The organism is Colwellia sp. SU-HH01217, assembly GCF_057543495.1.
In genome coordinates, this window is the sequence record NZ_BAAJLX010000018.1 from 1 (window position 1) to 57,671 (window position 57,671).

The following is a 57,671-nucleotide window of genomic DNA, read 5'->3' on the forward strand; positions in this document are numbered from 1 at the left end:
TCCGAAACTTCAGCAACTGAATAACCACGCTCAGTGATTTGTTTTACTGCTTCTATTTTAAATTCTTGGGTATACCGTTTGCCTTTGCTCATAAACACCTCTAGTTGAAGTTACAATGTAACTCATTTGGTGTCTAGCAAAGTCTGGGAAGTCCAAACATATTGCCGACCTATTTACTCACAATGTCATTACCGAGGAAGCCGATTACTTTAATTACACGTTAATTGATAAAAATAATAATCAATATCACTTTCCTGAAAGGCAATTAAGAACATCTGGCAATGTAATAGAAAGCGATCCAACACAGATCAGTTTTTCGTTCCCGATCGAACTTATTAATAATTCATTAACGTTAATTATTACTCCTAAAAATCAAACGTTAAAAAATCCAGATAGCTTACTACTTCCTCTGTACTTGGCGGGAATATTATTAACCTTAACATTGGCATTTATTACCAGATCATTATTATCTCAACAACACAAATTATCCCGTGAAGTTAACAAGAAAACAGCCGATATTGTTAAGCAGAAAAAGCAGTTATCCGAAAGCAACGCCTTACTTAAACAAGCGGTAAAAAATGCAGAAGAGTCAGCCAAAGCAAAAGGTGATTTTTTAGCAAACATGAGTCACGAAATACGTACACCACTTAATGGTGTTATTGGTCTTACCGAGTTATTGAAAGAAACGACACTAGATACTGAGCAAAGAGAATATATCAATAAATTGCTCTTTTCAGGCCGGCATTTATTAACCGTTATTAACGATATTTTAGATTTTTCTAAAATAGAGTCTGGCAATATTACACTAGAGCAAAATCCATTCTCTATTTATAGCGTTATCGACAATTTATCAATGACCTTCGATGAAATTGCTAGAGCAAAAAACATTAAGTTTACTATTACCACTGCAGGAAATATTCAGCCTGATTTGATGGGTGATGTTTATCGTTTAAATCAAATATTATTTAACTTATGTTCTAATGCCATTAAATTTACTGAACAAGGTGAAGTTAACGTAGTTATTGAAATGACAGCACCAACGCCAGAAAATGATTTGTATAACATTAAATTTAAAGTGTTTGATACTGGCATAGGGTTAAGTAAAGAAAGCATGGCAAAGCTATTCCAAGAATTTAATCAAGCTGATACTTCAACCACGAGAAAATATGGTGGAACAGGCTTAGGGCTATCTATCAGCCAAAAGCTTTGTCGAGCAATGAATGGCGATGTATTCGTTGAAAGTACAGTTAATGAAGGCAGCTGTTTTACTGCTTCAATATATATAATGCTTAACGAAAAAGTATTGGTTAAAAGTGATATACCAGCACAACTAATAAAAAAAGCTAACATTTTATTGGTTGACGACAATCCAATTGCTTTGGAGGTATTAGGCAAGTTCCTAACAAAATGTGGCGCTACAGTCGTTAAGGCAAACGATGCAGAACAAGGCTTAGTCTTTTTAAAACAAGCAGATAGTAATATTCAAATTATTATCTCAGATTGGACTATGCCAATCATGAGTGGCGGAAAATTTATTGCTGAAGCCGTAAAGTTAAAGCTTAATAATATGCCTAAAGTGATTATTTTAACAGCATATGAAACTCACCGTATTAAAAACACTAAAGAACACTTACCTATTCACAAAGTATTACAAAAGCCATGTCATAGTACTGAGTTGTTAACAGTAATTAATGCGTGTTTAGAGGGGCGTAGAGAAGAAGTTACAAGCAAAAATAACAATGATCGCCTTTCAGGTATACATGTGTTGGTTGCTGAAGATAATAAAATTAATCAAATAGTCGTGAACAAAGTGCTTACCAGTGAAGGGGCCATGGTTACAATAGCGAATCACGGTAAAGAAGCGATTGAATTGCTTAATCAAGCACATAATAAGTTCAACATTATTCTTATGGATATTCAAATGCCTGAGATGGATGGTATAGAAGCCACCAAAATTATTCGAGCCAACGCTAATGCAAGCATTTCAGCATTACCTATTGTTGCATTAACCGCTAATGTATTGGATAAAGATGTGGATAATTACTTAGCTGCTGGTTTGAATGCACATCAAGCGAAGCCGATTGATAAAGAAAAGCTAATAGAAACCATGCTCTCATTATTGATGTAGTTTTATAGCCAATGAACAATAAAGTATTTACTACATTAAATACTTTGACACTTAAACAATATTCTTTTTTAAAGTAGTCCTGTAATTGAAGAAAAGAGCTATCTAACTTTTGATTTATTGGCATAATAGTTACTACACCTTTCGCTTAATAATGCAAAAAAGCAAGTACAAAGTATGTGTATTATTAATTCCTTATTGTTATATGATGCCCTCTATAGATCTAAAGATCAGGTTACCGATTAATTAAAGTTATGTTTAAAAAAATTATAATATGTTTATCTCTCCTACTACCCCTTTTTGTAAAAGCTGAAGATTCGAAAGATACAGGTACATATATTTATGGACTGGGGATCAGCACCAATAAAGAAATTTATAAAGGGTATAACAGGCGAACAATTCCTTTGCCTATGATTGGCTACCGATCTGAAAAATTAAATGTTTTTGGCCCTTTTGTGAGTTATAAAGTTGCAGAAGCTTCCGGTTTTAGCTTCCAAGTTCAAGCCGCTCCAAGGTTTCAAGGCTTTGATGATAGTGATAGCTATATTTTTGAGGGCATGAAAGAGCGAAAATTCTCGATGGATATTGGAGGAGCTTTAAATTATAAAAAAAATAACTGGAAGCTCAGTTTTTCGTCAATGTTTGATGTGTTGAGTCGTTCTAATGGGAGTGAAGTGGTTACTGCGCTTTCTTATAATTTTAACTATGGCCCTGTGTTTATTGAGCCTCGTATAACCTTAAGTTATTTAGACAGCAATCATGTTGATTATTATTATGGTGTTGGCAAAAACGAAGTCTCTGCAATTAGGTCGGAATATGTTGGTCAAAGTGCAGTTAATTCTGGCTTTGGTGTCTCGATATCTACCCCTATTTTTTTAGGTGGCTTTACGCAATTAAATATACAGCGAACTTGGTTTGCAGATGAAATAACCGAGAGCCCATTAGTCGAAGACGATGGAAATATCATGGTTAGACTGCTCTACACTAGAAATTTTTAACGCTTTTTAATCCAAACACGCCAATCTAACGTATAAATAGCAAACCCTTTTATTGTTGTTTATATGTTATTTAATTTGCTCGGTTTTAATCTATCTTGGTTGGGACTCATATTATTCGGTAATTCTTTCATACCGTTTACGCTTTTTTGGCTAGGGCTTCACCTGTATTGGTGTAAACAAATAAAGTCTGAAATTAAGCTAATTTTGGTGACCGTGCTTATCGGCACGTTAGTCGACACGACTTTGCATTCTGCAAAGGTATTAATATTCCCTCAAGATCACTTTATCCCATTGTGGTTAATTGCACTTTGGGCTTCTTTCGCTGCGACAATTGCTCATAGTTTGCAACTCTTAAAAAATTCAGCACTCTTGCAAGCCTTGGTAGGGCTTATTTTTCCACCATTAAGCTACATTGGCGGAGCATCATTATCGTCTGTTGAGCTTGGTTATAGCCATTTTAAAACCTATCTCATATTAGCTCTGATTTGGTCTGTTTTAATGGTGGTATTTTTTAAAATTAAAGAAAATTTTTATAGGGAGGTCAAAAATGATTAAGGTATTTTTATTCATATTTTTGTTGATTAATGGTGTTTTATCGATAGCTAACGCTGACAACCAGATAGTCGATCGGCTTCCTCAAGATTATGGTGAGTTAGCATACAAAGAGGTTGGTAGCGCAAAATTTTCAGTGTTGTTTTGGGATATATACAACAGTACCTTATACACAAAATCAGGACGTTATCTACACGAACAATCGCCAGAGTCATTACTTTTTAAAATAGAGTACTTTAAAGATATTACCGCTGATGAATTAATTGAACGAACTGTTCAGCAGTGGCAACATTTAGGAATATCTAAGTCTCAATATGTTAACTATATTCCCAAGTTAAAAGTCATTTGGCCAGATATCTCAGAGGGTGATTCATTAACCATATTAGTTGAAGAGAAAAAATCGACTTTCTACTTTAATGATAAACAAGTTGGCGACATAGAAGAGAAAGATTTTAGTCGTATTTTTTTAGATATTTGGCTTTCGCCAAAAACTAGTCAAGCCCAATTACGGGCGAAATTGATAGAGGGAAATAAATGATGACTGCCTTTAAAGGGTTACTATTAGTGTTGTTTTTGTTGGTCATGACAAGTTGTAGTTCCAACATACATGACTATGAAAAAACCTCTCCTAAGTTTGACATTAAAGAATATTTTACAGGTAAATTCACTGCATGGGGAATGATTCAAGACTATACAGGTAAAGTAACAAGGCGTTTTTGTGTTGAGCTCAATGGTACATGGAATAACAACGAGGGAACACTTGAAGAAGTGTTTTATTTTCATGATGGTGAGGTCAGTTATAGAACGTGGGTATTAACCAAGCTGCCATATGATGAGTACTCTGGCACGGCTGAAGATGTTGTCGGGGTAGCTAACGGTAAACAAATGGGTCATGCCTTTCGTTGGCAATATCAATTAGAAGTCCCTATTGATGGAGATACTTATACTTTTAATATGGATGATTGGATGTATCAGCTGGATGATTATAGAGTGATGAATAAAACTACTATGTCTAAGTTAGGTGTTAATGTAGCCGATATCACGTTGTTTTTTGATAAAACGTTGATGAATTCAACTTGCCAATAATCGATTAATAACTACTGATCGCGGAATATGTAGTGTTAATTTTTAACTTTTTAAAATTATTTTGATCTCTTTTTAACCCTTGCTCGTAAATTACTCTGTTAACAAAAATCAGGAGAGTAATGTGAAATATTTTAAAGTGTTAAGTGTAACTATTTTAAGCATGTTTTTATTACAAGCATGTAACGATAATAACAACTCTAGCAAGGCTGATGAGGTTGTAACCAAAACTACAATTGTTGATGCTGCTGTAAGCAATGGAAATTTTAAAACCTTGGTAACAGCTTTGCAGGCAACAGGGTTAGATACAACATTAGCAGATACAGAAAGTCGTTTTACTGTTTTTGCACCAACAGATGATGCTTTTGCTTTGTTGGGACAAGACACCATCGATGCTTTATTAGCTGATACCGATAAGCTTTCTGATATTCTTACCTACCATGTCATTAGTGGCGAAGTAAACTCTACTACTGCTATTGGTTTGGCAGGAACTACCGTTGATATGGTTAATGGTGATGCAATTGGTTTGTCATTAAATGGTGATAATCTTTTAGTAAATACAGCAACCGTTGTTACTGCGGATATTCAAACAGATAACGGTATTATACATGTTATCGATGCGGTATTACTTCCACCTGAAGATATGGCAGAGCCTACAGCAAATATTGTTGAAACAGCCGTTGCCAATGGTAATTTCACCACTTTAGTTGCGGCATTACGAGCGACTAACTTGGATGCAGTGTTAGCGGATGAAAGTTCAACTTTTACCGTATTCGCACCAACAGATGCTGCATTCGCATTGATCGGCGAGCAAACCATTAACACCTTACTTGAGAACACTGATGTTTTATCAAGCATTTTACTCCAGCATGTTGTGTCTGGTGCTGCAGTAAATTCTGTAACGGCTTACACACTTAATGGAACAATGGTTGAGACTGCGGCAATGACTGAAGTAGCACTTAACATTAATACTACGAGTGATATGCTTATGTTCGGTGGAGCTAATATTGTAATAAAAGATATTTACACCACCAACGGCATAATTCATGTGATAGATGCTGTTGTGGTAGGAGATGTAGAAATTCCTGCACCAGCAATGAGTTTAATCGATGTGGCGAGTGCTAATGGTAACTTCACTTCACTTGTTGCTGCTTTACAAGCGACCGGTTTAGATACCACACTGGCCAACCTAGATGAAAATTATACTGTTTTTGCGCCTTCAGATGCTGCATTTGAAAAATTACCTGCAGGCACTTTAGATAGTCTGAGCTATGATCAGTTAACAGATATCTTGTTGTACCATGTTTTACCTGGAAAAGTTTTGGCTGATGGCGCAATCACGGTGGCTCAATCAAGCAATAATATGGTTGAGACAGCAAATGGCGATAAGGTTTCATTATCGTTTGTTGATTCAATGTTATTTGTTAATGGTGCAAAAGTTAGTACTGCAGATGTTATGGCTGATAATGGTGTCATTCATGTAATTGATAATGTCATTATGCCACCAGCAATGATGGATGCTCCTACTCAAAATATTGTCGAAGTTGCGCTTGCAGATCCAGATAACTTCTCTACTTTAGTTACCGCACTAACTGCTGCTGACCTAGTGACTACACTTTCAGATGAAAATGCAACTTTTACTGTTTTTGCGCCAACTAATGCTGCTTTTGCAGCGGTTGACCCTGATGCACTATCAGCATTGTTAGCTGACACGGATGCATTAACATCAGTGCTGTTAACTCATGTGGTAAGTGATGCAAGTTTAAGCTTGTTAGATGCTTATGCTGCCAATGGAAAAATGTTAACTACAGCGTCAGGAAAAATGATTAACGTGTCGGTAGATGTTGACTCGGGTGCTTTGGTTATTGGCGGTTCAAAAGTTGTAATATCTGATATTTACACAACGAACGGTGTTATCCATGTGATTGATACCGTTATTCTTGACTAGCGTTAGATACTCAATAAAGTGCAGTTGCTGCTGCACGCTCTTTGCCCCTATTTTTAGGGGCTTTTTTATTTTTATTGATCAAAAATGCTATCTGATTCGTATAGAAAGGTATGAATGAAAGAGTGAAAAAATATATGAAAGATACCACCTTAGAATTACCAATTTTGCCTTTAGCGGTTTTTTTGTTGCCGGATGGCATAACTCGATTAAGGATTTTTGAACCGCGTTATTTGAAAATGGTAAAAATTGCCACCCAAGGTCATGGGTTTGTTCTATGGTTAAAACATCAAGACCAAGAACAGGCAATGGCTAGATGGGGAAGTTGGGTAGAAATCATTAATTTCGACCAAGGTAGTGATGGCGTTTTAGAGATCGATGTAAAGTGTAAAGCAATAGTCGATATTCAGAAGGTTGTAACAGATGACAATAACTTAAACATTGGTACGGTTTGTGAAATACCTCATTGGTCACAGAGCACAGGCGATAATCAATATTCTGAACTTGGTCAGTCATTAACGGAACTTCTAATGAGTGATAGTCTGTTTAGGGAGTTATACCCTAAGATATTTGCTAAAAATATTAATTGGGTAGTGGCAAGATGGTTAGAGATTCTACCTGTTAATTTAACGGTGAAAAGCCGATTTATTAGTGTTCACAATTATCATCAAGCAAAAGGTTTTGTTCAATCAATTATAAATAACGAAAAAAATTTTAATTAATTGTGATCTTTTCTTTAATCGCCTGCGTATTACCCTTTAAGTTTTTCAAGTAGAACCGGTGATAATGCAATGCAAACGAACTTGCTAAGCAAAGTGACAAATGCTAAACCTAGTAAAATGTCAGAACAAATAGATCATCCACAACTTTGCCAATGGCTTGAGGCTGTTGCCATTTCACGAGACAAAAAAGCATTTACTCAGTTGTTTCGCTTTTTTGCACCTAAAATTCAACGTATCGCAAGCAACAAGTTTTTTAATGAAAATCAAGCAAATGAAGTTGTTCAAGAAACAATGAGTAATGTTTGGCGCAAAGCGCATTTGTTTAATCAAGACAAGGGCGCGGCGACCACTTGGGTATATACAGTCATGCGAAATGTTACCTTTGATATGTTAAGAAAGCTCAAAGGAAATAAAGAGGATAACCTCAGTGATGATATTTGGCCAATTGCTGAAAGCATGAGCAGTGAAGATGAGCCTTTTGAAGACCATCTTGAAAACAAGCAATTGCTAACCGTTATTGAAAAACTTCCTGAAGTGCAGCAACAAGTTGTTAAAGGTTTCTATTTTATGGAAATGTCTCAGGAACAACTTGCTACACACCTGAACTTACCGCTTGGAACAATAAAATCTCGTTTGCGTTTAGCTTTAGCTAAACTCAAAGTGCAGTTAGGAGAAGAACATGATTAAACATCACCCTAAATTTGAGTTAATACAATCATTTGTGAACGGTGATTTACCTGCATCATTATCAGCAGCTATCGCCATACATGCAGATATGTGCCCTTCATGCCAACAACAAATAGCACAGTTAACAGAACAAACAGCAGAATTAAGTTTCGAAGAAGCTTATTTAGACAAGTTTATTGTCGATGATAATGAGAAGTTGCAAGAGGCAAAAACACTTGATATTGACTTTGATGCCATGGTTGCCCAAATAACTGAGTCAAACGACATTGAAGAAGTAGAGTTGCCTGTAGAAAAAAAGATATCGTTTAATAATAAATCCTATACGTTACCAAAAGCATTGAACAATATGTCGATGGGAAAAACCTTACATATGGGGAAATTATCTCGAGCTCGCGTACAACTAAATGAAAATGAAATACACACCAGTCTATTGCAGATTCAACCTGGAGGTGGTGTTCCACAACATACTCACAAAGGGTTTGAACTCACATTATTATTAGACGGTTCATTTCATGATGAAAAAGGAGAGTATGTAAAGGGCGATTTTATCATGCTAGATAGCGAACATACCCATAATCCTATCTCTAATGAGGGCTGCCTTTGTTATACCGTCGCAAATGATGCTTTGCACTTTACTCAGGGTATAAATAAGTTACTTAACCCTATTGGCTCCTTTATTTATTAATTTGTTGCTCAATAGCTAAGGAATAATCATGATTCATCCTGTTGACAAAAAAGACTTACATATTGGTATTAGTGCATGTTTAGTCGGTGAAAAAGTTCGTTTTGACGCGAGTAATAAACCTTCTAATTTTTGTATCCATGAATTTGGCCAGCATGTGACTTATCAATCGTTCTGTCCAGAAGTTGCGATAGGCTTGCCGATCCCTCGTCCAACAATTCGACAAATTAAAAAAGATGATGTTATTTCTGTTTCAAGACCCGATGGCTCAGGCGATGTTACAAGCGCACTTAAAGCTTATGGTAAAAAGGTTGCTAGCGTAACCAAACACCTAAGTGGTTATGTATTTTGTGCTAAAAGTCCAAGTTGCGGCATGGAAAGAGTAAAGCTGTATTCTCCAGAGGGTAATGCACTGAAATCTAATGGCATTGGTGTGTTTGCGCAAGAAATTATGGCGGCAAACCCTTTATTGCCTTGTGAAGAAAATGGCCGATTGAACGACCCTATAATTCGAGAAAATTTTGTTGCCCGGGTATACGCTTATAAGCATTGGCAAGATGTAGAAGCTTCGGGGATTACAAAACATAAATTAACCACTTTTCATAGCCAATATAAATACACGTTAATGAGTCATGATTTGGTGGCCTATAAAAAGTTAGGTCAATTATTAGCGAAATCAGATATACCATTAGCTGAAATGGCGTCACAGTATATTGCGGGCTTAATGGCTGCATTATCTATTAAAGCTACACGAAAAAAGCACGCCAATACATTAGCACACATCCAAGGTTATTTTTCAAAACAACTTAAAAGCAATGAGCGTCAAGAGTTATGTGAACAAATTGATGCTTATCGTGAAGGCTTAATTCCACTTATTGCGCCATTAACGTTAATCAAGCATTACCTACTACAATTCCCGAAAGACTATTTAGCAATGCAAGCATATTTATCTCCATACCCCGATCAACTTAGGCTGAGATATGCCTACTAACATGTAAAGGAACCCCATGATACTCTGGTTTCGTAACGATTTAAGAACACACGATAACCCTGCCTTACAGCACTTTATGAACACCCCCTGTTCAACTAAGTTACGTAAGGCGTTTTTTTTCATATCCGAAAAACAGTGGCAATTGCATGATTGGTCAGAGATAAAAATTGATTTTATTAAACGCCATGCAAAGGCATTAGTGCACGAACTATCAAGCTTGGATATTGATCTAGAAATAGTGCACGTACCCGACTTTCCGTCACAAGTAGCCTATTTAAAAACCTACTGTTTAAAGCATAATGTTCGGAGTGTCTTAGCCAATAGTGAGCTTGAATACAATGAGCAACAACGAGACCAATCCTGTATTAACCAAGGCATTCCTTTAACATTGTTTGAAGCAGATGTGGTTGTGCCAAAAGGTAAAGTGCTCAATCAGTCGGGCACAATGTTTAAAGTATTTACACCTTTTAAAAAAGCTTGGCTGAAACAGGTGAGACAATTTGGCTTCGAATATTTAGCAAAGGCACACAATAATACCAACCGGAATGCTGAACTATTGGAAACAACAGGCAATTCTGAATCTAGTGCTTGGCCTTTAGCTGGCGAGTATGAAATGAATGTATTGCCAAAGTTTTTTCAAGATAAAGTAACTAGTTATGCTAAATACCGCGATATTCCTTCGGCCAAAGGCACATCTGGTCTTTCTCCTTATTTAGCAGCAGGGCTTATTAGTCCAAGGTATATTTTATTTGCTTTGCTAAATCGTTTTCCAGATATTTTAATCGCGACAGATAGTGAAGAGTTTTCTTGGTTAAATGAAATTATTTGGCGTGAGTTTTACAGGCATTTATTATTTCACGAGCAAAGACTTTGTATGCACCAATGCTTTAATCAAAAATACCAAGACGTTCAATGGCAGAATAACTCAATTTATTTTAATGCATGGTGTGAGGGTAAAACAGGTTACCCACTTGTTGATGCGGCAATGAGACAACTCAATCAAACGGGGTGGATGCATAATCGTTTAAGAATGGTGGTAGCAAGCTTTTTAACTAAACACCTACTGATTGACTGGAGATTAGGTGAAAAGTATTTCATGAAGCACCTGATTGATGGTGATTTAGCGTCTAATAATGGCGGTTGGCAATGGGCTGCGAGTACAGGGTGTGATGCCCAACCATACTTTCGAATCTTCAATCCTATTAGACAAAGCGAAAGATTTGATCCAAACGGAGATTTCATTCGTAAATACTTACCAGAGTTAGAAAGTATACCCGTTAAACATGTTCACTTTCCTCATCAATATATTGCTAATCATCAATTACAATTATATTGGGAACCTATTGTTGACCATAAAGAAGCTAGGTTAAAAGCACTAGCCTTTTATAAATAGACACAAGAGTTAAGTGCATGGTTTTTTTAATATTTTAATCTGATTTTTGGTAATAAAATGAAGACAAATACATTGGATGATTTACCTAAAGATACACCATTATGGTTAAGTAATTTTGTTAGTGTTTATCAAAGGCTCGAAACGAATAACTTACAACTGTTAGATACTCTTTATCACCGTGAGGTCACTTTTATTGACCCGCTAAATCACCTTGAAGGCTTTGATGAATTATATCAATACTTTGAAGGCCTTTATCAGAACTTACAATCTTGTGAATTTATTATTGAAAATATTATTTTTCATGGAAAGGAGGCCGCAATTTATTGGACGATGACTTATCAACACAACAAATTAAATCAGGGTAAGCGCGTTACTGTTGCTGGATCTTCTTATATCAAAGGGGAAGGAGATAAAGTGATTTTACATCGTGATTACTTAGATTTAGGGGCAATGATTTATGAACAGCTTCCACTATTTGGTAAGTTAACCAAATGGGTTAAAGCTAAGGTAGTTAGCTAATGGCTGGCAAAATGGTTTTAATTACAGGAGCTACCTCTGGCATTGGATTAGCATTGTTTAAGCAATATGTCGCCCGTGGCGATAAGGTTATTGCTTGTGGTCGAAACCCAGAAAAATTAGCCATGTTGTCAAAGGACGCCTATCAAACATGTTTGTTTAATCTTAACTCGCCTAAAGAAATCGAACAGCAATTAAGCCAGTTGTGCGATCTAGATATGGTTATTCTAAACGCTGGAGATTGCCAATATATTGATGATGCTAAGCAGTTTAATGGTGAAATATTTAGCGATATTATCACGACTAACCTAACGTCTTTAGGATGGTTATTACAATTTACGCTACCCTTATTAAAAGGTGAAGGTCAGCTAGTGTTTGTTAGCTCTAGCGCCACTATTTTACCTTTTCCTCGAAGTGAAGCTTATGGCGCTTCAAAAGCAGGCATGGATTATTTAGCGAATAGTTTACGGTTAGATCTGGCTGAATATGATATCGATGTAACTTTAGTTCATCCTGGTTTTGTCAAGACTCCTTTAACCGATAAAAATAACTTCGATATGCCTTTTCTTATTACCAGTGAAGAAGCAGCATCTCGTATTGTTAGCGGAGTTGATAAACGCAAGGCATACCTACACTTTCCAAAACGATTAACATTACTGTTAAAAATTATCAGCTTTATGCCCTCATCACTTTGGCAAAAAATCATCACAAAGAAACATACATCATGAAAAAAATTGCAATTATTGGATCAGGCATTTCAGGGCTAACTGCAGCATATTTATTATCGAAAAAACATCATGTTACGGTTTTTGAAAAAAATGATCGTATTGGCGGACATACCGCTACGGTTGATATAGAAAAAAATGGTGAACAATTTGCTATCGATACCGGTTTTATTGTGTTTAATGACAAAACCTACCCTAACTATTTAGCTTTATTGGCGGAAATAGGTATTGGAAGACAAGCCACACAAATGAGCTTTTCAGTACATAATTGTCAAACAGGTATGGAATACAATGGACATAATTTAAATACACTTTTTGCCCAACGACGTAATTTGTTAAAACCAAAATTTTGGTGGTTAGTGAAAGAAATTCTGCGATTTAACAAACTTTGTAAAAAGATATTCGCAACACAAAACTATCAAAGCGGTTTAACTTTAGGACGCTTTTTAAGCGAAAATAACTTTAATGATTATTTCGCAGAACATTATATTCTACCTATGGGAGCCGCGATTTGGTCAAGCTCTTTAGCGCAAATGGCAGATTTCGAATTTAGGTTCTTTGTACAGTTTTTTCATAATCATGGTTTATTGAATATTGCTGATAGACCTCAGTGGTACGTTGTCCCTAATGGGTCAAGAAGCTACTTAGCACCTTTGTGTAAACCTTTTAAAAAAAATATTCGATTAAATGCCAATATTAGCGGCATTAGCCGAATAAATGACAAGGTTCACTTAGGTTTTAACGATACTGAGGATGAAGTTTTCGACGAAGTTGTCATTGCATGTCATTCAGATCAAGCACTAGCTTTGTTGCGTGATGCGACAACTGACGAAAGCAAAATTTTGTCAGCGATGCCATACAGTGAAAACTCTGTGATATTGCATACCGACAAAAAACTATTACCAAAACGAGAAAAAGCTTGGGCCAGTTGGAACTATCAATTAAGCCAAGATAGAAGTAAAGCCGCGAGTGTTACCTACAACATGAATATATTACAAGGTATTGAAAGCCAGCATACTTTTTGCGTTACCTTAAATCAAAAAGAAGATATCGACCCTAAGTTAATTTTAAGAGAGTTTACTTATCATCACCCTATTTTTTCAACAAAGTCTATTGAAGCACAGAAGAAAAAAAATCAAATATGTGGTCTGCATCATACCCATTTTTGTGGGGCATATTGGTATAACGGATTTCATGAAGATGGTGTTAAAAGTGCTGTTGAAGTTGCCAAACGCTTTAATTGTTTCTTAGAGAGTTAAAATGAAAAAACGGTTTAACCAAAGCAATATTTATTTAGGAAATATTGTGCATCGACGTTTTAGTCCCAAAAAGCATAGTTTTGATTATTCATTATATATGTTAGCGCTAGATGTTTCAGAGGTTGAAGATGCAAAAGCAGGGTTAGGGTTGTTTGGGTTTTCTTGGTATCACCCGTTACGCTTTGTTGAAAAAGATTACCTAAGAAGTGAACCGTATGGGTTAATGCAACGTATAACGAATAAAGTACTGGAATTAAGTGGTCATAACGATATTCAGCGTGTTGTGATGTTAGTGCAGGTTAGATGTTTTGGTATTTATTTTAGTCCTGCTAATTTTTATTTTTGTTACGACCAAAATAACCAATGCACTCAAATGCTTGCTGAGGTTAGTAATACACCATGGAATGAAAGACATTACTATTTAATCGACTTGTTAAATAGTGGAGAGAAAGTAAGTAAAAAAGACTTTCAAGTGTCGCCTTTTATGGATTTAGATATGTCTTATTTTTGGCAAGTAAAAGCGCCAAGTGACAATAACAGTAACATAATGATACGCATAGAAAACAAAAAGCTAAATTCAGCTAATGGTAAAATTGAAAAGTTATTTGATGCTAATTTAATGATGAAAAAACAAGCGTTTAACCAAAAATCACTATTGCAAGTTTGGTGTCAGCTACCAGTAATGACATTGAAAATTGTGCTTGGAATATATTGGCAAGCTTTAAAGATTTTTATCAAACGAATTCCATTTATAGGCTATCAAAAAACAAACAAAGAAAGCTGAATTATTCATTATATTATGAAGTGACAGGAGAGAATCGTGGAGCAAGTAAAAGATGTAAGAGTACTAAATACAGCGAGTTGGTTCGATAAACGCTGTCGTGCTTTGGTTCATTCTGTATTTGAAAAAATTTCTTACGGTAAATTAGAGGTTGTTGAGGGAGCAGAGCATTATTTTTTTTCTAAGAGTGACGATGATCTGGCTATTCAAGGAAAAATTCACATTCATGATATCAGTATTTATCAAGACTTTGTAAAGGGCGGTAGTATTGGCGTTGCCGAAGCATTTATCGCGGGTAAATGGAGTAGTCCCAATCTTACCAATGTGATTCGTATTTTTGCAAAAGCACAGCAACAAACGGATAAATTAGAGGCGAAAAAGTCGTGGTCCAATAGAATTAAAAATATGGTGAATCATTGGCAAAACAGAAATACACAATCAGGTTCCAAACGTAATATTTTAGCCCATTACGATCTTGGTAATGAATTATATACGCGTTTTTTAGATCCTGAAATGATGTATTCTTCGGCTATTTATCCAACAGATACTAGTTCACTAGAAGAAGCTCAAAATCATAAGTTAAAAACAATTTGTGAACGTTTATCTCTCAAACATACCGACCATTTACTAGAAATAGGGACTGGTTGGGGCGGCTTGGCTATTTATGCTGCTAAGCATTATGGCTGTAGAGTAACAACAACAACAATATCTGATGCACAATATCAATACGCTGAATCACGTATAAACGAATTAGGTTTATCTAATAAAATCAATTTATTAAAAGAAGACTATCGAGATTTAACTGGCTCTTTCGATAAAGTGGTTTCGATTGAAATGATTGAGGCGGTTGGTTATGAGTTTTTACCTAGTTTTTTTGCTCAATGTAACGATAGGTTAAAACCTGGTGGTAAATTGCTTATTCAAGCGATAACTATTGCTGATCAACGCTTTGACTATTACAAAAAAAACGTAGATTTTATTCAAAAATACATTTTTCCTGGGGGCTTTCTACCCTCTGTTAATTTATTAAGTCAACAGATGACTGAGCATACTGAATTAGTAGTTGAGCGCTTGGATGACATAGGCTTAGATTATGCAAAAACTCTCAATGATTGGCGTATCAATTTTTTAAATTCTTGGTCTGAATTAGGCCAGTTCGGTTACGATGAGCAATTCAAACGATTATGGCTGTACTATTTTGCCTATTGTGAAGGAGCATTCTTAGAACGCTCTACAAGCGCTATACATCTTTTGGCTAGGAAGTAGATTAATGATATTTTCTGCATGTTGATGGTGGTACCGTTTTATTAACTCAATTTTTTGCCACTAAGTATTTTAAAGGCAATGGGTTATCCGAAAATTACAGTGGCAGTTGATTTAAATTACTCCCAACACTTTCTGATAGCTCTTCATGAAAGATGTCTTTTAATAAGATAATTTCATTAACCCTGACATAGTTTGGTCGAATAATTAATGAAATGGTGCGATGGGGCCCTGGTTCATTTAAATGCACAGCTCTAAGCTCTGATTCAGAGTGAATTAATTGATCTAAAGCCATTTGTGGTACAAGCGTGCTACCTAGCTTGCCTGCCACCATTTGAATTAACGTATGTAAACTTGCGGAGTCAAAGTCTGAATCTTGTTTTTTATTTTGTAAACTACAAGCGGCTAACGCGTGATCCTTTAAGCAATGCCCATCTTTTAATAACATCAGTTTTTCAATTTCTAGTTCTTCGCTGGTAATTTCCTGTAATTGTTTAGGGCATTCATCTTTGTGGCATACCCAAAAGAAATCTTCTTGCCAAAAATTAAAACTCATTAAACCTTCTATTGAATAAGGTAGTGCAAGAATGGCTGCGTCGATATCGCCACTGCGTACCATATCTACAAGTATGTGTGATTGTTCTTCAATAATTTTTAATTGGAAATCTGGGTACAGTTTTCTAACTTCAGGTAACACTTTTGGTAAAAGGTAAGGGCCAATAGTAGGAATAACGCCTAGGGTCATCGGTGAAGTAAAAGACGAACTATTTTGTTGAGCAACTTGTAATAATTGGTTTAATTCTAACTTCACTCGTTTTGCTTGATCCAGTATTAATTTGCCTTTACTGGTTACTAGCACCTGCTTGTTATTACGCTCAAAAATATTTAGCCCTAACTGCTTTTCTAATTCGTTGACGGCGGTACTTAATGCAGATTGCGAAACATTACAAGCTTCCGCAGCTTTCTTGAAGTGTAGCGTTTTTTCAATGGCGAGTGCGTAGTGTAATTGCTTGAGTGTGATCATAATTATTGTGAAGTGAAAATTTATGTTAATAAAAATACAGAGTTAAGCTGTATAAGACAAGGAAAGACAGGTGAATTCATGTTTTTAACCATTTGAAACGACACACCTTCTTACTTTATATCTAAGTAAAAAGGAGGTCGATTCTTATACTTGATGAACTATAAGCCTAAGGCTAATTTAATGCCTGCGCCATAAGCCGGATCTGCTGCGGTACAGTGTTTAATATGACGTTGTTTAATTTCATCTGCTACGTCACCCATCGAACTGGCAGTATTATTAAATAGCACTTGTTGTTGCTCGGCGTTCATTAAACGGAATAAAGCACCTGCTTGTGAGAAGTAATCCTCATCTTCTCTGTGATCCCAGTGCGCCGCGGCACCTTGTAAATTTAACGGTGGCTCTGAAAAATCAGCTTGTTCTGCCCACTCACCTTTTATATTTGGCTCATATCCAATTGTTGCACCGTGATTGTCGTCGGTTCGCATAGCACCATCTCGGTGGTAACTGTTAACTGGACAACGAGGGGCATTTACAGGAATATGATTATGATTGACACCCAAGCGGTAACGCTGAGCATCGCCATATGAAAATAAGCGACCTTGAAGCATCTTATCTGGCGAAAAACCAATACCTGGGACTATGTTGCCCGGGTTAAATGCAGCTTGTTCAACTTCAGCAAAATAGTTTTCTGGATTTCTATTAAGCTCCATAACGCCCACTTCCATCAATGGGTAATCACCATGTGGCCACACTTTGGTTAAATCAAATGGGTTATAACTGACTTTACTCGCATCAGCTTCAGGCATAATTTGCACTTTTAACGTCCACTTCGGAAAGTTTTTATTATCAATGGATTCTAATAAATCTTTTTGATGACTTTCTCTGTCTTTACCTACTAATACTTCCGCCTCTTCGTCAGTTAAGTTTTTTATACCTTGCTGTGACTCTAAATGGAACTTAACCCAAAAACGTTCATTATCGGCATTAATAAAACTAAAGGTATGGCTACCAAACCCATGCATATGACGATAAGTTGCAGGAATACCACGATCGCTCATGACAATAGTGACCTGATGGAGTGCTTCTGGTAATGACGTCCAAAAGTCCCAATTGTTAGTTGAACTACGCATATTAGTTCTTGGATCACGTTTAACTGCATGATTTAAATCAGGGAACTTAAGTGGATCACGTAAAAAGAATACGGGTGTGTTGTTACCGACTAAATCCCAATTACCTTCTTCTGTGTAAAACTTAACAGCAAAACCACGAATATCGCGCTCTGCATCGGCAGCGCCTCTTTCGCCAGCAACTGTTGAAAAACGCGTAAATAGTTCAGTCTCTTTGCCGACTTCGGAAAATATTTTTGCTCGCGTATATTTGCTAATGTCATGGGTTACGGTGAATTTACCATAGGCAGCTGAGCCTTTGGCATGCATACGTCTTTCAGGAATAACTTCACGATCAAAGTGCGCGAGTTTTTCTAAAAACCAAATATCTTGTAAAAGTTGAGGTCCACGAGGCCCCGCAGTTTGTACGTTTTGATTATGTGCTACCGGGCAGCCTGCTGCCGTGGTTAATTTTTTATCCGACATTCTCTACTCCTTTAATAAGTGAATACAGCTATAACTTTAGAACATCTTTATTGATTACCAAACTTTTCTACGTTCTGTTTTTTAGAAGATAACCATCTATTTTATTTAATTTATTGAATATCGAGTTTGCCTTAATATACCTCCATCGAAAGCAAATACGCTTTCTAAACAACAATATTTTAATCGTAACTAAAGAGGAAATACTCATGGCTCAAATAGGCAAATTAATCCCAGAATTTAAAGCACAAGCATTCCATAACGGCGAGTTTGTTGAAGTAACTTCAGACAGCGTGAAAGGTAAATGGTCTATCTTTTTATTCTACCCAGCAGACTTTACCTTTGTTTGTCCAACAGAACTTGAAGATATGGCAAACCAATACGCACAATTGCAAGAATTAGGTGTTGAAGTTTATGCGGTATCAACTGACACACATTTTTCACATAAAGCATGGTACGACTCATCAGATGCTATTGGTAAAATTAACTTCCCAATGATTGGTGACCAAACAGGCAATATTACTCGCGGTTTCGATGTCATGATTGAAGAAGATCACATGGCACACCGAGGTACTTTTTTAGCCGATCCTGATGGCGTTATTCAAGTGGCTCAAATTCATGCTGGTGGTATAGGTCGCAGTGCAAAAGACATGGTACGTAACGTAAAAGCGGCACAGTACGTTCGCGCTAATGACGGCGAAGTATGTCCAGCGGCATGGGAACAAGGCGAAGCGACATTAACGCCTAGCTTAGATTTAGTTGGAAAAATCTAAACAATAATCCCTCAAGTTGCGGAGCGTGAATCAGCGCTCTGCTCTTTTTTTAGATCAAAATTCATTGCTATTGCATTAGCGAATTATTGTAATCCCAGTAATAAGGCGGCCATATGTTAAGCCCAGATATTTTAAATGCATTAAAAACCTACACTGAAAAAATGACCAACAAGGTATCGCTAGTATTACAAACTGGTGAATACGAAAAACGCGCTGAGTTAGTCGATTTTTTAACACAACTATGTTCAGTCTCAGACAATTTACAGTTAATAGAGCGTGATGAAAACTTAAGAAGCCCGATAACTTTTTACTTAGAAGTAAATGGTGAAAATAACGGTATTCATTTTTCGGGTATACCCAGTGGTCATGAATTTAACTCGCTTATTTTAGCTATTTTGCAATCTTCAGGCACCGAGTTAAAGCTTGATAACACATTAACTGAAATGGTTAAAAAAATAAAAGAGCCTTTACACTTTGAAGTGTTTATCTCGCTCAGCTGTCATAACTGTCCTGACGTTGTACAGTCACTTAATCAATTTGCATTAATTAACAATAATATTCAATCAGAAATGATTGATGGAGCATTATTTCAGAGCGTTATTGATGAACGCAACATTCAAGGTGTGCCGAGTGTTTATTTAAATGGCGAACTATTTGCCAACGGAAAAATTGATACCGCACAGCTTGTCGATAAACTGATTGAGCGGTTCCCCTACATTGTTGGTTCAAGCGATACAGAGCAATTACCATTACAAGATATTACGGTTATTGGTGGTGGCCCTGCGGGTGTAGCATCGGCGATATATGCTGCTCGAAAAGGCTTAAACGTTACTATGGTTGCCGACCGTATTGGTGGACAAGTGAAAGATACTGTCGACATTGAAAACTTAATTTCAGTACCTAAAACTACTGGCACAGAACTTACGGGTAACTTACTCGCTCATTTAAGAGATTATAATGTCACAATAAAAGAGTTTTTACGGGTAGATACTATCGAAAAGGGTGATATTAAAAAAATTCACTTATCTAGTGGTGAAATTATTGAAACTAAAACGGTGATAGTAGCCACAGGTGCAAAATGGCGAGAACTAGGAGTTCCTGGTGAAAAAGAAAATATCGGTTCGGGTGTCGCTTATTGCCCACATTGCGATGGCCCATTCTTTAAAGGTAAAGATGTTGCCGTTGTTGGCGGTGGTAATTCAGGCATTGAAGCAGCGCTTGATTTAGCCGGTATGGTTAACCACGTTACTGTGTTTGAATTTTTACCTGAGCTAAAAGCTGATCAATTACTCGTTGAAAAAGCACAAGCTCATAGCAAAATTACCATCATAAAAAATGCGGCCACCAAAGAAGTTATTGCTCAAGGCGGTAAAGTAACGGCGCTTGCTTATGAAGACAGAGTAACAGGCGAGCTTAAACAACAACCATTGTCAGGTATTTTTGTGCAAATAGGTTTATTACCAAACAGTCATTTTTTAAAGGGCGTGGTTGAATTAACACAGCATGGCGAAGTAGTTGTTGATGAGAGGTGTCATACTAGCGAACCCGGTATATTTGCTGCTGGCGATGTGTCTACTGTACCTTACAAACAAATTGTTATTGCTATGGGTGAAGGAGCGAAAGCGTCACTGTCCGCATTTGATTATATTATTCGAGAAAACTAAACCTTATAAAGAAATTTAGCTAAACCTATAGCCAACTTGTTAACGAAGCAAGTTGGCTTTTTTAATAAATAAAAATGAGCACATAGTTAGTGAAATGGGGATTATAATAATTTACCTAGGCGTAACCTTTAATTTTTATTAGACTAATAGCTATTAATACCTCTAAAGTATTCGATTATGGAAAAACATCAAGAATTATTAATTGCCTTAAGAAAGGTGATCAGAGCAATAGATTTGCACTCTAAACACTTGAGCAAAACCTCAGGGTTAACTAGTCCTCAATTATTAATTATGCTAGAAATTGATAAGGACTCGGGGATAAACTCTAGTCAGGTGGCGAAAAATGTTAACTTAAGTGCGGCTACTGTAACCAATATTCTTGATCGCTTAGAAAATAAAAATTTAATTACTCGTGTCAGAAGTACGCAAGATAAGCGTAAGGTGAGCCTTCATTTAACCGACAGTGGTCAAGCGCTTTTACAGAATGCTCCCCAAGCTTTACAAGAACACTTTATTGCAAACTTCTCTAGTTTGGCGCAATGGGAACAATCACAATTGTTATCGTCAATGGAGCGACTCGCCGAAATGATGAACGCCAATGAAATTGACGCATCTCCTTTATTAGAGCTTAATGCAATGAGCGCCAGTAGTGTTAATAAAACTGACGCATCAAACAAAGCAGACAAGTAACGGCCTTAAATTCAGGTGCTAATTTACTTAGCGGGACAAATGTAAAAAGTGCAGATGTTTATGGTATTGATCAATAATATTGTTGATCACTGCCGTTTTTGACCAGCCCATTATGTCGTAATCTTGTCCACCTTCCACTAAATGAACTTCTGCGCGATAGTAGCTTTGGTCATCGTCATCAGCTTCATTAATAAAATCGGGTTGTAAATATTGTCGAGCAAGTACGCGATAGACAAATTCTTGCGCCTCACCATGATCTACGGTAAAGCTTAGGCCGTCTTCACGTGAAATACTTACCTCGATTTGGTTTTCCTTTAACTCTAAAGCAACTAACTCAAATGCCGGAGCAACAGTTTGATTAATAAATTTAGTCACATTCGATTTGTTAGGGAAGTCGACCACGTTTTTTAACCGCATTTGCCAGCTGTCATCATTACCTGCACTTGAATGAGGTATCGCCGTCATTTGTTGGCTTTCTTGTTTAAACCCTTCCACCCTTAATGCTTTTATTAAGCCAACTATCGCAAGTAACAAAACAATAGTAAAAGGAAGAGCGCTAGCAATAGTCATTGTTTGCAGTGCATTTAACCCGCCCACTAGTAATAATATTGCCGCGACAACACCGATACCAACCGCCCAGTAAACACGCTGCCAAATTGGTGTGTCATTTTTACCGTGTGAACACAGCATATCGACAACCATAGCGCCAGAATCACATGAAGTGACAAAAAATATAACAATCATTAATACGCTAAAAAATGACAAAACAGTGGTTAGGGGAAAGTTGTCAAAAAATACAAATAACGCAACAGATGAGTCTTTACTTACCATATCACCTAATGAAGTAATTCCTTGGCTGTAAACAAGATCGATGGCACTGTTACCAAAAACGGTCATCCAAAATAACGTAAATAAACTTGGGATGAGCATCACCCCAATAATAAATTCTCTTATGGTACGGCCGCGAGAAATTCTGGCGATAAACAAGCCTACAAATGGTGCCCATGCTAGCCACCAACCCCAATAAAAAATTGTCCAACCTCCTATCCAGTTGGTTTTTTTATAAGCAAATAAGTTAAACGTGTTATGGACGATATCGGCGACGTAATCGCCAATATTTTGTAAATAAGCTTGTAATAAAAATACGGTGGGCCCTAAAACAAAAATTAATAATAGTAAAATAACCGCGAGTGCCATATTGGTTTCTGACAATATCTTTATGCCTTTATCCAGCCCTGTACTTACTGAAATAACAGCCAGCGCAGTAATTGAGCACATTATTATAATTTGATTCGTAGTGGAAACATCAATACCGAATAAATAGTTAAACCCTGCATTAACTTGCGAAGCCCCTAATCCAAGAGAAGTCGCTACACCAAAGACCGTACCGACAACAGCAAATATGTCCACTAAATGCCCCGGCCATTGATAAATTCGATCGCCAATTAATGGATACAGAGCTGAACGTAATGTTAATGGAAGGTTGTGGCGGTAGCTAAAATAAGCGAGCACTAAAGCAACTACGGCATATATCGCCCACGCATGTAAGCCCCAATGGAAAAAAGTCATTTTCATGGCTTCGCGTACAGCGTCTACACTACCTGGCTCGGCAGTAGGTGGCGATAAGTAGTGCATTAAAGGCTCTGCTACTCCGAAAAACATGAGTCCAATCCCCATACCAGCAGCAAACAGCATAGACAGCCATGTGCCTAATGAGTAATCAGGGGTTGCATGATCAGGTCCTAATCGAATATCACCATAGCGCGAGATACCTAAAAATATCACAAAGAAGAAAATAATCGCGACACTCAAGACATAAAACCAACTGCCATTTTCAATGATACTTGCTTGAATGAGCGTAAATAAGCTTTGTGCTTGTTGAGGAAGGAGTGAAGTATAAATTAGTAGCACGAGGACAATTGCTGAAGCGCCACCGAAAACCTTATTATTTAATTGACTTTTAACGGATGTAGGCAAGTTTTTTTCCTCATTTTTTCGTGTTGATAGTATATCGTCTGACACTCATCTGTAAATAGTAGCATGTATCACATTGATATTTTGTCTGATTGTTCATTAATTAAGCTTTGAGTAAATTCTGATTAGTTGCTAAGGTTAGTTTGAGGTTAAATATCATTAGTAGTCTAACTATATCAACTCAAATCATAATCAATAAGAAAAGGGATAATTCACATGAAATTTACCAAGTTGCATTACGCTATATTAACCGCCATTGCAGCATCGGGCTCTCTTAATGCAGAGGAGGTTAAAAAACAAGAAAAATCAGCGCTAGAAGTTATTGAAGTGACTGCTACGAAACGCTCAGAATCCATTCAAGAAGTTCCTGTTACTGTGACCGCATTAACGGGAGATAGCCTAGAAAAATTAGGGGTCGCTAATTTTGACGAGTACGTCGAATTTTTACCTAATGTGGTCTTTCAAGGTACAGGCCCAGGGCAAAACGAAATCTATATTCGCGGCGCAGCCACAACGCAAACCAGTATTGCCGTATCCTCTGTTCAAGCATTGCAGCCATCAGTTGCCTTTTATTTAGATGAACAACCTGTTTCAATGCAAGGCCGAAACTTAGACATTTACGCTACAGATGTTGAACGTATTGAAGTATTACCTGGCCCACAAGGCACACTATTTGGGGCGAGTTCACAATCGGGTACTGTGCGGTTAATTACACAAAAGCCCAATCACGATGGCTTTTCTGCTGGTTTTGACACCAGTATAAGTTCTACTACAGGTGGCGATTTAAGTAATACAGTTGAAGCTTATTTTAATATGTCGTTATCAGAGTCATTAGCTGTTCGTGTCGCGACATACAACGATCACCAAGGTGGTTGGATAGATAACATTTTAAATGAACCAGGTGAAGGCGGTTATATTGGTAGTGCGGTAGTGATTAGTCGTGTTTCTGGTGATGCATTAACAGATCCTGAAAATGTACCGGTTACTTCCCCTAAAAATGATGCTTTAGTTGAAGATAATTTCAATACGGCTAACTACGCAGGTGCGCGCTTTGGTTTATCTTATTTAATAAATGATGAGTGGGAACTTTTAGTACAGCATACCCAGCAGTCGCTCGATACTGAAGGGGTATTTGCCTACGATCCTAACCTTGAAGGAGAGTCATCAACCAATCGTTTTGTACCTGAAAACAATAACGACGATTTTGGTTTAACGACATGGACTCTTGAAGGTCGGATGGAGCAGCTCGATCTTGTTTACACTGGCGGTTATCTTGACCGCGATATTAACTCAACAATTGATTATACCGGCTATACCAATGGTGGTTCATTTGCTGCTTACTATGCCTGTAATTATGCTGGCACGCCAGATACACAAGAGTGTGTTGATCCAACCAAATACTATAAAGAAAAAACTAGCACATCGCGTATGACCCATGAGCTTCGTGTTAATACGTCAGCGGATAAGCCATGGCGTGTTACCGCCGGTATTTTTTATGACTCGCAAGAACTATCAACGATCGGTGAATTTCAATTAGGGAACACCGACTTACCATATTTTAGTGATTTACAAATAACATTAGTCGGTAATGATGGTATCAATAGTAATGGCGGTCCATTTTCGTCAGAAGTTAGTTTTGTTAATGATATTACTCATACCATAGATCAAATCGCAGTTTTTGGTCAGTTTGAATACGACTTGACTGATACAGTTACAGCGAGCTTTGGTGCCCGCTGGTATCAAATTGATGACTCATTTAAAGGCTCCACTTCTACTGTTGATGTCAGCGGTCGATTGAAAGCATTTGGAGATGGCAGTGATGCGGCATTAACCGACTTTTTTGGTGCGGCAGAAGCTGCTGCTATTCAAGACGCTATTGCAAGCGGTCAGTTAGACACTAGCTTGCTAGATGATAACGGCACATTAACTGTTGATGATACCATTATCAAAGCATCACTTGATTGGAAAATCTCTAGTGATATGATGGTATTTGCTTCTTATTCAGAAGGCTTTAGGCCACCTGTTACCAACCGAGTAGGCGGTGGATTAGCTAAAAACCAAGAAGGCGCGTTTGATGGTTTTCGTATTCCGGTGTATTCAACAACAGATAGTTTAGATAATGTTGAACTTGGTTTTAAATCCACTTTACTGGACCAAACCTTACGCTTTAATGCAACGGCGTATTATTCGAAAATATCGGACTTACAAACCTCTCGATTTGACCCGACGAATATTAGCTTCTTAGTGTTTACCGATAATGTTGGTGATGCTGAAATTAAAGGTATTGATGGTGATTTTAGTTGGGTGGCAACAGATAACTTAATTATATCGGGTGCCTTTAGTTTTATTGATTCAGAATTAACTTCTATCAATGATGAACTGATGGGTATTGCTCCTACTGTGGGTAGTCAACTGCCCTATTCCGCCGAGTTCTCAGGTAACTTACAAGCGCAATACTTCTTCCCTGTTGCGCAAGATATGACGGGTTATGTGAACGGCTCAATAAGTTATACCGGTGAACGACTTGCCAGTATGACAATGGATGCTTACGTGTTAGAAGATGCGACAAATTTAGTGTACGGTACGGGCTCTGGACTAAGTATTCAAAAAGAAGCTGATGTCTATTCTGGCGTTAACTATACCGATACTAACGGGCAAACATTTGCTGGCGGTCGTTATATACAAGACAGCTACGTATTGGCGAACATTAGTGTTGGTGTAACTAACGACGAGTGGAAGGCAGAACTATTCATTGATAATTTAACGGATGAAAGTGCTGTGCTGTATATTGATACACAACAATTTACGCCGAAAGTTGTAACGAATAGACCTCGCACTATTGGCTTTAGGTTCTCTTACGACTTTTATTAAGTTTAGCTAAGTTGTAAAGTTAACCAATTGATGCCGCTTGAGGTTCAAATCAAGCGGCATTTTCTTAACATATTCTATCACGATATTAATGGAGCTCAATCGTTGAACACTACCAGTACACTTACTATAGAAGCACAGTTAAAATCGATTCAACATTTGATCCAAAGCGCCAAATTTAATGATGCCATTGAGCAAGGTAAGCAATTACAAAAGCAAGTGAGCAATACACACGAACAAGTTGAATTATGGTACTTACTGGCAATTGCTCAAAGATACGCAAAAAGTTACACCGAAGCCTTAAATAGTATAAAGGCTTTACTTGAACTTGATAATCGACACAGTAGGGCTCATCAAGAACAAGGCTATTTAAATCTTGCTAAGCATAACGCGCAGCAAGCTAAATTAGCCTTTGAAAGTGCTGTAACGCTCAATCCCAGCTTAGTGGCAAGTTGGCAAGAGCTTATTCAGCTTTATCGAGCCGACAATCAACAGTCACAAGTACAAAACGCCGCCAATCACTTAGCCAAACTAAAAAAATTACCACCCGCGTTATTGGCAGTTACCGAGTTGATGCACGAAGGTAAGCTTTTAAAAGCCGAACAAATCTGTCGCCACTTTTTGCAAAATAATAAACGCAATGTAGACGGTATGTGCATGTTGGCAGAAATAGGTATCGAGTTAAAAATTTATGACGATGCTGAGTTTTTGTTAGCTAGTGCCTTGGCGTTAGCACCTAACCATATTCATGCTCGCTCTCAATATCTCAATTTGCTTATACGATTAGGTAAATTTAAAGCGGCGTCGGAGCAGGCTGATAAGTTACTTGCTGAACAACCCGACAATTTAAGTTTTAAAGTGGCTAAAGCGAATGTATTAACAGGCTTGGGGAGCATTGATGAAGCCATTATGCTTTTTAAGCAAGCAATAACACTGAATGACTCCTTACCTATAAAAAACAGCAATAATTCAGCCGCTTTTCATCTCCAGTTAGGTCATGCACTAAAAGCTAGAGGTGATATAGAGCAGGCGGTAAGCATGTATCAACAGGCTTACCAATTAAATCCAAGTTTTGGTGATGCTTTTTGGAGTTTAGCCAATACTAAAACTTATCAATTTAGTGATAAAGAAATTAGCCAAATGCAAAGTGAACAGGCAAGCGAAGCATTAGCATTAACAGATAAAATTCAACTCTATTTTGCTACCGGCAAAGCGTTTGAAGATCGCAAAGACTATCAACAAGCATTTCAGTGTTATCAACAAGGGAATGCATTGCAGCATGAGCATAGTGGCTTTGATATTAAAAAAATAGAACAACAAGTGGCTGAACAAATAAAGTATTGTGACGCGCCATTATTTGAAAGCCGTGGTCATTTAGGACTTAGCGTTGCTGATCCTATTTTTATTGTTGGTTTACCCAGAGCTGGTTCCACCTTACTCGAGCAAATTTTAGCGTCGCATAGTCAAGTTGATGGCACTATGGAGCTTCATAATATTCTAGGCTTAGCAGCGAGATTAAGAGGACGTAGTTATCAGCAAAATGAACAGCAAGAAAGTCAATATCCTAAAAATTTAACGGAAATAAACCCTGATTACTTTAAACGATTTGGTCAGCAGTTTATTGACGAAACACGCGATTACCGTGAGCAAGCTCCGTTGTTTATCGACAAAATGCCGAATAATTTTTTACATATTGGTTTAATTCGCCTCATACTTCCTAACGCTAAAATTATTGATGCAAGACGTTCCCCAATGGCGTGTTGTTTTAGTGGCTTTAAACAGCTATTTGCTGAGGGACAAGACTTTAGTTATCACCTTGAGGATATTGGTCGTTATTACCAGGCGTATCTCAAATTAATGGCGCATTGGAATACCGTACTGCCCGATTTTGTGTTAACCGTGAATCATGAAGATGTCGTGGATGATTTAGAAACACAAGTACGTAGAATACTTGACTTTTGTGGCTTAGCGTTTGAGCAATCGTGTCTCGATTTTCATAAAACTAAACGTCATGTTAAAACACCTAGTTCTGAACAAGTACGTCAACCTATTTATAAAAGTGCAACCGAACAGTGGAAGAACTTTGAGCCTTATTTAGCACCACTGAAAAATGTGTTATCTATTAATTAACTGAACATTAAGCGCTTTATTCTTTTAATAACCAATGTTTGAGTTTTTCTAATAATATCTCTGGTGCGATAGGTTTAGTTAAATAATCATTCATACCCGCAGATAAACACTTTGCTCGGTCGCCTTTCATGGCATTTGCTGTCATTGCAATAATCGGAATATTTTGATCATACTCATTGTTTTTATTAATGCGAATGTTTTGGCTGGTTGAGTAGCCATCCATCTTGGGCATTTGGCAGTCCATAAGCACCACGCTAAATGGTGGCTCTGCATGGGCGAGCATCGTTAATGCTTCAAGACCATGATTGGCAATTTCGGCTGTTAAACCAAATCTTTTTAATACGCCTTGGGCAACAAGTTGATTAACGCGATTGTCTTCTACTAATAATATGCGAACACCCGACGGCCATTGAGGAATCGCTAGTTTTGCAGAAGGTGTATGGATAACAGCGTTATTCTCGGGGGTTTCTGTACTCTTTTCTAAAATAATATTGAAAGTAAAGCAGCTTCCTTTACCTACTTCGCTTTGTACGGATATGTCACCATCCATCAATTTTGTTAATCGTTGAGAGATTGCTAAACCTAAACCCGTACCACCATATTTGCGAGTATCAGAAATATCTACTTGGCTGAACGCATCAAATAAATTAGGCATTTTATCAGCAGGAATACCAATACCCGTATCCGTTATATCGCACTGTAAGTTCCATTTATTCTCATTAACGGGTTTCAAGGAAGCACTGAGCGTTATTTCTCCATGATGAGTAAATTTAATCGCATTACCAACAATATTGGTTAAAATTTGGCGAATTCGATTCGGATCTCCCATCATCATATTTTCTTTGAATTTATCATGGTGCAAAGTAAGGGTGAGATTTTTTTCTTGCGCTTGAAAGCGCATAAACTGTGTAAACTCAAATAACAGCTCTTTTAGATCGAAACTAATCGTTTCTATTGCTAGTTTGCCGGCTTCAATTTTTGAGAAGTCTAAAATATCATTAATTAAGATCAATAATGATTTAGCACTACTATATGCAATTTGCGTTCGATGTTTTTGAGTATCATTTAATTCATCTTCTAACATTAAGTCGAGCATACCAATAACGCCATTCATTGGTGTGCGAATTTCATGACTCATCGCTGCTAGAAATTGAGATTTTGCCAGTACGGCAGACTCTGCGACTTTATTGGCGTTAACTAACTTTTCATACTGACTTTTTTTATCGGTAATATCTGTTCTAATCGCGATATAGCCTGTCAGTTTATTGTCTCCAGAGCTAATTGGGATAATCGTGGTGTCCACCCAATATAAGTGACCCTCTTTTGCTTTATTGAGTACCTCGTCATGCCAAACATTGCCCTTGGAGACGGTTTTAAACATGTTGTGCCAAAATTCAATAGAATGATGACCAGAATTCAAGATCCGATGATTGCTACCGATAAGCTCATCAGCAGTATAACCACTGATTTGGCAAAACTTAGAGTTTACCGAGGTAATAGTGCCTTTTAAATCGGTGGTAGCAATAATGGCATGTTGATCAATTGCGAATTTCTGCATTAATAATTCACACTCATAAATTTCACTAGTTTTAACCGATTCCTTAAACTCTGATACTGCGTGCCAAATATCTTGAAAGTAGCTGTCTTTGTCTTGATGAATAACGATGTCAGTATCACAGTGTGATAAATTGATTAATGCGTTATAAACATTGCTAAGCTTAACTGAGGTACTTTTAGCAAAATAAAATGCTGACCATAGCATCAGCAAAAGTAGGATAATGGTGAGTTCTGTTATATAGGTTTTCTTATATAAAGTTCCTTCTACTAGTTCAGCTTGATAGGAAAGTTCGTTTGAATAGTAATATGATAAAGTTAGCAATAAGTTGGTTAACTCTTTCAATTTTTTATTGGCAAGTATGAGTTCATGGGTGGCTTGTTTAACATCAACAGCAGACATCTCAATCGCGACAATAACTTGAGTTTTATACACAGAAAAAGCCGTTTGTACTTGTTGCAAAATATCAACATTATCAATAATCAGTTTGTTTTTTTCCTGTAGGGCTTTGTGAATTCTTTCTTCGATGTTGTAAAGTTGATTAAGCTGCTTTTTGCCTTCAACATACATACCTTCCTCATCCAATTTTTCTGATTCAAGCAATAAGGTAATAATTTCACTATTACTGGCAGTAATTAATAAGGTAATTTCGCTGAGTTCAGTGATTTGCGTTAAGTTTGTTTCACTTAAATTATGAAATAGTTCAGCGTTAGAGCGGATAATGTGATTGCTGGTAAGATAGAGAATAATGGTTAATACGACGCCAATTAACGGTGCAATAAGAAAGCGAGTTTGAATAGAGAGTGAGCTCAGCATAAAGTTAAGTCGTTAAATATTTGTCTTGTGTTAGTTTAGCGACGGCCAATCATTGGGCTTGATCATTCCCTTGTAGATAAAGCTATCATCCTTTTTTTAAATATTACCATCACTGTTTCCAGTTGTGACTCCATGGCGCATGTAAATAATGTAACCACCTAATTTAAGTGATTCAAGAAGTGCTGACGAGGTCACTATTTTAGAAAAGATCGGATGGGATCAGCACTCATTCCAAAAAGAAAAGTGAGTACACCAATAAAGAGATTTTTTAATGTAGAGCTCATTAGTGTTCTCAATTTTCTAAGTGTTGATTATTCACAGTTAACTCTAAATATATACTAAGTTCTTCTGATAGCTAGAAAATCATGAATTTAATTGTATACTTCGATAGATCACATTGGCTCAATAAACATTCATATGCAGGAAGTCTCGTTTAAGGCAAAGCGAAAATTAAGCAATGCTAACGTTAAGTCTTATGTTAGATTTTGTGCTAACGTTTAAATACACCACTTGAAAAGGCCGTCTTTTTGCCAGAACACCAGTCTATACACACTCTTGATAATGAAGAATATCAGCAACCCCATGTGGTTTCTTTATTTGCCCTAGTGGGTCTTTCCATTACCTTTATTATGGGGCTTATTAGCTTGTACAATCAGAATATTGTATTAGCGACTGCTTTGTTTTGTGCAAGTTTTGTATATTTTATTGGTTTTTATGCTTATAAAAAATTTAATAAGGTAAAGCTAAGTTCAGCCATTATTTTGTATTCCCTTTATGCGCTGATGTTTTATCTTATTTTCACGGGTGGGGTCGATAACACGGGTCCATTGTGGATTTATATTGTTGCTCCCGTGTCTGTTTTTATTCATGGACTCAAGCGTGGCTTAATCGATATTGCTATATTCGTTATAATTATTGGTTTAATCATGTTTATTTCAACGGATCATGTATTGCAGGCGCGATATACCACAGAATTTAAACTACGCTTAATATATTCATTTTTAACAGTTTCCTTTCTATCGGCTTTGTATGAATATGCGAGAGAGCTATCGTATAAACATACCTTAGCCTTAAGTAAAAAATATCAACAACTGGCCAACTTTGATCCGCTTACACAGTTGCTCAACCGTCGTGGCGCATTAACTATGCTAGAGCACCAACTAGCAAGAGGTGTACGCAATAACGAAACATTCGCTGTGATTTTATGCGATATAGATTTTTTTAAGAAAATTAATGATCAATATGGTCATCATGCTGGCGATACAGTGTTGATTGATTTGGCTAGATTATTCACTAACACCATAAGAGAACAAGATAGTTTATCACGTTGGGGAGGAGAAGAGTTCTTATTTATTTTACCTCAAACCGATAGCGAAAGTGCTTATCTTTTGGCTAGTAAAATTCAAGACCAACTACAACATCATCACCTAATGTATCAAGGAGAAACAATTAAGGTAACAGTCAGTATGGGAGTTGAGCAGTACAATAAAGATCGCAGTATTGATGAAATTATTAATTCGGCGGACAAATATTTGTATCAAGCAAAAAAGTCAGGAAGAAATCGAATTTGCCCTCAATGTGAAAAAAGTTAATTTTTAACAGTTAATATTGTTTGATTCATAGACTCTTGCAATTGGTAAGAGTATGCTTTTAAAACGAAAAAAAATTATTAAGGCCATCATGATAACGTTTAAGTGTCGATTGTTTATTGTAATGTTTTTCTGTGCAATGCTGTGGAGTAGCTCTGCATTTAGCCAAGCACGCATTAAAGTGGTTGATCAAGGCAATACCCCTCTCCCTAATGCAGTAATCGAGGTTGTCACTTCTAAAGCCATAATAGCGAATGACACTAACCCCGACACTTACGTGATGGACCAAGTGGACAAAGCTTTTGCGCCAGAAGTGTTAGTCGTACCAGTTAATAGCTTGGTTAGTTTTCCAAATAGCGATGATATTCGTCATCATGTTTATTCTTTTTCACCGGCAAAAACCTTTGAACTAAAACTCTACTCGGGTAAACCCAAAAGTCCTATACGTTTTGATAATAGTGGTGTCGTAGTGATGGGCTGTAATATACATGACGCTATGGTGGGTTATATTTATGTGACCGACCGAGAACAGGTGTATATCACCGATAAAAACGGCGAAGTGGTAGTTGATGAGGCGTTATCGATAAATAGTCAGCTACAAATTTGGCATGCTAAAAGCACTAAAGGGGTCGATAAACATACCTTATTCACTCTTAATGAAGAGAAGTTAAACCAAAAAATCCTCACCTTAGGATTACCGGTAAATACCGCAAAACCTAGAGACAGCTTTGAAGAGCTGGCGGTTCATGAGCACTAAATTTAATACGCGATTGAGCTTTAAAACACAAATTACTTGGTTATCAACCGGTTTAATTTTATTAACGGTGATATTTTTAACAGCAAGTAATTGGTTTCGGTTTGCAGATTACGCAGAAAGCCAAATTGAACGACAAATGCACTTTGCACAGAATGTGCTCGATCAAACATTAAGCGCGCAAGAACAAGTACTGATAACTTCGGCCAGTGTATTGGCGGCTGATTTTGGTTTTAAGCAAGCAGTGGCCACCCGAGATAAAAAAACGGTTGAAAGTGTACTACTAAATCAAGGCGAGCGTATTAATGCCGACTTAATGTTAATTCTCGACTTAGAAGGAAAGCTTTCAACAACCAGCTCATTACACTCATTTGACACCCAAACGGTTGAAAAAAACATCAGTAAACTACCATTTAGAGAAGTGCATGCTCAAATTCTGAGTATTGAAGATAAAGTCTTTCAAGTTATTGTTGTCCCCGTTAAAGCCCCAAGGACTATAGCTTATACGGTGATTGGCTTTGAATTTGAGCGTAATGCTTTATTGCAATTAAAAGATCTTATCGCCCTAGATGTCACCTTGATGAAAAACAGTCAGCTTATAGAATCAAGCATTACGAGCGAAGCAATTAAAGCGCAATTTATGCAAGGAGTTGAGCAGCAGTCACCCAATTTGTTACTTACCCAAGATGAATATTTTCATAAAACGCTTAGTTTTGCTGGTTCTAAAGATGTTCAAGTTATTTTGTCGGCTTCTTTAGCGCAAATACAAGGGGACTTTAATCGTTTAATTTTTTCTATGGTAATTATTGCCATTGTGGTTATTGTTATAGCTATTGCCTTTTCTCGCCTGCTGTCACAAGGGTTATCAACGCCATTAACTCTTTTAATGGAAGTAACGAAAAATATTAGCCGAGGCGAATTAGAAGTGCCCAAACTAAATAACCGGTTACCTGCTGAATTTAATGAACTCTATCAGGGGTTTTCAGTCATGGGTGCCGCCATTGAAAGCCGCGAACAAGCTATTACCTATCAAGCCGAACACGATATTTTAACGGGGTTATTTAATCGCCAGAAAATAGTTAACATCATCGAAAATCACTTTAAAAACAGTATTGATTTAGTATTAATCACCTTCAATATAAAAGGCTTTAAGGCGCTTAATGACACGATCGGACTGAGTAATGGTGATAATATTTTAAAAGAAATAGCGGAACGAATTTCGGTTTATACTGAAAAATCTGCCCATCAACTTACTGAAGATATTGTAGCTGCTCGTATTAATTCCGATGAGTTTTTGATTGCTGTTCCTATTGATAAAACCAGTGAGATTAATCATTTTATCGAATTGTTTCAAGGTGAAATAAATCGACCTTTTTGGTTAGATGATATCAAAATTGATCTCTCGTTATATTTTGGGGTCGCTAACTCCATTGAACATGGAGTAGAAGCAGAGCGATTGATTCGGCGCTCTACCATGGCGGCCGATGCAGCCCTTCAAGAACAAGTGACCTTGAGGTTTTACCAAGACGGTGAAGATGAAGCTTATCTTTATAAATTACGGTTAATCGAAGAATTAAAAATCGCCTTAGAAAGTGAAAAAAGCCCATTGTTTATGAATTACCAGCCTAAATTGAATATCGACACTGGTAAAGTCGATAAACTCGAAGCTTTGATTCGTTGGATTAATAAAGATGGTGAATTTGTTAACCCTGAATTATTTATCGATTTAGCGGAAAAAGCAGGATTAATTGTCACCTTAACTCGTTGGGTGATTTTAGAAGTAATTCAACAGGTTGAACAATGGAATAAAATGGGATACTCCTTTAAAGTGTCTATTAATTTATCCGCGCAAGATATCCAAAATGAGCAGTTTGTTGACTACCTATTATCAACGGTTAACGAACATGATGTTGCCACCACGCAAATTACATTAGAATTAACAGAAAGAGATATTGCAGAAAATGAGTCCTTAGTTGTAGCACGATTATCTCATTTAAAATCACTCGGTTTTGCTATCTCAGTTGACGATTATGGTATTGGGCAATCGTCATTAGCCAAGCTAAAAACCCTCCCAGTAGATGAATTAAAAATCGATAAAACTTTTATTTTAGTGCTAGAAAAAAATAAAGAAGATCAGGATATTGTCGAATCAACAATCACGCTAGGCCATAAGCTTGGTTTGAGTGTGGTAGCTGAAGGTGTGGAAAGTAAAGACAGTTTATTATTATTGAAAGCATTTCAGTGTAACTATGCACAAGGCTATTACTTATCAAAACCTGTTGCAGCTGATAAATTTATTGACTGGTATAAAACTTATGAATCTCCTCTTTAAATTATTGTTCTTATTATTATTGCCTCTCTCTTTAGAGTGTTTAGCTAATGGAAAAATATTGGCAACACCAGGAGTAGCGCAAGTTGAAGGCGCAGGTGGTGGTGGTTTAGTGCCTTGGGCACAATTAGCAGGATATGCGACAGAAGATGAACTCGCACTGTCTGCTTTTTGTACTCAGGCTAACGTGAAAGATTTTCAATTAAATAGTTGTGGAGCTCAAGCGAATTTTTACGACCGCGTAGAAGTTTCTTTCGCCAAGCAGCACTTTGATGTTGACCCTTTGTCTTTAACACTCTCTCAAAATATAATGGGTTTGAAAGTAAGATTATATGGCGATTTGATTTATAGCACTTGGCCGCAAGTCTCTTTAGGGGTTCAGTATAAATCGTTATCTACCCCAGAAGTGGCTTTTTCCTTAGGGGCTAAAGAAGATAGCGGTACGGATATTTATTTAGCCGCGAGTAAATTACATTTAGGTTTACTCGCGGGTTACAACGTTCTTTGGAATGCCTCTGTTCGTTATACTAAAGCCAATGAAATGGGGTTGTTAGGTTTTGGTGGTCCTGAGGGTAATGGTGCGTTAGAGGCTGAGATTTCGGTAGCGGTATTACTTAATAAACATCTTGCTGTGGGTACTGAGTATCGTGCTAAACCTGATAACTTGGGCTTGCAAGAAGATAACTGGCAAGATGTATTTATCGCATGGTTCCCCAATAAACACCTTAACGTTACGCTTGCCTATTTAGATTTAGGTGCAATAGCAACAATACCCAATCAACAAGGTTGGTACTTATCATTGTCGGGATCTTATTAATGGCTATTCAAATAAACTATCGCCTTGTGTTAAATTTGCCCTTGTTAAGCGGTTTGCTTATCACGTTTGTGCTATTAGTTTCTGTTGGCTGCACGAGTAAAGATGCCAATCAAATTGCTTCAAACACCGTTGAAGAAAGCCAGCTAAAAGAATCGCAACTTTATAAAGATATTGGTGGTCAAGCAGGTATTGAAAAGTTAGTCGATGCCTTTGTTAAAAGAATAGTCGCTGATAAAGAAATTTTGCCTTATTTTGCAAAATCGAGTGTTACACACTTCAAACAAGGATTTATTAGCCATTTATGCGCCACTGTTGATGGTCCGTGCCAATACGATGGCGACAATATGGTTGATATTCATACGGGCATGCAAATTAGTGAGGCAGACTTTAATCATGTTGTAGAGTTGTTGATTAAAGCTATGGAGGATGTCGATATAACTTACCCCAATCAAAATAGAATACTCGCTAAATTAGCGGTCTTAAGAGAACAAATTATTAAAATTTAGGTCAAAAATTGAGTGAGGTGTGAGTGTACATTGCTTTAAAATAAAGAGTATCAACTCGTTTTATATAATTTTCACCGCTTTATTGACGTAGTTCGTTACAAAAGAGTCAGTATTTAACCGTAAATATTCCTATGTTTGTCGCTTTTACTTTTGTGTAATTCTTTATAAAGAGCTACTCTAAGTACACTATTAATTGGGACAACAGATTATGAAACAGTCAATAAAGATCAACGGAAAATTACATGAAATTGATGTCGATGCAGATATGCCACTTTTATGGTTTCTTCGAGATAGATTAGAGTTTACCGGTACTAAATTTGGTTGCGGCAGCGGCTTATGTGGTGCATGTACTGTTCATCTTAATGGCCAAGCTATTCGCTCTTGTATCACACCTGTTAGTTCCCTTGTTGATCAAGAAATCACTACCATTGAAGGCTTGTCTGAAAATGGTGATCACCCACTGCAACAAGCCTGGATCAATAATAATGTCCCACAGTGTGGTTATTGTCAGGCGGGTCAAATAATGAATGCTGCCAGTTTATTAGCCACCAATGCAGCGCCAAGTGAAACCGAAATAGAGACGGCCATGCAAGGTAATATTTGCCGATGTGGTACATACCAACGGATTAAAAAAGCTATTTCAGAAGCGGCCGACGTTTTAAGTAAGGAGGCTTAATATGACTATTTCAAATGTAAGTCGTCGTGACTTTTTAAAAGGTGCAGGCGCAGCAACCGGTGGCTTAGTGATTGCGGTAGCGTTACCTGCAAACGCGCTTGCTGAAAAAGGTATAACAGATACCGCGAGTACTGAATTAAACGCTTTTATTCATCTTGCTGAAAATGGTGACACGACACTTTACTGTGGTCGCTGTGAAATGGGGCAAGGTATCAGTACAGCACTACCTTCAGCCGTTGCTGATGAAATGGAAGCCGACTGGCAACGAGTAACGGTTAAACAGGGTGATGGCGACGAAAAATATGGCCCTCAAGGTACAGGTGGCTCTGCAAGTATTCGTGTAATGTATCAACCCATGCGTGAAGCTGGTGCAACGGCTAAAGCTATGCTAATTGCGGCTGCAGCCAAGGTATGGAAAACCTCCCCAGAAAATTGTTTTGCGCAGGCGCACTTTGTGATTAATAAAACTAATCAGCAAAAATTAGGCTTTGGTGAGCTGGCAACAATTGCTGCAGGCATGCCAGTGCCTGAAAAACCAACGCTTAAAAAGAAAAGTGACTTTAACTATATTGGCACCAAGCTGCCAAGGCATGATCAAAATGCTGTAGTGGTTGGTCAACGTACTTACGGTGTTGATACAAAACTTCCAGGACTTAAATATGCGGCTATTGTGCATTGCCCTGTATTAGGGGGAAGTTTAAAAAGTCTTGATAAAGCTGAAGCTTTAAAGGTTAAAGGCGTTTCTGCTGTCGTTGAAATTCCACGTTTTAACGTGCCTTTTGGCTCAATTGGTGGTGTTGCGGTGGTTGCTGATAATAGTTGGACGGCACAGCAAGCTGTGAAAAAGCTGAAAGTAGCATGGAACCTAGGCGAAAATGCGATTTACGACACTAAGGCGTATAAACAACAGTTAGTTGCCAATGTCGAAAAGCCAGCCACCTTAGCTGCTGAGCGCGGTGATATTAAAGGTGCTTTTAGTCAAGCAAAAGCAACACTCGCAGCAACTTACACCGGAGGGCATCTTTCTCATGCACCAATGGAGCCTAACGCCAGTGTTGTTTGGGTACAAAAAGATTCATGTGAAGTGTGGGCGTCAACTCAAAGCCCAGCAGACATTCAAAAAGTGCTAGGCCAGTATTTAAAACGCGAGCCAAAAGATATTGTTGTTCATGTGGCTATGGCAGGTGGCGCGTTTGGTCGTAAGTTTAAATGTGATTATGTTCATGAAGCAGCGGTTATCTCTGAAAAAACAGGGGCGCCTATACAACTTATTTGGTCACGTGAAGAAGATATGCGCACTGGGTATTATCATTCAATTAATGCTCAGCATATTGAAGCTTCGCTCGATGAGAATGGCGAAGTTACCGGTTGGTTACATCGTGCTGCATTTCCGTCAATAACCAGTTTATTTAATCCAGCGTTAGAACGAGCGACAAAAGATAATGTTGCAGATGTGACAAACCATTTATTTGGCATCGAAAATTTTCGTGTTGAATCGGGTGATGCCAAGGCGCACACTCGCATTGGTTGGTATCGTGCTGTGTACGCCATATTTTATGGCTTTGCTTTTAGTACATTCGCCGATGAACTTGCGCATAAAGCAGGAAAAGATCCCTTCACTTATGTGAATCAACTTTTTGATAATAATCAAAAGCCAGAACAGCAAGATGATTTAAAGCGCGCTAAAGCTGTATTGGCCGTGGTTGCTAATGAATCGGGTTGGCACAACCGCAACAAACTACCCAAAGGACAAGGTATTGGCTTGGCGGTGCATTATAGCTTTCAAAGTTTTGTTGCCATGGCTGTACATGTTGAAGTTGAAGGCGACAACATTAAAGTGTTGAATGTCGATTGCTCTATTGATTGCGGACAAGTACTCAACCTTGATGGAGCGACTGCTCAAATGGAAGGTGCGGTGGTGATGGGAATGTCGTTAGCATTAAGCACTGAAGTCACTTTTAGAGAAGGTGCAGTGGTTAACTCCAATTTCCATGACTATCCGGTAATGCGTATTACTGACATGCCTAATGTGCGCGTTCATATTACTGACTCAGACAGAAGTCCTACGGGATTAGGTGAGCCAGGCGTTGCTCCTTTTGCTCCTGCGTTAAGTAATGCGGTATTTGCAGCTTCAGGCAAGCGCTATCGAGACTTACCTTTTAAGCCATTAAGCGTATAAGTAACCCATGAAAGTAGTAGAAAAGATGCGTTATTTTAATGAGTAATCACTTATCGGATTTATTAGCGCAATGGCATCCCAATCGAGATAAATTCGATTGGGTTTTAGCCACTATTTATGATGCCAAAGGTCCTTGCTATCGTAAACCTGGCGCCATGATGCTATTTAGTAGTCGAGGCGACCAACTCGGCATGTTAAGTGGTGGTTGTTTAGAATCTGATATTGCAACCAATGCCCGAAAAGTTATGCATACCAAGCAATCTTTATTGGTATGTTATGACGGTTCAGACGAAGACGACATGTCCTTTCATTTAGGCATTGGTTGTGGCGGTACGCTATACATAATGCTTCAGCCAATTAATGAGCCTAATAACTACCTTGCTTTACTCGATGTTCATCATGCTCTCATAACTCGGGTTTCTGGTTGTTATACCCAAAGTGTGGTTGGCGAGCATTTAGAAGAGCAAGCTTACTTTGAAGCGGAAAATATTAACGATATTGCTGCACCAGCACGCTTAACTTTCGCTCAAAATAACGAGACTAATGATGAAGCAAGGTACTTGGTTACTTCCATAGTACCTAAGCCGCATTTGTTAGTAGTAGGCGGTGGTATTGATGCGCAGCCATTAGTTAATATGGCACATCAGCTTGGTTGGCAAGTATCTTTGTGGGATCCTCGTCCAGCCAATGCTCGTAAAGAATATTTTGCTAACGCTGATCATATTATCAAAGGAAAAGTCGAGACTCTTACCCGCTTTGTTGCCGAGCGCAAGGTAAATGCAGCAATACTGATGAGCCATAACATTGAACTAGATGCTGATGCATTAAAGGTGTTATCAAGGACACCATTGCAATATTTGGCCTTATTAGGTCCTGCGCATAGAAAGCAGCAAGTTATTCGACAAGCCCAAGTAGCAGAGCAAGCAATGCCTTTTGTGTTTGCTGGCCCGTCTGGGTTAGATATTGGCGGCACTTTACCTGAAAGTATCGCCTTGTCTATTTTAGCAGAATGCCATGCGAGCTTGTTTAGTAAAAAAGCGCACTCGATTAGCCAAATATTATGACGCCTGCCAATACACACTTAAAGATCATCGTACTTGCTGCGGGGAAAAGTGAGCGCTTTAAAGGTATAAAGTTATTAGCCAACTTGGAAAATGGCGACAGTACCATCACATTAATTGAGCATGTGCTAACTCAGCTTTCAGCAGCTTTAAATCAGTTAGCTATTGATAAAAAAAATCTTTTTGTCGCAACAGGACGTTATCATCAACAACTGCTAAACGTGATTGGTGGACAATTCTCGTTAAGTTTTTGTCAGCAAGCCCATTTAGGTTTAGGTCATACAATTGCCCAGTCAGTTGAACAGACTATTTTGACTGATAAATTGACTAGCCATATTATGATTGTATTAGCGGATCAAGTGGCGTTAACCGTTAATGATTATAAGGATTTGATTACTGAATCTCTTAAACAGCCCAATAAGTTAGTATGTGCAACGGCGGACAATGAGTTAATGCCGCCGGCGATATTTCCTCGTGACTATTTTTCTGCGTTAATGAAATTAACGGGGGATAAAGGGGCGAAATCAATTTTGTATACTAATCGCGAACAGTGCAGAGAAGTTGTTTTGCCAAATGCCGCAGCAGATATTGACACCCAACAAGATCTGGTAAATTGGCATCAACAACTAGATAACTAAACAGAGCCCAGGTTAACTAGCACTTAATTAAAACAAATACGTTTTATCTTGTACGAGTTTATCTAGGAAGTCTTTCATCGGTTTATCAGCGCCAATAAACGATTCTACACTTGATAAAGTTGCTTGATTGGTGGGGAATTTAGAGGTGTTTTCTAACGCTATTTTCGTAATTATATAACGTCGATATTTAGAGTTTTCAGTGTACAGGCTAAACTCTCCTTCACGCATTAATACTTTTTCTTCAACCTGAGCCCAGTCGCTATACCAATCAACCGCATGTTTTTTACCTGCAGATGCAATAGACAAATAAATATTGTGCATTAACTCTTGGTAAGGAAGATAGCTTAAAAAAGTCTCATTAAATTTAGGTTGTAAACCATTTAAGGCAATATCAGGCTTAACGTAAGCCAACAATTTAATCGCCTCTTGCGTTAAAGTTTTATTGTGTAAAAGGAGTTCTTTGGCGCTTGCATTAATTGCTTGGCTCACTAAAAAATTTCGATATTCTGCAATATCTCGAGCATGTTGTTTAACAAAATCAAACCAGTTTAAGATCTCTTGAGGATAATCAGTGTCTTGCTTGGCCAGATGTGCCGCTCTTGATAATTCTAACGAGCTTAAAGTTAACTGTGTGAGTAATTGATTAAAATCTACCACATTCCATTCAGCGACTGGTTGCTGATTGTATTTAGCCATTTGATTAAAAATATCTTTTGGAAGCAATTGATAAGATTTTTCAATTAATGTGCGTATTTTAATTAAGTTGACAAAATGTTTACCCGAGGAAACTAATACTTCTTTCGCTTCTTTACTGGTGAAAGTGCGATACGAGTTATGTGCGAATAAGTAGCTTTGATACCAGTTTTTATTTAGTTGAAATGATTGGGCTATTTCTAATTCTGAAGCCGCTTTTTGAGCTAAAGTTAATTCTGATTGATAGATTTGAGGCTCTAGGGCAGCTAGAGTTTCTAGTGCTTTAACTTGAGAGAGAATTTCTTTACTTTGTTTGGCTTTTTTATATTGCGCTTTTTCTTGAGCGTGTTTTTCTGCAATACAGGCAGATAACGCACTAACTAAAAGGATAAGCAAAACGGTCTTTAAAAAATTAAATTGCATTTCATGGGCCAAAAATGAATTAAAAAAGTATTTTCTGTTAAAAGTAAAATAAACTTCAGTGTAATAGTTTTAAACAAACTACGAATAATTTCGCATCGCAATATACACTAGCCCGTATTATAAAAGCAATAAAGTTAACATTTTATTAATAAGTGCTAATAACCGCTAATGTAATAAAACTGAATGATAAAGCGATAACCCTGATCTTGATCAAATACCTGACTAAAATAATCAAGTATTATGCTTTTGTATTATTTGACCTTTATATAATAGGTTACTTTTTAAAACTAAGGAGAAAGTTATGGGTTGCTGTGGCGGATGTGGTGGCGAAGGTCACGAAACTAAACAAGAGAATCAACAAGCAGATCAACAAGCAGATCAACAAGAAACAACCAAAGAAGAGGAGTAATGGTATAAATTACCTGCCGAACTTATTATTAATGCTAATGAAAAGCAGCTTTTATTAAACTGCTTTTTTTATGCGCAGCATTCGTAATGAATACGAGAAAAAATATTGAAGTTCTACTGTTGGCTCTTTAAGTAGCCTTTTAGCAAAGCATATTGAGCAAAGTAATAGCTCATCATTATCATGATTGAAGCATAAGGTATGGTTTGGTAAAACTTATCAATGCCAATTAACGAGTCAGAAAATACAAAACTGAGGCCTCCGACAATTAACCAATTATTCGATTTTGTTGATAATAAGGTGACGATAGCCATGAGTAATAAAATGCTCATATAAGCGAATACAGGAATAAATAATTCAGCAAGCCCGCCAGATATCAGGCTAAACATTGCAATGCCATAAATAATATATAAGCCTACAAATTTTAAGTGTTTCTTTTCAACAGGATATAATGCCACTAAATAACAAACATGAGCGATAAAAAAAGATCCTAAGCCAAAAATAAACCAGTTAACTCGGTCGTAATCGAGAAAAAAGTCACCGAACGCTGAAAAAACTAATCCGGCAATAAATACCTTCGCGGATCTACCGTTAAGTGAAGTAACGGCAATTACAATGAGAAAAACCATCGGAACGAGTTTAGCCAACCAACTAAGTGGATATGGCTTTATCAATATCGATAAAATAAAGCTAATAGCAAAGATAAAGAATAGAATTGTTTGGTTTTTAGTGATTAATTTCATCAGTAATTAGTTAGTTCGAGTTAATTGAATGACGATGAGTGTCTCACCGTTAAGCATAATTTCATTCGTATTTGTATTTGCTACCGATAATAAATGTTGGGCAGGTAATACGGTTTCATTATTGCCAATTGTTATGAGTGAGTTTGTTGATAATGTGTAGACGAAGTACTGAGTTTTTGCCTTGAGTTTAATGGTTTGTTGGCCACTATAGCGCATGATATCGGCTTGGTAAGTACCAGACTTTGTCATAATATTAAAATCTTCAATCGCGCCATCACTTAACTTACCATAGGTTTTACTACCGCCATCGAAAATTGCCATATCAAGTTGTTGGGTAAGTTCATCAACCTTTTCATCATCATGGGTTAAGCGAATACCCTGTCCGCTGATTAACACTAAGTGGCGATCATAACCTGAAAAATCAGAAAAAATGCCATCCTCAGTGACGCTGGCAATGCTGAGTCGCCAATCAAAATCAGACAAGGTTCCGCCTTCATTTATCGCTAATTCTGTAGTTTTTCCTAGGCCATTTTTCCAAGCAATTGTGTTAAATTGATCAGGGCTAATAATTTTAATGCTCATAAAATACAGACTCTTATATTTAACTTATACTGGTGAGCGGTTATTCACCGAGAATATTCATTGCACCGACATAAAAGTCAGCATCTACCACTACACTGACATTTTTTTGGCTAATTGAAACATCAGACCACTTTGTGCTTGGTGTTAGCCATTGTGTTTCACCATTTATTTGTACTTTTATCGGCATGGTAAAATCACTAATAACGTTACCCCAACGCACTTTCATTACCTTGTCTAAAACAAAATACTCTAAAACAGGAATACGAATGTCTCTGAGATATTGATCAAACACTTTAGCTAAGTCTTTACCAGACTCGCGAGTTATGTATAGTTCAACTTGCTGGCTTGTGACTGTTTGGTGGTAAAACTCTTTATTTAACCCTCTAATAATTTGTCGCCATTTGTCATCATTATCAATAATTTGCCTGATGGTATGTAGCATGTTGCTACCCTTATTGTACATATCAGACGAACCCTCACGATTCGCCCCATAAGTACCAATTAACGGCGTATCATTTTGAATACCTAGGCGAGTACCACGGACATATTGCGCACCGGCATCTTTACCATAAAAATACTCTACAAATAACGCTTCTGAGTAACTGGTAAACCCTTCGTGTATCCACATATCGGCGACGTCTTCATTGGTAATGTTATTGGCAAACCACTCATGCCCAGATTCATGAACAATAATAAAATCAAATGTTAAGCCCCAACCTGTTGAGCTTCGATCACGTCCTAAATAACCGTTCTTATATTGATTACCGTAAGTGACTGAACTTTGATGCTCCATACCTAAATAAGGAGCTTCTACTAACTTAAAACTGTCTTCATAAAAGGGGTAAGGGCCAAACCAATGTTCTAACGCTTCGAGTGTACGAGTGGCATCTTTAAACTGCTTTTTAGCTTTCGTTAAATTGTCGCGTAACACGTAATAATCCATATCTAGCTCGCCCTTTTCACCTTGATATTTTTCGCCAAAGTGAACATAGTCGCCAATATTGATATTAACGCCATAATTATTGATAGGGTTAACGACTTGCCAATGAAAGGTTTTTGTTTGTCGGTCAGTGTTAGCCTCTACCTTTACTAATCGACCATTAGATACGTTGGTTAAATGTTGTGGCACTTCTACACTGAGTAATACACCATTGTCTGGTTCATCAAAGGCTTGGTCTTTATTTGGCCACCAAATACTTGCACCAATACCTTGGCAGGCAGAGGCTATGAAATCTAAGCCATTCTCATCTTTTTTCCACGCGATGCCGCCGTCCCAAGGTGGGTTAACGGCTTCTTTTGGCTGCCCCGAAAAAAAGAGGGTAACTTGATATTCTTTACCGATAACTTGTGGTTGTTCAAGTTGTATAAAATAACTGTAACCGTCTTGTACAACGGTTAATTTTTCCCCTTTTTGTTCAACTTTCTCTAAAACCATAGGAGGTTGCAGTTCAATTTGCAGTGCGTCTTGCTTTGATAACACCTGATAAGTCATCACATTGGTGCCGCGAATACTTTTATTACTAGGATCTACATTGATTGATAAGTGATAGTGCTTTAAATCCCACCAAGCGCGTTGCTTGGTATTAGAACCGCGTAAAATGTCTTGATGGCTAACTTGTTCGCTTTGTTTAAATAGATCGGCAGAAAAACTGGTAAAACATAGTGTGATTAAGACCAAGATTATTAAAGAGGCTGTTAGGCGGTTGGTTAGCATATTTGTTGTCATCGTAAAATGGTTAGAGTTAAGGAGGTAACATACTGCTTGATAATATCAGTCCTGCGAGTAATCACCAACATTCGTCATACTGAGTTAATCATTTAGCTAAATATTATCGATTAAATGCTTGCTCCCACTGAAAACATCGCGGTAGAATCCCTGCATCTTAAGAGTGTATAGCTCTTAAGAGACAACTTGTCGGAGTGCCAAAAGGCTGAGATCGCAATACGCGGGATCCGTAGAACCTGATCTGATTAACATCAGCGTAGGGAACAAGCGAGAATAATGCTTTCGCATACTTGCTTTTTTGCTGTTTATTACATATTCATTTTAGTGAATGTGTTAGTTGAATAAAATCATTCAACTAATTAAACGCGAGAAATCATTTCAAATTCTCCTCGTTAATTCTGCCTTAGAGCTCCGCCTCGTTTTTACTTTATAGCAATTTAATTAAAGCTTAAAACAGGTGAGAGAATAATGACTACCCCAAAAAATAGTACTGAAAATAAAAAACCGAGTAGACGTGAAAAGCGCGAGCAAGCTGCCGCATTTTTGAAAAATGTTTCTGATCAATCTTTTCCTAATTCTTCAAAAGTCTATGTGCCAGGTAAAATTCACGATATTCAAGTGGCAATGCGTGAAATTACGTTAACAGACACCCTAGTCGGAGGCTCAAAAGAGCAACCTATATATGAAAAAAATCCTCCCTTGTGTGTGTACGATACCTCAGGATTTTATACTGATGACAACGTAGATATTGATGTTCACAAAGGTATTCCTCGTTTAAGAGAAAGCTGGATTACTGCGCGCGATGATGTTGAAGAATTAGCAGGCTTAAGCTCTAAATTTAGTCAGCAACGACTTGCCGATGAAGGGTTTGACCATATTCGTTTTGAACATCTACCAAAAGTGCGTAAAGCAAAAGCAGGTAAAAATGTCACGCAGATGCACTATGCACGCCAAGGTATTATTACCCCTGAAATGGAATATATTGCTATTCGTGAGAATATGAAACGCGAAGAAGTAAAAGATGAAATTTTAACTCAGCAACATGCTGGGCAAAGTTTCGGTGCTAGTATACCAGAGCAAATTACCCCTGAATTTGTTCGTGAAGAGGTCGCCCGTGGACGCGCGATTATACCTGTTAATATTAACCACCCAGAAGTCGAGCCGATGATCATTGGTCGCAACTTTTTAATTAAAGTTAACGCCAATATTGGTAACTCAGCGGTCACTTCATCTATTGAAGAAGAAGTGGAGAAACTTGTATGGTCCACTAAATGGGGCGCCGATACGGTGATGGATTTATCAACAGGACGAAATATTCATGAAACCCGCGAATGGATCATCCGTAATTCTCCTGTACCTATTGGCACGGTGCCAATTTACCAAGCCTTAGAAAAAGTGAACGGCGTTGCTGAAGATTTAACTTGGGAGATTTTTCGCGATACTTTAATCGAGCAAGCAGAACAAGGTGTCGATTATTTTACTATTCATGCGGGTGTTTTATTACGTTATGTACCTATGACAGCTAAACGTGTTACAGGCATTGTTTCGCGCGGTGGCTCTATAATGGCGAAATGGTGTTTGTCGCATCATAAAGAAAATTTTCTGTATACCCACTTTGAAGACATATGCGAAATTTTAAAAGCTTACGATGTTTCTTTTTCATTAGGCGATGGCTTACGTCCAGGCTCTGTGGCCGATGCGAATGATGAAGCACAATTTGCTGAACTACATACCCTTGGCGAGTTAACAAAAATTGCATGGCAGCATGATGTGCAAGTTATTATTGAAGGTCCAGGTCATGTACCTTTGCATATGATAAAAGCAAACATGGAAGAGCAACTTGAGCATTGTGGTGAAGCGCCGTTTTACACACTAGGCCCACTTACTACTGATATTGCCCCAGGTTATGATCATATTACCTCTGGCATCGGCGCTGCTAATATTGGTTGGTACGGTTGTGCGATGTTGTGTTATGTAACGCCGAAGGAACATTTAGGTTTACCCAACAAAGAAGATGTTAAAGAAGGCATGATTACCTATAAAATCGCCGCGCATGCAGGGGATTTAGCTAAAGGTCATCCGGGGGCTCAAATTCGTGATAATGCCATGAGTAAAGCTCGTTTTGAGTTTCGTTGGTACGATCAATTTAATATTGGTTTAGATCCTGAAAGAGCGCGTGAATTTCACGACGAGTCTTTGCCGCAAGAGTCAGGAAAAATTGCTCATTTTTGTTCAATGTGTGGCCCTAAGTTTTGTTCAATGAAAATATCTCAAGATGTACGAGACTATGCCGCCAAGCTTGATGAAAACAGCATTGAAATTCAGCTACTTGATGAAACCATTACCTTAACTAGCGAAGCTGAGCAAGGTATGGCACAAAAGTCGGCAGAGTTTAAAGCCACGGGCAGTGAAATTTATCATGTTGCCAAATAACTGATGACTTCTATCGCCATTGTTGGCGCTGGTTTAATGGGCCGTTTGCTCGCCTTAACCTTGCATCGAGAAAGTGCAAGGTTGGGCGTTCAAATTACTTTGATTGATAAAGACGATAAGTTAGGTCATCAAAGTGCTGCTTACGCTGCGGCTGGTCTGTTAACGCCGTTAGGTGAAGCAATGCACAGTGAGGCGAATGTCGTTGAAATGGGCTTTGAATCACTTAAACTTTGGCCATCGTTGTTAGACTCACTCGATGAGTACACCTTTTTTCAGCAAGAAGGTGCCATTATGGTGAGTCATGAACAGGACAAAGGCGATTTTTTGCGTGTTCAACGATACCTCAATACTTATTATCCTCAACATCCAGTACAAGCGCTAAACCGCCAACAATTACAGCAATTAGAGCCTGAAATTGGGCGTAGTTTTCATCAAGGTTTGTTTCTTCCTCAAGAGGGGCAAATTGGTAATCGAAAACTGCTGATGGCTTTACGTTTTCAATTGGATAAAGAGAAAGTTAATTGGCAAACCCATTGTGATGTTCAACGCATTGAACACTTACCCTGTGGTAGTCGTTTAACCATTGAAACAGAAGGAAAAAGTCGTCAGTGTGAGTTTGATCTAGTGATAGATTGTCGAGGTATTGGCGCGAAAAAAGCATTAGCGGACCCTAGTCGATTAAATAGTTTAAGGGCGGTGCGTGGTGAATTAATGCAACTGTTTGCCCCCAACGTTAACATAACTCGGCCAATCAGGTTAATGCATCCTCGCTACCAACTGTATATTGCCCCCAAAGGTAAAGGATTTTACGTGGTTGGCGCCACTGAAATTGAAAGTGAAGATAACGCACCAATGACTGTTCGTTCTGCGATGGAGTTATTGTCCGCAGCGTATAGTGTTCACGCAGGATTTGCTGAAGCTAATATTCGCCAGCATGTTTGCCAGTTGCGTCCTGCTTTTAATGATAACCAACCTAAAATAATCCTTAAAAACAGCCTGATTCAAGTCAATGGGTTGTATCGACATGGCTTTTTAATCGCGCCTGTACTGTTAGAACAGGTAAAACAACTCGTGGAACAAATCACTTTAAAACACGATAAACCTCTTCATCAATTGAGCTATTCGCACCTGTTAACGGTGAGTGAACATGATAATTAAAGGCAACAAATGAATAATAAACCAATGAAGATATTAATTAATGGTCAGCATTATGAGTTGTGTGAAATCACCGAGAAAAATATTCACCAGGCGCTCAAGCTGTATTTAAATAAAAACCAGCACCAAGAAACCTTTGCTGTTGCGCTAAATGGAGATTTTGTTGATAAAGAAAGTTATCGGCATACTAAATTGACAACGAATGACAGTATCGATGTGCTGTTTCCAATTCAAGGGGGCTGATCATGTCGTTAACACTTTACGGGCAAACTTTAGATAGCCGTTTACTCATAGGCAGTGCGTTATATCCTTCACCACAAATAATGCAGCAAGCGATACTAGAAAGTGGTTCTCAAGTGATTACTCTATCACTTAAAAGACAGAACCCACAGCAAAGATCAGGACAACAAATTTGGCAGTATATTCAAGAAACTGTTAAGCAAACGAAAGGCTTTTTACTGCCCAATACCGCAGGTTGTAAAACCGCCCAAGAAGCGGTGACATTAGCTAAAATGAGCCGAGAAATATTTCAAACTGATTGGATAAAACTTGAAGTGATTGGCGATGATTATAACCTGCAACCTGATCCCATTGAGTTATTGAGCGCAACTGAACAATTGTTGGCTGATGGTTTTAAGGTATTACCTTATTGCACCGACGATCTGGTTATTTGTCAGCGATTACACGACTTAGGTTGTGAAGTGATTATGCCGTGGGCATCTCCCATAGGTACGGGTAAAGGTTTAATGAACCCTTATAATTTGGAAACTATTCGTTTGCGCTTACCTCATACGACTTTAATTGTGGATGCAGGTATTGGTAAACCTTCTGATGCCTGTTTGGCGATGGAAATGGGCTACGACGGTATATTACTAAACAGCGCGGTAGCCCTTGCCGATAATCCAGTGTTAATGGCTAAAGCGTTTGCTAACGCCATTAGCGCAGGAGAGCAAGCTTATGTCGCAGGCATAATGCAACAGCGTCAAACGGCACACCCAAGTACTCCTACACTTGATACGCCTTTTTGGCACCAGTCTTAACGAGAGATGTAGAGTTAAAATGACAAAGAAAATTATCTGGACGATCTCAGGCAGCGACTGCTCTGGCGGTGCCGGAATTGCCGCAGATATAAAAACAGCGCATGGCTTAGGGCTTGAAATTTGTACCTTAATTACCGCGAATACCGTACAGAATTCGCAACAATTAGTGGCGGTAAACCCAGTAGATGTCGTGATATTACAACAACAATTTGAATGTTTGTTGAAGGATAAACCGCCATCGGTCATCAAAATTGGGTTACTGGTAAATACAGAGCAAGTTGCTTGGCTTTGCCGAGCGATAAAATTACTTCGACAAGGACGACCCGAACTTAAGGTTATTTATGATCCTGTAGGGCGCGCCAGTGTTGGAGGTGTTTTATCAAGCTTAAGCAGACAAGATCTATTACCCCTATTGTCGTTAATCGATGTTATTACGCCAAACATAATGGAAGCACAATGGTTAGCGAATTCTAGCGAAACCGAAGCACTTAGTTTGGCACAGGAAATTTTAGCTTTAGGCGTTAAAGGCGTCATCATCAAAGGAGGTCATAGCCAATCAAATCAATGTTCGGATCTGTGCATCGTCCTTGAAGGTAGCAATGTTGAACAATATCTTCTCACTTGTGCACGTATTGAAACGCATGCCAGTCATGGTGGAGGTTGTAGTTTTGCTTCAGCATTAGCATGTTTTTTTGCATTAGATTATTTGCTAAGAGATGCTTTTACCTTAGCTAAAGCTTATATCAATCAAGGGTTAAATAAGTCGGCTAAGCAAACATCATTAGCAAACCATTATGGCGCGTTCGAGCAACTTGGCTGGCCAACCAATAAAATAGACTTCCCTGTTATTGGTTACTCGAATGAACACCTTAAGGCGCTTGAAAGCCAAGACACATTTAAAACGCTAGGTATTAAACGTGGTGCTAGAGAGAAATTAGGGCTTTATCCTGTTGTTGACTCTTTAGCTTGGTTAAAGCGCTTATTACCCTTAGGGCTTGAGATTATTCAATTAAGAGTGAAAAACCTATCAGAAGCGCAACTTGAACTAATTATTCAACAGGCAGTTTTGCTGAGCAAGCCCTACAAGACTCGATTATTTATTAATGATTACTGGCAACTTGCGATTAAATATAAAGCGTATGGTGTTCATATTGGTCAAGAGGACTTAATTGATGCTGATTTAAGTGCGATTAAGCAAGCAGGGCTACGACTAGGAATAAGCACCCACGGTTGTTATGAATTCTTACTGGCACAACAATTAGCCCCTTCATATTTAGCGATAGGGGCGATTTTTCCGACCAAAACAAAAAATATGACCGGGCAAATTCAAGGACTGGATAACTTAACGCAAATATTAACGCTGGCTACTGATATTCCGGTGGTCGCTATTGGCGGGATTAATCATGAAAGAGCACCGCAAGTGTGGCAAACCGGTGTTGATAGCGTTGCTGTGGTTACGGCAATTACTGAAGCAGAGAAGCCAGAAAAATCAGTGGCCGATTTTCAACAGCTCCTCATTTAATATTTAGTGGGAAATTGGTATATGATATACTTTTAGAAGTTATTTTTTCGATATTACTTATTTCAGAAAAAAGTATTCATATAAAAGGAATTTAAGATGAACAGCTTGTTCAAAACCTCAGCTGCCGCGGCTTTAATCGCGGTAATTTACCCCTCCAATGCTAATGAAGTCTCAACACACTTAACAACCATTATTGAACCTACGCCAATTAAACGAGTGAACCCCAAGTACCCGATGGATGCTGCTAAAAATAATCGGGAAGGTTGGGCAAAGCTAAGTTTTGTTATAGGTACTGATGGGCTCGTTTCAAACGTGTTAGTTACTGAAACTTCAGGCAGTAAGGATTTTGCAGCTGCAGCTAGCAGAGCAGTTTCACAATGGGAGTTTACCCCTGCTTTTGCTGATGGCAAAGCTATTGAGCAATGTGTAAATACTGTACAGATGAACTTCAAAATGGATTCAGGAGGGGCTCAAGGAGCTACGCGTAAGTTTAGAAGAAAATATGAAAAGGCATTAGCCGCATTACAAGCGAAAGACTACGAACAAACTAAGCAAGTGCTTGATGAGATGTCAAAAATCAAAAAAATGCATCTTTCTGAAAGTAACTATATGCACCTACTCGCGGCTGATTATGCCCAACAAATAAATGATAAACCGCTACAACTCTTTCACTTACGCCGAGTTTGGTTAGATACGACAAATGAAGAAAATGCAGAGCGTGAACTTTCCACGTTAAATTCTATTTTAATGTTAGAAATTAGCCTAAACCAATTACAAAATGCTTATGGTACTTATAAAAGAATCATAAAACGTGAAGCAGCAGCGCCTTATTTAGAAAATTACAAAAAACTTATCGGCAAAATCGATGCTTTTATTGGCAGCGATAAAAATATAGTCGTTCAAGGCAATATTAAAGAAGATGACTTTTGGTACGCTGCGTTAGTGCGTAAAGAGTTCTCAATTATTGATGTTAAAGGCGCGTTAAATAAACTCGACATTAGATGTGCGAATAAACGTCATGTTTATAGTCTTGAAGAAAATAACACATGGAAATTACCCGACAGCTGGGGAAAATGCAGTATTTATGTTTACGGTGAAGATAATGCAACCTTTAATTTAGTCGAGCATCCACAAAAAAGCTAAGTCTTTAAAATAAGCTAATTACAGTAAAGCAATAGATAAAAAAAGGGCATTAAGTGATTCACTTAATGCCCTTTTAAATTAACTGTTTGCTATTTATCTAGGATTTATTATTTACTTTTACGTAAGCCTAAACCAACTAACGCTAAACCAAAAATAGCAAGGGTTGTAGGCTCTGGAATTTCGTTTAGTTGATTACGAACTAAAAAAGTTTCCCCAGATCTGTTAGCAGCACGAGATAAGCTAGCTGAAATTCCAACAGGCGCTCCCCAAACATAACCACTTACTGTGTTAGTAGGATCACAATGGTTATGACCAGAGCCAAAGAAAGGTGATGCACATACATTAGCGTTATAGTTATTTAAGTCAAATGCGCCAATTAGGTCATTCAGATCAACAAAGCTTGCAGACCATTCGGTGGCAGAAGCAAATCTAAAGCCATCGATCAAGTTAACATCATTTCCACAACCGTTTTGACCAGCACATGGAGAAGCGTAAACCCACTCTAATCCGCTGTCATCTTGATAGTATGTATAACTACCTGGTTGATAAATTAATCCAGCATTGGCTAAACCACTTACTGCTAAAAGAGCACCAAATAACGCTAATTTTAAAGACTTCATTGTATATTCCTATTTTAACTTTCTCTCTATCTATATAGTATTGTTAAGAGAGAAATACGACGGTTAAATATAATTAAGCAATTGACGGGCCAATAAGTCATCCTATTGTTTTTATTGTTTTATTTTGTTTTATTTTGTTTTATTTTGTGTTTTTTTGAAATGCGAGCCAACTAATTGTAAAAATAACTGACATACTTCAATGCGCAATTATGCAGAAATAATTGGTGGTATAATCAAAAAACATAATGCTATTGATTAATTTGAATCTTAGGCTGCCAATCTAACCAGTCTTCGTCTACTTCGTCATATAAAACAAAGCTGTTGCCTTGTTGAGTGTTACTGGACTGTTCTTGGTTTATTTCTGGGGTGGCAAAAGCAATGCCACCAGCGAGTAAAGTTTCTATTGATTGAGATTTAATATCAACGCCGGCTAAAATTCCTGCTTCAACTCTAAAGCCACTGGTATTCCAAAACTTACTCCCTTGAGTAACTAAAGGTGCATAAGTTTCAGCAATATTAATAAAAACATTCACTTTATCAGCGGTATTTGACAAGCCCACGCCAATGACCTCGCCCACCTTTACTTGGCGATAAAGTATTGGGTTACCTACTCTCACTGACCCCAAATTATCAGCGATTAAAGTTAAATTTAAACCAAAAGGAAGTTGTTCAAGCGCAGGTGCAATGTTTTGTGCAATAAATTTTGTGACGACTACATCACTATCACCCTTGCCGCGACTACTAGCAATAAAACCACCCTCGATAACTGAGGCAATATTTTTCGAGCCAACCAAACCTAATTCAGTTTGAGCAAACCAAAACTTACTGCCTGGAACTGCGAGTTGTTTTCCCTTTTTATTGAGTAAAATAAGTGCATTAACACTGCCGTTCTCGTTATAAACAAGTTTATTAACCACCCCAACGTTTTGCTCTTGATAAGATACTTTCATTGCTTCTTTAAGCCCTCTTGCATCAGCAAAAGTAACCGTTATTGCAAGGCCTGCGTCAATCGCTGCTTGTTGGTGTTTAAATAAGGTAAAGCTGTCTTTTTCTTGTGCTGCTAACAAGGTATTTTCATCGTCAGGCGTATAAAAACTGATGCCTCCTCGAAGCACAGCATCGACAGATTCTGTTTTAATAACAAATTTATCCAAACCGCCATTAATGGTTAGGCCGCCAGCGTTAAAAAATCGTGTTTGAGCCGAGATAAGATGTTGGTATTGCTCCTCAATGGTAATATGTATTGTTATATTGTCTTGTTCAACATTTAAGGTGATGTTGTCAACTTGTCCAACGGTAATACCCCGGTAGCTTATAGGGCTGCCAACAGAGGCGGCAGTTGCATGTTCAGCAGTCAGTTGTAGTTGTAATCCTTTAGCACTAGCCAACTTTTCAGGAGGTTTACTTGCTAAGGTAAACAGGGTTTGTTGTTGATTATTATGCTTGCTAGCACCACTTGCATCAAAAGTTATATACGCACCACCTAATAATGCTTCAGTGTCGGCTAAGCCAGAAAGGCTTATTTGTGCCTCGACTAACCAAAACTGGGTAGTTGGCGTTAAAATATATTGATACTGAGGCAATAAACCCACACTTAAAGTGCTGTTACGACCATCGTCAACGATTTGGTGGATAGAGCCAACTTCTTCTCCTCGAAACATTAAACGTGTGTCTTGAGAAATTCTTTGGCCTGAAGGGACTTTTAACGTTAACATTACCCGCTGTTTTGCTCGGTCTTTGTTGCTAAATAAATGAAACTTATCCCCGTTTTTTGCAACTTTTTTATCTTCGGAATAACCATGATCAAACGCAATACCGCCAGATAGCACAGAAGCTAAAGATTGTGCTTTTATTTTAACTCCCTGCATATTGGCAGAAATATCAACACCGCTAACATTCCAAAAGCGACTGTCCAATGCGACATAGTTTTCAAAGGCCTCATCAATATGAATATGAACAAGGTGTTGCTCAGGTCCTGTGGTTTCAAGTGCTTGAATTGTGCCTACCGTTTGTTGCTTATGATAAATGTTGCTGCCAGCTTGTAGTGAACTAATATCAGTTGTTTGTAATATTAAATGAAGGCCTGGCTCAGTATATTTATAGGCAGGTTTCACGTTATACACATTAAAGTGATTTTTTGGCTCACCAACTAACGATGGGCGAATACTTAAATGAGTACCTTTTAATAAACTCTGTGCATTTGATACGCCGGATAAATCGACGCTAGGAGAAACCACATAAAATTGAGACTCATCAGTAAGGTAAGGCACAATTCTAGGGTTGATTTTTGCTTTAGCGATAATTTGACGTGTTTCCGGATCTATCGTGGTAAAAGAGTCAATCACACCTACGGTAACACCTTGATATAAAATGGCAGCGCCTCGATCAACACCTGAATCCCAGCCGAGTGTTAATGAAATTTCATGCCCCATTTCAGCGGCTTGATAATCTTCATATAATTTATAAATATCGCCGCTTTCTGCTAACTCTTTGGGTGTTTGATAAGGCTGCGTACCAACGGCAATGCCTCCCGCTATAATAGATGCAAGCGAGTCGGTGTTCACCTTAATGCCAGATGAAAGTGACGCAAGTATTTGTACGCCACTAACATTCCAAAACTGTGAATTCTTTTTAATTAGATAAGCATATTTTTCTTCGATAAAAATGCTGATATCAATCTTTTTAGTTTCTTCAACATAATGATAACCAGAAACGTAACCAATAGTGAGTTGCTTGAAGGTTATAGGGGAGTTTTTATTTATAGAGCCTAACACGTTTGTTTGTAAGGTTAGATGTAAACCCGGCGTAGTCACATCTAAAGGGGGCTCTGACTCTAAAGCGACAAACTCACTAGTGTAACGACCTTCATCATTAATATCAGGCTGAATATTGATATAATCGCCCGATAATAGAGTATCTAACCCAGAGACACCTTGCAGAGAAATATCGGCGGTGACCAACCAAAACTTTGTTGCAGTCGTTAAATACGGGGCTAACTTTGACGACATTTCTACTTCAACAATGACATGATCTAATTTTGCTGAAGGGACAACACTTTTTACCATACCGGCGACGAGCCCTTTATAACGGACTTCAGTTTTATTAGGAACAATACCTTGGCCGTTTTCAAATTTTATGGTGATAAACTCACCTTGTTCACTGATCGCTTTAACGGCTAACCAAGCACCAAAAATAAGCGCTATAAGCGGAACCAACCAAACAATAGATAGTCCTTGTTGCTCGACGACATTTGCCTCTTTGTCATCATTGAGTTCATCTTTTGAGTCATTAGCAGTCATGCTAAACTTTATCCTTCTGTGCTTTGAGAATTTCACTGCTGTCACTTTCTTGCACTATATCATCTTCATCCCAAAGTAGTCGGGGATCAAAACTTGTGGCAGCTATCATGGTAAAAATAACGGTTAGGGTGAAGTAATTAATTGCAGGTCCAGCTTCAACAGTACTAACAAAGCCTAACTCCACTACAGCAACTAATAATGCGACGACAAATACATCTAACATTGACCACGGACCTAAAAATTCTAGGACATGATACAACTTAGCATGCTTTTTAGGTTTTAATCGTGGCCCAGTATGCACTTTAAACACTAAAAAGAATAATCCAGCAATTTTAATTAATGGAACAATAATACTGGCGGTGAAAATAATAACAGCGATAGGGTACAAACCATGATCGATAAAAGAGCCAATGCCTGACAAAATCGTTGAAGCCTCAGGTACTCCTAAAGAGTATATGATCATAATAGGATAAAGGTTAGCAGGAATAAAAGAAATTAACGCGGCAATATTCCAAGCCAATGTGTATTGTAA

48 protein-coding genes and 1 riboswitch (1 of these 49 running past the window's edge) are annotated in these 57,671 nt (G+C 37.9%); of the genes, 36 read left to right on the top strand and 12 right to left on the bottom strand.

The window, feature by feature from the left end; all coding sequences use genetic code 11:
* Positions 1-92 (bottom strand): transposase (locus tag AC27G3_RS16615; RefSeq protein WP_487123605.1); only part of this gene is annotated, 92 nt, incomplete at its 3' end.
* Between the two features lie 350 nt (positions 93-442).
* Here AC27G3_RS16615 and AC27G3_RS16620 point away from each other — a divergent pair.
* From AC27G3_RS16620 to AC27G3_RS16695, 16 genes are all read left to right on the top strand, one after another.
* Positions 443-2,128, top strand: coding sequence for a response regulator (locus tag AC27G3_RS16620; RefSeq protein WP_487123505.1), 1,686 nt, complete (start codon positions 443-445; stop codon positions 2,126-2,128).
* 251 nt (positions 2,129-2,379) lie between these two features.
* Positions 2,380-3,123: a MipA/OmpV family protein gene (locus AC27G3_RS16625; RefSeq protein WP_487123507.1), complete on the top strand. Its 744-nt coding sequence runs from the start codon at positions 2,380-2,382 to the stop codon at positions 3,121-3,123.
* 63 nt (positions 3,124-3,186) lie between these two features.
* Positions 3,187-3,678: a DUF2878 domain-containing protein gene (locus AC27G3_RS16630; RefSeq protein ID WP_487123509.1), complete on the top strand. Its 492-nt coding sequence runs from the start codon at positions 3,187-3,189 to the stop codon at positions 3,676-3,678.
* Positions 3,671-4,213 (top strand): chalcone isomerase family protein, encoded by a 543-nt coding sequence (locus AC27G3_RS16635; RefSeq protein ID WP_487123511.1) that lies wholly within the window; start codon positions 3,671-3,673, stop codon positions 4,211-4,213. The genes AC27G3_RS16630 and AC27G3_RS16635 overlap by 8 nt, the downstream gene beginning before the upstream one ends.
* On the top strand, positions 4,210-4,761 hold the full coding sequence (locus AC27G3_RS16640) for a DUF3833 domain-containing protein (RefSeq protein WP_487123513.1): 552 nt from the start codon (positions 4,210-4,212) through the stop codon (positions 4,759-4,761). Before AC27G3_RS16635 ends, AC27G3_RS16640 begins: the two co-directional genes overlap by 4 nt.
* A gap of 160 nt (positions 4,762-4,921) precedes the next feature.
* Positions 4,922-6,706: a fasciclin domain-containing protein gene (locus AC27G3_RS16645; protein WP_487123607.1), complete on the top strand. Its 1,785-nt coding sequence runs from the start codon at positions 4,922-4,924 to the stop codon at positions 6,704-6,706.
* Positions 6,707-6,840: 134 nt separating this feature from the next.
* Positions 6,841-7,425: an LON peptidase substrate-binding domain-containing protein gene (locus tag AC27G3_RS16650; protein ID WP_487123515.1), complete on the top strand. Its 585-nt coding sequence runs from the start codon at positions 6,841-6,843 to the stop codon at positions 7,423-7,425.
* Positions 7,426-7,494: 69 nt separating this feature from the next.
* Positions 7,495-8,112 (top strand): sigma-70 family RNA polymerase sigma factor, encoded by a 618-nt coding sequence (locus AC27G3_RS16655; protein ID WP_487123517.1) that lies wholly within the window; start codon positions 7,495-7,497, stop codon positions 8,110-8,112.
* Positions 8,105-8,797, top strand: coding sequence for a ChrR family anti-sigma-E factor (locus AC27G3_RS16660; RefSeq protein WP_487123519.1), 693 nt, complete (start codon positions 8,105-8,107; stop codon positions 8,795-8,797). The genes AC27G3_RS16655 and AC27G3_RS16660 overlap by 8 nt, the downstream gene beginning before the upstream one ends.
* A 28-nt stretch (positions 8,798-8,825) precedes the next feature.
* On the top strand, positions 8,826-9,785 hold the full coding sequence (locus tag AC27G3_RS16665) for a YbgA family protein (protein WP_487123520.1): 960 nt from the start codon (positions 8,826-8,828) through the stop codon (positions 9,783-9,785).
* A gap of 16 nt (positions 9,786-9,801) precedes the next feature.
* Positions 9,802-11,178 (top strand): deoxyribodipyrimidine photo-lyase, encoded by a 1,377-nt coding sequence (gene phrB, locus AC27G3_RS16670; protein ID WP_487123522.1) that lies wholly within the window; start codon positions 9,802-9,804, stop codon positions 11,176-11,178.
* Between the two features lie 57 nt (positions 11,179-11,235).
* Positions 11,236-11,697 (top strand): nuclear transport factor 2 family protein, encoded by a 462-nt coding sequence (locus AC27G3_RS16675; RefSeq protein ID WP_487123523.1) that lies wholly within the window; start codon positions 11,236-11,238, stop codon positions 11,695-11,697.
* Complete coding sequence (locus AC27G3_RS16680; protein ID WP_487123525.1) at positions 11,697-12,422, top strand: SDR family NAD(P)-dependent oxidoreductase; 726 nt, start codon at positions 11,697-11,699, stop codon at positions 12,420-12,422. Before AC27G3_RS16675 ends, AC27G3_RS16680 begins: the two co-directional genes overlap by 1 nt.
* Entirely contained in the window at positions 12,419-13,678 is a 1,260-nt protein-coding gene (locus AC27G3_RS16685) for an NAD(P)/FAD-dependent oxidoreductase (protein WP_487123527.1), read from the top strand. Before AC27G3_RS16680 ends, AC27G3_RS16685 begins: the two co-directional genes overlap by 4 nt.
* A gap of 1 nt (position 13,679) precedes the next feature.
* Entirely contained in the window at positions 13,680-14,462 is a 783-nt protein-coding gene (locus AC27G3_RS16690) for a DUF1365 domain-containing protein (RefSeq protein WP_487123529.1), read from the top strand.
* A gap of 36 nt (positions 14,463-14,498) precedes the next feature.
* Positions 14,499-15,725 (top strand): class I SAM-dependent methyltransferase, encoded by a 1,227-nt coding sequence (locus AC27G3_RS16695; RefSeq protein ID WP_487123531.1) that lies wholly within the window; start codon positions 14,499-14,501, stop codon positions 15,723-15,725.
* A 94-nt stretch (positions 15,726-15,819) separates the two neighbouring features.
* Here the strand turns inward: AC27G3_RS16695 and AC27G3_RS16700 are convergent, their stop codons facing one another.
* Positions 15,820-16,746: a LysR substrate-binding domain-containing protein gene (locus AC27G3_RS16700; RefSeq protein ID WP_487123533.1), complete on the bottom strand. Its 927-nt coding sequence runs from the start codon at positions 16,744-16,746 to the stop codon at positions 15,820-15,822.
* 158 nt (positions 16,747-16,904) lie between these two features.
* A complete protein-coding gene (gene katE2, locus AC27G3_RS16705; RefSeq protein ID WP_487123535.1) occupies positions 16,905-18,338 on the bottom strand; it encodes a catalase KatE2 in 1,434 nt (477 codons plus the stop codon).
* A gap of 206 nt (positions 18,339-18,544) precedes the next feature.
* Here katE2 and ahpC point away from each other — a divergent pair, with 206 nt between their 5' ends.
* The 3 genes from ahpC to AC27G3_RS16720 all read left to right on the top strand — a co-directional run bounded on the left by ahpC (position 18,545) and on the right by AC27G3_RS16720 (position 21,462).
* The gene (gene ahpC / locus AC27G3_RS16710; RefSeq protein ID WP_487123536.1) at positions 18,545-19,108 is read left to right on the top strand and encodes an alkyl hydroperoxide reductase subunit C; all 564 of its coding nucleotides are present in this window, start codon (positions 18,545-18,547) and stop codon (positions 19,106-19,108) included.
* A 113-nt stretch (positions 19,109-19,221) separates the two neighbouring features.
* Positions 19,222-20,772, top strand: coding sequence for an alkyl hydroperoxide reductase subunit F (gene ahpF, locus AC27G3_RS16715; protein ID WP_487123538.1), 1,551 nt, complete (start codon positions 19,222-19,224; stop codon positions 20,770-20,772).
* Positions 20,773-20,949: 177 nt separating this feature from the next.
* On the top strand, positions 20,950-21,462 hold the full coding sequence (locus tag AC27G3_RS16720; RefSeq protein WP_487123540.1) for a MarR family winged helix-turn-helix transcriptional regulator: 513 nt from the start codon (positions 20,950-20,952) through the stop codon (positions 21,460-21,462).
* A 27-nt stretch (positions 21,463-21,489) separates the two neighbouring features.
* Here AC27G3_RS16720 and AC27G3_RS16725 read toward each other — a convergent pair whose 3' ends face one another.
* A complete protein-coding gene (locus AC27G3_RS16725) occupies positions 21,490-23,439 on the bottom strand; it encodes a BCCT family transporter (RefSeq protein ID WP_487123542.1) in 1,950 nt (649 codons plus the stop codon).
* A 213-nt stretch (positions 23,440-23,652) separates the two neighbouring features.
* Here AC27G3_RS16725 and AC27G3_RS16730 point away from each other — a divergent pair, with 213 nt between their 5' ends.
* Positions 23,653-26,307, top strand: a complete 2,655-nt coding sequence (locus tag AC27G3_RS16730; protein WP_487123544.1) for a TonB-dependent receptor — start codon at positions 23,653-23,655, stop codon at positions 26,305-26,307.
* Positions 26,308-26,409: 102 nt separating this feature from the next.
* The gene (locus tag AC27G3_RS16735) at positions 26,410-28,434 is read left to right on the top strand and encodes a tetratricopeptide repeat-containing sulfotransferase family protein (RefSeq protein ID WP_487123545.1); all 2,025 of its coding nucleotides are present in this window, start codon (positions 26,410-26,412) and stop codon (positions 28,432-28,434) included.
* 16 nt (positions 28,435-28,450) lie between these two features.
* Here the strand turns inward: AC27G3_RS16735 and AC27G3_RS16740 are convergent, their stop codons facing one another.
* Positions 28,451-30,805: a PAS domain-containing hybrid sensor histidine kinase/response regulator gene (locus AC27G3_RS16740; protein WP_487123547.1), complete on the bottom strand. Its 2,355-nt coding sequence runs from the start codon at positions 30,803-30,805 to the stop codon at positions 28,451-28,453.
* Between the two features lie 527 nt (positions 30,806-31,332).
* Here AC27G3_RS16740 and AC27G3_RS16745 point away from each other — a divergent pair.
* The 9 genes from AC27G3_RS16745 (at position 31,333) to AC27G3_RS16785 (ending at position 41,354) form a co-directional block, all read left to right on the top strand.
* Positions 31,333-32,397, top strand: a complete 1,065-nt coding sequence (locus AC27G3_RS16745; RefSeq protein ID WP_487123549.1) for a GGDEF domain-containing protein — start codon at positions 31,333-31,335, stop codon at positions 32,395-32,397.
* Positions 32,398-32,485: 88 nt separating this feature from the next.
* Entirely contained in the window at positions 32,486-33,151 is a 666-nt protein-coding gene (locus tag AC27G3_RS16750; protein WP_487123551.1) for a methylamine utilization protein, read from the top strand.
* On the top strand, positions 33,141-35,480 hold the full coding sequence (locus AC27G3_RS16755) for a bifunctional diguanylate cyclase/phosphodiesterase (protein ID WP_487123553.1): 2,340 nt from the start codon (positions 33,141-33,143) through the stop codon (positions 35,478-35,480). The genes AC27G3_RS16750 and AC27G3_RS16755 overlap by 11 nt, the downstream gene beginning before the upstream one ends.
* Positions 35,464-36,294: a DUF3034 family protein gene (locus AC27G3_RS16760; RefSeq protein WP_487123555.1), complete on the top strand. Its 831-nt coding sequence runs from the start codon at positions 35,464-35,466 to the stop codon at positions 36,292-36,294. Before AC27G3_RS16755 ends, AC27G3_RS16760 begins: the two co-directional genes overlap by 17 nt.
* Positions 36,294-36,800, top strand: a complete 507-nt coding sequence (locus AC27G3_RS16765; RefSeq protein ID WP_487123557.1) for a group I truncated hemoglobin — start codon at positions 36,294-36,296, stop codon at positions 36,798-36,800. The genes AC27G3_RS16760 and AC27G3_RS16765 overlap by 1 nt, the downstream gene beginning before the upstream one ends.
* Before the next feature lie 208 nt (positions 36,801-37,008).
* Positions 37,009-37,476 carry a (2Fe-2S)-binding protein gene (locus AC27G3_RS16770; protein WP_487123559.1) on the top strand — a complete coding sequence of 156 codons (468 nt, stop codon included), beginning with the start codon at positions 37,009-37,011 and terminating at the stop codon, positions 37,474-37,476.
* A 1-nt stretch (position 37,477) separates the two neighbouring features.
* Positions 37,478-39,655 carry a xanthine dehydrogenase family protein molybdopterin-binding subunit gene (locus AC27G3_RS16775; RefSeq protein ID WP_487123561.1) on the top strand — a complete coding sequence of 726 codons (2,178 nt, stop codon included), beginning with the start codon at positions 37,478-37,480 and terminating at the stop codon, positions 39,653-39,655.
* A gap of 38 nt (positions 39,656-39,693) precedes the next feature.
* The gene (locus AC27G3_RS16780) at positions 39,694-40,719 is read left to right on the top strand and encodes an XdhC family protein (protein ID WP_487123563.1); all 1,026 of its coding nucleotides are present in this window, start codon (positions 39,694-39,696) and stop codon (positions 40,717-40,719) included.
* The gene (locus AC27G3_RS16785) at positions 40,716-41,354 is read left to right on the top strand and encodes a nucleotidyltransferase family protein (RefSeq protein WP_487123565.1); all 639 of its coding nucleotides are present in this window, start codon (positions 40,716-40,718) and stop codon (positions 41,352-41,354) included. The genes AC27G3_RS16780 and AC27G3_RS16785 overlap by 4 nt, the downstream gene beginning before the upstream one ends.
* A 27-nt stretch (positions 41,355-41,381) precedes the next feature.
* Here AC27G3_RS16785 and AC27G3_RS16790 read toward each other — a convergent pair whose 3' ends face one another.
* The 4 genes from AC27G3_RS16790 to AC27G3_RS16805 form a co-directional block, all read right to left on the bottom strand.
* Entirely contained in the window at positions 41,382-42,470 is a 1,089-nt protein-coding gene (locus AC27G3_RS16790) for a hypothetical protein (protein WP_487123567.1), read from the bottom strand.
* A 522-nt stretch (positions 42,471-42,992) separates the two neighbouring features.
* Positions 42,993-43,619: a lysoplasmalogenase gene (locus tag AC27G3_RS16795; protein WP_487123569.1), complete on the bottom strand. Its 627-nt coding sequence runs from the start codon at positions 43,617-43,619 to the stop codon at positions 42,993-42,995.
* Positions 43,620-43,625: 6 nt separating this feature from the next.
* On the bottom strand, positions 43,626-44,201 hold the full coding sequence (locus AC27G3_RS16800; RefSeq protein WP_487123571.1) for a HutD/Ves family protein: 576 nt from the start codon (positions 44,199-44,201) through the stop codon (positions 43,626-43,628).
* Between the two features lie 40 nt (positions 44,202-44,241).
* Positions 44,242-45,915 carry a M1 family metallopeptidase gene (locus AC27G3_RS16805; RefSeq protein ID WP_487123573.1) on the bottom strand — a complete coding sequence of 558 codons (1,674 nt, stop codon included), beginning with the start codon at positions 45,913-45,915 and terminating at the stop codon, positions 44,242-44,244.
* A gap of 192 nt (positions 45,916-46,107) precedes the next feature.
* Positions 46,108-46,207, top strand: a riboswitch (TPP riboswitch).
* A gap of 188 nt (positions 46,208-46,395) precedes the next feature.
* Here AC27G3_RS16805 and thiC point away from each other — a divergent pair.
* The 6 genes from thiC to AC27G3_RS16835 all read left to right on the top strand — a co-directional run bounded on the left by thiC (position 46,396) and on the right by AC27G3_RS16835 (position 53,220).
* On the top strand, positions 46,396-48,360 hold the full coding sequence (gene thiC / locus AC27G3_RS16810; RefSeq protein ID WP_487123575.1) for a phosphomethylpyrimidine synthase ThiC: 1,965 nt from the start codon (positions 46,396-46,398) through the stop codon (positions 48,358-48,360).
* A 3-nt stretch (positions 48,361-48,363) separates the two neighbouring features.
* On the top strand, positions 48,364-49,518 hold the full coding sequence (gene thiO, locus AC27G3_RS16815; RefSeq protein WP_487123577.1) for a glycine oxidase ThiO: 1,155 nt from the start codon (positions 48,364-48,366) through the stop codon (positions 49,516-49,518).
* Positions 49,519-49,527: 9 nt separating this feature from the next.
* Complete coding sequence (gene thiS, locus AC27G3_RS16820) at positions 49,528-49,758, top strand: sulfur carrier protein ThiS (protein WP_487123579.1); 231 nt, start codon at positions 49,528-49,530, stop codon at positions 49,756-49,758.
* Between the two features lie 2 nt (positions 49,759-49,760).
* On the top strand, positions 49,761-50,555 hold the full coding sequence (locus AC27G3_RS16825; RefSeq protein WP_487123580.1) for a thiazole synthase: 795 nt from the start codon (positions 49,761-49,763) through the stop codon (positions 50,553-50,555).
* A gap of 19 nt (positions 50,556-50,574) precedes the next feature.
* On the top strand, positions 50,575-52,077 hold the full coding sequence (gene thiE / locus AC27G3_RS16830; protein ID WP_487123581.1) for a thiamine phosphate synthase: 1,503 nt from the start codon (positions 50,575-50,577) through the stop codon (positions 52,075-52,077).
* Between the two features lie 96 nt (positions 52,078-52,173).
* Positions 52,174-53,220 carry an energy transducer TonB gene (locus AC27G3_RS16835; protein WP_487123583.1) on the top strand — a complete coding sequence of 349 codons (1,047 nt, stop codon included), beginning with the start codon at positions 52,174-52,176 and terminating at the stop codon, positions 53,218-53,220.
* A gap of 107 nt (positions 53,221-53,327) precedes the next feature.
* On the opposite strand, the gene AC27G3_RS16840 is transcribed toward AC27G3_RS16835, so the two are convergent.
* The 3 genes from AC27G3_RS16840 to AC27G3_RS16850 form a co-directional block, all read right to left on the bottom strand.
* Positions 53,328-53,840 carry a PEP-CTERM sorting domain-containing protein gene (locus tag AC27G3_RS16840; protein ID WP_487123585.1) on the bottom strand — a complete coding sequence of 171 codons (513 nt, stop codon included), beginning with the start codon at positions 53,838-53,840 and terminating at the stop codon, positions 53,328-53,330.
* 248 nt (positions 53,841-54,088) lie between these two features.
* Positions 54,089-57,139, bottom strand: coding sequence for a PqiB family protein (locus tag AC27G3_RS16845; RefSeq protein WP_487123587.1), 3,051 nt, complete (start codon positions 57,137-57,139; stop codon positions 54,089-54,091).
* Position 57,140: 1 nt separating this feature from the next.
* Positions 57,141-57,671, bottom strand: the 3' portion of a protein-coding gene (locus tag AC27G3_RS16850) for a paraquat-inducible protein A (RefSeq protein ID WP_487123589.1). The gene runs 126 nt beyond the window's last position; only the last 531 of its 657 coding nucleotides appear in the window; the start codon falls outside the window, past its right edge; the stop codon is at positions 57,141-57,143.

Bases quoted from the DNA above. Each gene is read 5' to 3' on its own strand.
- AC27G3_RS16625 (WP_487123507.1), top strand. From the start codon at position 2,380: ATGTTTAAAAAAATTATAATATGTTTATCTCTCCTACTACCCCTTTTT.
- AC27G3_RS16630 (WP_487123509.1), top strand. From the start codon at position 3,187: ATGTTATTTAATTTGCTCGGTTTTAATCTATCTTGGTTGGGACTCATA.
- AC27G3_RS16635 (WP_487123511.1), top strand. From the start codon at position 3,671: ATGATTAAGGTATTTTTATTCATATTTTTGTTGATTAATGGTGTTTTA.
- AC27G3_RS16640 (WP_487123513.1), top strand. From the start codon at position 4,210: ATGATGACTGCCTTTAAAGGGTTACTATTAGTGTTGTTTTTGTTGGTC.
- AC27G3_RS16645 (WP_487123607.1), top strand. From the start codon at position 4,922: ATGTTTTTATTACAAGCATGTAACGATAATAACAACTCTAGCAAGGCT.
- AC27G3_RS16650 (WP_487123515.1), top strand. From the start codon at position 6,841: ATGAAAGATACCACCTTAGAATTACCAATTTTGCCTTTAGCGGTTTTT.
- AC27G3_RS16655 (WP_487123517.1), top strand. From the start codon at position 7,495: ATGCAAACGAACTTGCTAAGCAAAGTGACAAATGCTAAACCTAGTAAA.
- AC27G3_RS16660 (WP_487123519.1), top strand. From the start codon at position 8,105: ATGATTAAACATCACCCTAAATTTGAGTTAATACAATCATTTGTGAAC.
- AC27G3_RS16665 (WP_487123520.1), top strand. From the start codon at position 8,826: ATGATTCATCCTGTTGACAAAAAAGACTTACATATTGGTATTAGTGCA.
- phrB (WP_487123522.1), top strand. From the start codon at position 9,802: ATGATACTCTGGTTTCGTAACGATTTAAGAACACACGATAACCCTGCC.
- AC27G3_RS16675 (WP_487123523.1), top strand. From the start codon at position 11,236: ATGAAGACAAATACATTGGATGATTTACCTAAAGATACACCATTATGG.
- AC27G3_RS16680 (WP_487123525.1), top strand. From the start codon at position 11,697: ATGGCTGGCAAAATGGTTTTAATTACAGGAGCTACCTCTGGCATTGGA.
- AC27G3_RS16685 (WP_487123527.1), top strand. From the start codon at position 12,419: ATGAAAAAAATTGCAATTATTGGATCAGGCATTTCAGGGCTAACTGCA.
- AC27G3_RS16690 (WP_487123529.1), top strand. From the start codon at position 13,680: ATGAAAAAACGGTTTAACCAAAGCAATATTTATTTAGGAAATATTGTG.
- AC27G3_RS16700 (WP_487123533.1), bottom strand. From the start codon at position 16,746: ATGATCACACTCAAGCAATTACACTACGCACTCGCCATTGAAAAAACG.
- katE2 (WP_487123535.1), bottom strand. From the start codon at position 18,338: ATGTCGGATAAAAAATTAACCACGGCAGCAGGCTGCCCGGTAGCACAT.
- ahpC (WP_487123536.1), top strand. From the start codon at position 18,545: ATGGCTCAAATAGGCAAATTAATCCCAGAATTTAAAGCACAAGCATTC.
- ahpF (WP_487123538.1), top strand. From the start codon at position 19,222: ATGTTAAGCCCAGATATTTTAAATGCATTAAAAACCTACACTGAAAAA.
- AC27G3_RS16720 (WP_487123540.1), top strand. From the start codon at position 20,950: ATGGAAAAACATCAAGAATTATTAATTGCCTTAAGAAAGGTGATCAGA.
- AC27G3_RS16730 (WP_487123544.1), top strand. From the start codon at position 23,653: ATGAAATTTACCAAGTTGCATTACGCTATATTAACCGCCATTGCAGCA.
- AC27G3_RS16740 (WP_487123547.1), bottom strand. From the start codon at position 30,805: ATGCTGAGCTCACTCTCTATTCAAACTCGCTTTCTTATTGCACCGTTA.
- AC27G3_RS16750 (WP_487123551.1), top strand. From the start codon at position 32,486: ATGATAACGTTTAAGTGTCGATTGTTTATTGTAATGTTTTTCTGTGCA.
- AC27G3_RS16755 (WP_487123553.1), top strand. From the start codon at position 33,141: ATGAGCACTAAATTTAATACGCGATTGAGCTTTAAAACACAAATTACT.
- AC27G3_RS16760 (WP_487123555.1), top strand. From the start codon at position 35,464: ATGAATCTCCTCTTTAAATTATTGTTCTTATTATTATTGCCTCTCTCT.
- AC27G3_RS16765 (WP_487123557.1), top strand. From the start codon at position 36,294: ATGGCTATTCAAATAAACTATCGCCTTGTGTTAAATTTGCCCTTGTTA.
- AC27G3_RS16770 (WP_487123559.1), top strand. From the start codon at position 37,009: ATGAAACAGTCAATAAAGATCAACGGAAAATTACATGAAATTGATGTC.
- AC27G3_RS16775 (WP_487123561.1), top strand. From the start codon at position 37,478: ATGACTATTTCAAATGTAAGTCGTCGTGACTTTTTAAAAGGTGCAGGC.
- AC27G3_RS16780 (WP_487123563.1), top strand. From the start codon at position 39,694: ATGAGTAATCACTTATCGGATTTATTAGCGCAATGGCATCCCAATCGA.
- AC27G3_RS16785 (WP_487123565.1), top strand. From the start codon at position 40,716: ATGACGCCTGCCAATACACACTTAAAGATCATCGTACTTGCTGCGGGG.
- AC27G3_RS16790 (WP_487123567.1), bottom strand. From the start codon at position 42,470: ATGCAATTTAATTTTTTAAAGACCGTTTTGCTTATCCTTTTAGTTAGT.
- AC27G3_RS16795 (WP_487123569.1), bottom strand. From the start codon at position 43,619: ATGAAATTAATCACTAAAAACCAAACAATTCTATTCTTTATCTTTGCT.
- AC27G3_RS16800 (WP_487123571.1), bottom strand. From the start codon at position 44,201: ATGAGCATTAAAATTATTAGCCCTGATCAATTTAACACAATTGCTTGG.
- AC27G3_RS16805 (WP_487123573.1), bottom strand. From the start codon at position 45,915: ATGCTAACCAACCGCCTAACAGCCTCTTTAATAATCTTGGTCTTAATC.
- thiC (WP_487123575.1), top strand. From the start codon at position 46,396: ATGACTACCCCAAAAAATAGTACTGAAAATAAAAAACCGAGTAGACGT.
- thiO (WP_487123577.1), top strand. From the start codon at position 48,364: ATGACTTCTATCGCCATTGTTGGCGCTGGTTTAATGGGCCGTTTGCTC.
- thiS (WP_487123579.1), top strand. From the start codon at position 49,528: ATGAATAATAAACCAATGAAGATATTAATTAATGGTCAGCATTATGAG.
- AC27G3_RS16825 (WP_487123580.1), top strand. From the start codon at position 49,761: ATGTCGTTAACACTTTACGGGCAAACTTTAGATAGCCGTTTACTCATA.
- thiE (WP_487123581.1), top strand. From the start codon at position 50,575: ATGACAAAGAAAATTATCTGGACGATCTCAGGCAGCGACTGCTCTGGC.
- AC27G3_RS16835 (WP_487123583.1), top strand. From the start codon at position 52,174: ATGAACAGCTTGTTCAAAACCTCAGCTGCCGCGGCTTTAATCGCGGTA.
- AC27G3_RS16840 (WP_487123585.1), bottom strand. From the start codon at position 53,840: ATGAAGTCTTTAAAATTAGCGTTATTTGGTGCTCTTTTAGCAGTAAGT.
- AC27G3_RS16845 (WP_487123587.1), bottom strand. From the start codon at position 57,139: ATGACTGCTAATGACTCAAAAGATGAACTCAATGATGACAAAGAGGCA.